General features: G+C 55.7%; 49 protein-coding genes (1 of these 49 running past the window's edge). 19 read left to right on the top strand and 30 right to left on the bottom strand.

All coding sequences use genetic code 11. From position 1 onward, the window contains the following. Nucleotides 1–170, bottom strand: partial view of an ArsA family ATPase gene (locus RBR60_RS03815; protein ID WP_320354550.1) — the 5' end (the start) only. The gene continues 991 nt to the left of window position 1, outside the view; only the first 170 of its 1,161 coding nucleotides appear in the window; its start codon is at nt 168–170; its stop codon lies off the left edge, out of view. Nucleotides 171–419: 249 nt separating this feature from the next. Between RBR60_RS03815 and RBR60_RS03810 the strand changes: the two genes are divergently transcribed. After that, nucleotides 420–1,928 carry an HD domain-containing phosphohydrolase gene (locus RBR60_RS03810; protein WP_320354549.1) on the top strand — a complete coding sequence of 503 codons (1,509 nt, stop codon included), beginning with the start codon at nt 420–422 and terminating at the stop codon, nt 1,926–1,928. Here the strand turns inward: RBR60_RS03810 and RBR60_RS03805 are convergent. Beyond that, the gene (locus RBR60_RS03805; protein ID WP_320354548.1) at nt 1,925–3,058 is read right to left on the bottom strand and encodes a ribonuclease D; all 1,134 of its coding nucleotides are present in this window, start codon (nt 3,056–3,058) and stop codon (nt 1,925–1,927) included. The genes RBR60_RS03810 and RBR60_RS03805 overlap by 4 nt on opposite strands. A gap of 250 nt (nt 3,059–3,308) precedes the next feature. Between RBR60_RS03805 and thrS the strand changes: the two genes are divergently transcribed. From thrS to RBR60_RS03775, 6 genes are all read left to right on the top strand, one after another. Then, nucleotides 3,309–5,222, top strand: a complete 1,914-nt coding sequence (thrS, locus tag RBR60_RS03800; RefSeq protein WP_320354547.1) for a threonine--tRNA ligase — start codon at nt 3,309–3,311, stop codon at nt 5,220–5,222. A 63-nt stretch (nt 5,223–5,285) separates the two neighbouring features. Next, nucleotides 5,286–5,702, top strand: coding sequence for a VanZ family protein (locus tag RBR60_RS03795; RefSeq protein ID WP_320354546.1), 417 nt, complete (start codon nt 5,286–5,288; stop codon nt 5,700–5,702). Nucleotides 5,703–5,819: 117 nt separating this feature from the next. After that, nucleotides 5,820–8,066, top strand: a complete 2,247-nt coding sequence (locus RBR60_RS03790; RefSeq protein WP_320354545.1) for an ATP-binding protein — start codon at nt 5,820–5,822, stop codon at nt 8,064–8,066. Nucleotides 8,067–8,214: 148 nt separating this feature from the next. Then, nucleotides 8,215–9,120, top strand: a complete 906-nt coding sequence (locus tag RBR60_RS03785) for a universal stress protein (RefSeq protein ID WP_320354544.1) — start codon at nt 8,215–8,217, stop codon at nt 9,118–9,120. A gap of 157 nt (nt 9,121–9,277) precedes the next feature. Continuing rightward, nucleotides 9,278–10,051 (top strand): NYN domain-containing protein, encoded by a 774-nt coding sequence (locus RBR60_RS03780; RefSeq protein WP_320354543.1) that lies wholly within the window; start codon nt 9,278–9,280, stop codon nt 10,049–10,051. 89 nt (nt 10,052–10,140) lie between these two features. Continuing rightward, a complete protein-coding gene (locus RBR60_RS03775) occupies nt 10,141–12,336 on the top strand; it encodes a LemA family protein (RefSeq protein WP_320354542.1) in 2,196 nt (731 codons plus the stop codon). A gap of 42 nt (nt 12,337–12,378) precedes the next feature. Here the strand turns inward: RBR60_RS03775 and RBR60_RS03770 are convergent, their stop codons facing one another. From RBR60_RS03770 to coaE, 18 genes are all read right to left on the bottom strand, one after another. Beyond that, complete coding sequence (locus tag RBR60_RS03770) at nt 12,379–13,401, bottom strand: M48 family metallopeptidase (protein WP_320354594.1); 1,023 nt, start codon at nt 13,399–13,401, stop codon at nt 12,379–12,381. Next, nucleotides 13,401–14,693 carry a YjgN family protein gene (locus tag RBR60_RS03765; RefSeq protein ID WP_320354541.1) on the bottom strand — a complete coding sequence of 431 codons (1,293 nt, stop codon included), beginning with the start codon at nt 14,691–14,693 and terminating at the stop codon, nt 13,401–13,403. Before RBR60_RS03765 ends, RBR60_RS03770 begins: the two co-directional genes overlap by 1 nt. Nucleotides 14,694–14,827: 134 nt before the next feature. Then, nucleotides 14,828–15,025 (bottom strand): hypothetical protein, encoded by a 198-nt coding sequence (locus RBR60_RS03760; protein ID WP_320354540.1) that lies wholly within the window; start codon nt 15,023–15,025, stop codon nt 14,828–14,830. A gap of 100 nt (nt 15,026–15,125) precedes the next feature. Continuing rightward, nucleotides 15,126–15,932: a phosphoribosylformylglycinamidine synthase I gene (gene purQ / locus RBR60_RS03755; RefSeq protein ID WP_320354539.1), complete on the bottom strand. Its 807-nt coding sequence runs from the start codon at nt 15,930–15,932 to the stop codon at nt 15,126–15,128. Next, nucleotides 15,929–18,934, bottom strand: coding sequence for an AIR synthase-related protein (locus RBR60_RS03750; RefSeq protein ID WP_320354538.1), 3,006 nt, complete (start codon nt 18,932–18,934; stop codon nt 15,929–15,931). The genes purQ and RBR60_RS03750 overlap by 4 nt, the downstream gene beginning before the upstream one ends. A gap of 33 nt (nt 18,935–18,967) precedes the next feature. After that, the gene (gene rseP, locus RBR60_RS03745; RefSeq protein WP_320354537.1) at nt 18,968–20,308 is read right to left on the bottom strand and encodes an RIP metalloprotease RseP; all 1,341 of its coding nucleotides are present in this window, start codon (nt 20,306–20,308) and stop codon (nt 18,968–18,970) included. A 63-nt stretch (nt 20,309–20,371) separates the two neighbouring features. Continuing rightward, the gene (locus tag RBR60_RS03740) at nt 20,372–21,517 is read right to left on the bottom strand and encodes a 1-deoxy-D-xylulose-5-phosphate reductoisomerase (RefSeq protein ID WP_320354536.1); all 1,146 of its coding nucleotides are present in this window, start codon (nt 21,515–21,517) and stop codon (nt 20,372–20,374) included. Between the two features lie 2 nt (nt 21,518–21,519). Continuing rightward, nucleotides 21,520–22,329 (bottom strand): phosphatidate cytidylyltransferase, encoded by an 810-nt coding sequence (locus RBR60_RS03735; protein WP_320354535.1) that lies wholly within the window; start codon nt 22,327–22,329, stop codon nt 21,520–21,522. 103 nt (nt 22,330–22,432) lie between these two features. Then, a complete protein-coding gene (locus RBR60_RS03730) occupies nt 22,433–23,173 on the bottom strand; it encodes an isoprenyl transferase (protein WP_320354534.1) in 741 nt (246 codons plus the stop codon). After that, the gene (gene frr / locus RBR60_RS03725) at nt 23,163–23,720 is read right to left on the bottom strand and encodes a ribosome recycling factor (RefSeq protein ID WP_320354533.1); all 558 of its coding nucleotides are present in this window, start codon (nt 23,718–23,720) and stop codon (nt 23,163–23,165) included. The genes RBR60_RS03730 and frr overlap by 11 nt, the downstream gene beginning before the upstream one ends. A gap of 50 nt (nt 23,721–23,770) precedes the next feature. After that, nucleotides 23,771–24,484, bottom strand: a complete 714-nt coding sequence (gene pyrH / locus RBR60_RS03720; protein WP_320354532.1) for a UMP kinase — start codon at nt 24,482–24,484, stop codon at nt 23,771–23,773. Between the two features lie 4 nt (nt 24,485–24,488). Continuing rightward, nucleotides 24,489–25,085 carry a translation elongation factor Ts gene (tsf, locus tag RBR60_RS03715; protein WP_320354531.1) on the bottom strand — a complete coding sequence of 199 codons (597 nt, stop codon included), beginning with the start codon at nt 25,083–25,085 and terminating at the stop codon, nt 24,489–24,491. A gap of 261 nt (nt 25,086–25,346) precedes the next feature. Next, nucleotides 25,347–26,192, bottom strand: coding sequence for a 30S ribosomal protein S2 (gene rpsB, locus RBR60_RS03710; protein ID WP_320354530.1), 846 nt, complete (start codon nt 26,190–26,192; stop codon nt 25,347–25,349). A 252-nt stretch (nt 26,193–26,444) separates the two neighbouring features. Next, on the bottom strand, nt 26,445–27,329 hold the full coding sequence (prmC, locus tag RBR60_RS03705; protein WP_320354529.1) for a peptide chain release factor N(5)-glutamine methyltransferase: 885 nt from the start codon (nt 27,327–27,329) through the stop codon (nt 26,445–26,447). Further along, the gene (gene prfA / locus RBR60_RS03700) at nt 27,316–28,383 is read right to left on the bottom strand and encodes a peptide chain release factor 1 (protein WP_320354528.1); all 1,068 of its coding nucleotides are present in this window, start codon (nt 28,381–28,383) and stop codon (nt 27,316–27,318) included. Before prfA ends, prmC begins: the two co-directional genes overlap by 14 nt. Before the next feature lie 123 nt (nt 28,384–28,506). Beyond that, nucleotides 28,507–28,725, bottom strand: coding sequence for a 50S ribosomal protein L31 (gene rpmE / locus RBR60_RS03695; protein WP_320354527.1), 219 nt, complete (start codon nt 28,723–28,725; stop codon nt 28,507–28,509). A 31-nt stretch (nt 28,726–28,756) separates the two neighbouring features. Continuing rightward, nucleotides 28,757–30,004 (bottom strand): transcription termination factor Rho, encoded by a 1,248-nt coding sequence (gene rho / locus RBR60_RS03690; protein ID WP_320354526.1) that lies wholly within the window; start codon nt 30,002–30,004, stop codon nt 28,757–28,759. 323 nt (nt 30,005–30,327) lie between these two features. Next, a complete protein-coding gene (gene coaE / locus RBR60_RS03685; RefSeq protein ID WP_320354525.1) occupies nt 30,328–31,035 on the bottom strand; it encodes a dephospho-CoA kinase in 708 nt (235 codons plus the stop codon). Between the two features lie 250 nt (nt 31,036–31,285). On the opposite strand from coaE, the gene RBR60_RS03680 reads away from it, so the two are divergent. The 6 genes from RBR60_RS03680 to ahbD all read left to right on the top strand — a co-directional run bounded on the left by RBR60_RS03680 (nt 31,286) and on the right by ahbD (nt 37,505). Then, a complete protein-coding gene (locus RBR60_RS03680; RefSeq protein WP_320354524.1) occupies nt 31,286–31,957 on the top strand; it encodes an adenylate kinase in 672 nt (223 codons plus the stop codon). A 267-nt stretch (nt 31,958–32,224) separates the two neighbouring features. Continuing rightward, the gene (rpsU, locus tag RBR60_RS03675; RefSeq protein WP_320354523.1) at nt 32,225–32,428 is read left to right on the top strand and encodes a 30S ribosomal protein S21; all 204 of its coding nucleotides are present in this window, start codon (nt 32,225–32,227) and stop codon (nt 32,426–32,428) included. A gap of 262 nt (nt 32,429–32,690) precedes the next feature. Beyond that, nucleotides 32,691–33,956 carry a folylpolyglutamate synthase/dihydrofolate synthase family protein gene (locus RBR60_RS03670; protein WP_320354522.1) on the top strand — a complete coding sequence of 422 codons (1,266 nt, stop codon included), beginning with the start codon at nt 32,691–32,693 and terminating at the stop codon, nt 33,954–33,956. Nucleotides 33,957–34,121: 165 nt separating this feature from the next. Further along, nucleotides 34,122–35,309: a 12,18-didecarboxysiroheme deacetylase gene (gene ahbC, locus RBR60_RS03665; RefSeq protein ID WP_320354521.1), complete on the top strand. Its 1,188-nt coding sequence runs from the start codon at nt 34,122–34,124 to the stop codon at nt 35,307–35,309. A 108-nt stretch (nt 35,310–35,417) separates the two neighbouring features. Further along, entirely contained in the window at nt 35,418–36,392 is a 975-nt protein-coding gene (gene hemB, locus RBR60_RS03660) for a porphobilinogen synthase (protein ID WP_320354520.1), read from the top strand. 18 nt (nt 36,393–36,410) lie between these two features. Further along, nucleotides 36,411–37,505, top strand: coding sequence for a heme b synthase (gene ahbD / locus RBR60_RS03655; protein WP_320354519.1), 1,095 nt, complete (start codon nt 36,411–36,413; stop codon nt 37,503–37,505). Nucleotides 37,506–37,589: 84 nt separating this feature from the next. On the opposite strand, the gene RBR60_RS03650 is transcribed toward ahbD, so the two are convergent. From RBR60_RS03650 to RBR60_RS03640, 3 genes are read right to left on the bottom strand one after another with little or no spacing between them, the layout of a single operon-like run. Beyond that, nucleotides 37,590–38,036: a universal stress protein gene (locus RBR60_RS03650; protein WP_320354518.1), complete on the bottom strand. Its 447-nt coding sequence runs from the start codon at nt 38,034–38,036 to the stop codon at nt 37,590–37,592. Nucleotides 38,037–38,046: 10 nt separating this feature from the next. Next, a complete protein-coding gene (locus RBR60_RS03645; protein ID WP_320354517.1) occupies nt 38,047–38,955 on the bottom strand; it encodes a protein kinase in 909 nt (302 codons plus the stop codon). Then, a complete protein-coding gene (locus RBR60_RS03640; protein WP_320354516.1) occupies nt 38,952–39,527 on the bottom strand; it encodes a GAF domain-containing protein in 576 nt (191 codons plus the stop codon). The genes RBR60_RS03645 and RBR60_RS03640 overlap by 4 nt, the downstream gene beginning before the upstream one ends. Before the next feature lie 301 nt (nt 39,528–39,828). Here RBR60_RS03640 and RBR60_RS03635 point away from each other — a divergent pair, with 301 nt between their 5' ends. Continuing rightward, entirely contained in the window at nt 39,829–40,356 is a 528-nt protein-coding gene (locus RBR60_RS03635; RefSeq protein ID WP_320354515.1) for a gamma carbonic anhydrase family protein, read from the top strand. Between the two features lie 201 nt (nt 40,357–40,557). Here RBR60_RS03635 and acnB read toward each other — a convergent pair whose 3' ends face one another. Further along, a complete protein-coding gene (gene acnB, locus RBR60_RS03630) occupies nt 40,558–43,071 on the bottom strand; it encodes a bifunctional aconitate hydratase 2/2-methylisocitrate dehydratase (RefSeq protein WP_320354514.1) in 2,514 nt (837 codons plus the stop codon). Nucleotides 43,072–43,638: 567 nt separating this feature from the next. Between acnB and sat the strand changes: the two genes are divergently transcribed. Further along, the gene (gene sat / locus RBR60_RS03625) at nt 43,639–44,916 is read left to right on the top strand and encodes a sulfate adenylyltransferase (RefSeq protein WP_320354513.1); all 1,278 of its coding nucleotides are present in this window, start codon (nt 43,639–43,641) and stop codon (nt 44,914–44,916) included. Between the two features lie 106 nt (nt 44,917–45,022). Here sat and RBR60_RS03620 read toward each other — a convergent pair whose 3' ends face one another. The 6 genes from RBR60_RS03620 to RBR60_RS03595 all read right to left on the bottom strand — a co-directional run bounded on the left by RBR60_RS03620 (nt 45,023) and on the right by RBR60_RS03595 (nt 52,885). After that, a complete protein-coding gene (locus tag RBR60_RS03620) occupies nt 45,023–46,615 on the bottom strand; it encodes a class I adenylate-forming enzyme family protein (protein WP_320354512.1) in 1,593 nt (530 codons plus the stop codon). 262 nt (nt 46,616–46,877) lie between these two features. Next, nucleotides 46,878–48,788, bottom strand: coding sequence for a molecular chaperone DnaK (dnaK, locus tag RBR60_RS03615; RefSeq protein ID WP_320354511.1), 1,911 nt, complete (start codon nt 48,786–48,788; stop codon nt 46,878–46,880). Nucleotides 48,789–48,839: 51 nt separating this feature from the next. Then, on the bottom strand, nt 48,840–49,559 hold the full coding sequence (gene grpE / locus RBR60_RS03610; RefSeq protein WP_320354510.1) for a nucleotide exchange factor GrpE: 720 nt from the start codon (nt 49,557–49,559) through the stop codon (nt 48,840–48,842). Beyond that, a complete protein-coding gene (locus tag RBR60_RS03605; protein ID WP_320354509.1) occupies nt 49,556–49,681 on the bottom strand; it encodes a hypothetical protein in 126 nt (41 codons plus the stop codon). Before RBR60_RS03605 ends, grpE begins: the two co-directional genes overlap by 4 nt. 184 nt (nt 49,682–49,865) lie before the next feature. Further along, entirely contained in the window at nt 49,866–52,715 is a 2,850-nt protein-coding gene (locus RBR60_RS03600) for a DEAD/DEAH box helicase (RefSeq protein WP_320354508.1), read from the bottom strand. Continuing rightward, nucleotides 52,712–52,885, bottom strand: a complete 174-nt coding sequence (locus RBR60_RS03595) for a hypothetical protein (protein ID WP_320354507.1) — start codon at nt 52,883–52,885, stop codon at nt 52,712–52,714. The genes RBR60_RS03600 and RBR60_RS03595 overlap by 4 nt, the downstream gene beginning before the upstream one ends. Before the next feature lie 131 nt (nt 52,886–53,016). Here RBR60_RS03595 and RBR60_RS03590 point away from each other — a divergent pair, with 131 nt between their 5' ends. From RBR60_RS03590 to RBR60_RS03575, 4 genes are all read left to right on the top strand, one after another. Continuing rightward, on the top strand, nt 53,017–54,303 hold the full coding sequence (locus RBR60_RS03590) for a hypothetical protein (RefSeq protein ID WP_320354506.1): 1,287 nt from the start codon (nt 53,017–53,019) through the stop codon (nt 54,301–54,303). After that, nucleotides 54,300–55,418 (top strand): histidinol-phosphate transaminase, encoded by a 1,119-nt coding sequence (gene hisC / locus RBR60_RS03585; RefSeq protein WP_320354505.1) that lies wholly within the window; start codon nt 54,300–54,302, stop codon nt 55,416–55,418. The genes RBR60_RS03590 and hisC overlap by 4 nt, the downstream gene beginning before the upstream one ends. Nucleotides 55,419–55,492: 74 nt before the next feature. Continuing rightward, on the top strand, nt 55,493–55,975 hold the full coding sequence (locus RBR60_RS03580; RefSeq protein WP_320354504.1) for a GNAT family N-acetyltransferase: 483 nt from the start codon (nt 55,493–55,495) through the stop codon (nt 55,973–55,975). Between the two features lie 191 nt (nt 55,976–56,166). Continuing rightward, nucleotides 56,167–57,671 (top strand): xanthine dehydrogenase family protein (locus RBR60_RS03575; RefSeq protein WP_320354503.1); only part of this gene is annotated, 1,505 nt, incomplete at its 3' end.

The raw sequence follows: 57,671 nt of genomic DNA, 5'->3' as shown, positions 1-57,671 counted from the left end.
TCCACCGGCTCCGGCCCCAGGGTCAGACCCAATACATCGCCCAGGGAATGGGCCGGATCCGTAGACATCACAAGGGTTTTTTTCCCGGTCCGCGCTGCTTTCAGGGCTGTCGCCGCAGCGGTGGTTGTTTTGCCCGCCCCTCCCTTACCTGTGAACAGAAGAATCCGCATTCCCCCTCCTTCGCTCTTGTGGTACCCGAAAGTGTATTCCAGACGCAGCGTATGCAGCGCCGCAACCCGCCCCTGACCTTTTTTCAGTTTGACAATTTCCCTCAAAAAAACTAGCTTGGTATCCTCATGAATGAATGCAAATTCTTTTTTTGCCCATGTCATCAGATCTCTTTTCAGGTTTTCAGGCCAAAAAGCCATCCGCATCGCTATCCACTGTAGCGTACTTTTAAAAAAGACACACGAGGCAAGATGCGTCAAGACTTTCCAGACGATCCTGTGAACATGCCTTTATCCTTTGCCCCCGAAGCCCCCTCCCAAACCGCTGACAGCGGTTCCTGGAATTCCCTGCCCTGGGAAATCCTCGTGGCTGACGACGATGCAGAGGTACACCGGACCACGCGCATGGTCCTGGCCGGACTCACCTTTGAAGACCGGCCCATTCGCATCCACAGCGTTTACTCAGGCCATGAAGCTTCTGAATTTCTTAAGAGAAATCCGCAAACCGCTGTTCTGATCCTCGATGTTGTCATGGAAAGCGATATCGCAGGACTTATCGCTGCGAACTGCATCCGGGAAGAGCTGGGAAACAAGAACACGCGCATCATTCTGCGAACCGGCCAGCCGGGAAAGGCCCCGGAAAGTCATGTGATCAGCCACTATGCCATCAATGATTACAAGGAAAAATCCGATCTCACTTCCCAGAAACTCCGCAGCGCCCTCATCACGGCCTTAAGAAACTTCCGGGAACTTGTCTCCGTACAAAAGGAAAGGGATGACCTCCGTCACCTGCTCAGGGCCACCTCGCCCCTGACGAACCTTTCCGCGCCCCCCGCCTTTGCCTCTGCGGTGGTCAGCCAGGTCGTCCACCTTTTCACGCCAGGCAGGCCCGGCAGAAACCTTAAAATCCGTTTCACGGCAACGGACTGCCAAGACAATCCCTTATGCGCCTGTTTTCAGGAAATTCTTGCTTTTCCGGAATGGCAGGAAGCCCTTCCTTTTTCATCCTTTTCCACCCGGTCGGCGGGGGGCAGGGGCATGGAAATCCAGATTGTGGCCCAGCCGCCCCTCAGCCCGGATGAAAGGGACAGATTGACCATCTTCATGGGGCATATCGCCGATGTGCTGGATCGGCTCTTTGACCATCAGCCGGATATTCACAGGGAAACCGATTTTCCCCGGCTGCTGGAACACGCCCTGATCCGAAGCCGCAAACGGGAAAGCGCAGGGCATCTCCACAGGGTGGGGGCCTTTTCCCATCATCTCGCCCTCAAGGCAGGCCTGGGTGAGGCCATGGCCGAAGAACTCCGCCGGGTATCTCCTCTGCACGACATCGGCAAACTGGCCATTCCCCAGGACATTCTGGACAAAAAGACGCCTCTGAGCCCGGAGGAAAGGGCTGTGATCCGCACCCACCCCGACATCGGGTATGAACTGCTGCACGCAGAAAACAGACCGGACCTCCACAGCGCAGCCATTGTGGCACGGGAACACCATGAGCGATGGGATGGCAAGGGTTATCCCTTAGGCATTGCCGGCGAGAATATCCATATCTTTGGCCGCATCACCGCCATTGCCGATGTCTTTGACGCCCTTATCCATGATCGCTGCTACAAAAAAGCCTGGAGCCTTCCCCAGGCCGCCGCCTTTCTCACCAAAATGGCAGGCGCGTCCTTTGATCCCCGGTTGGTTCCCTGTTTCATTGACGATCTGGACGCGCTGGCGCGCATCCAGGCTCGCTGGCCGGAATCCGGCTCCTAAAGCCCACTGAGGACCCCCACAATGCCCTCACCCAGAACTTCCTTTTGCCACCTGCGCATTTCCGGGATACTCCACACCCGGTCCAGGGTTTTGGGGTTAAGCTGGGCAAGCTGGGTCAGAAGGGCTTTGTTGCACAAAAGGGCGGGATCCAGATCCAGCTCTTCCGCCAGGCTGTCCCGCCAGGTTTTCAGGGCTTTGATCCGCAAGGAAACCAAGGGTTTCACCCGCATAGCCCGGGTCTTGGGATAAAGGGGCAGATCCCCTTCGGAGAGGGATAAGGCTCCATGAATGGCGGCTAAAAGCCCATGCCCATACATGGAAAGCTGACGCGGACTTAACACCTTCAGGTTCCGGATATCCTCAAGGGTCCTTGGTTTCACCTGGGCCAGACGCAGGAGCGCTTCTCCCCCCAGCACCTTGAAAAGGGGTTTGTCCTTTTTCTCCGCCATCTCCAGACGGAATTCCAGCAGGGCTTCCAGCACCGCAAGGCTCCTGCGATCCAGACGTCCCGCCCCCTTGAATCTCAGAAAAAGGGGCCTTTCCTCCACCTCCGGAGCCCGTACCTGTTGCAGAAGAGCGCACTCCTCCTCCACCCATGCAAGCCGCCCCAAAGCCGCAAGCTCGGCCTCCAGGGCCTGGGAAAGGGGCAGAAGGTAACGGGTGTCCCCTGCGGCATAGGCAATCATTTCCTTGCTGAGAGGTCTCTGGGACCAATCCTTTTTCTGATATTTCTTGTCCAGGGAGACACCGAAGCGGGCCTGAAGAACGGCATCCAGGCCTGAGCTGCGATGTCCGAGAAAGCGCGTGGCCAGTTCCGTGTCCCAGAGATTTTCAAGTACAAAACCAAAATCACGAAACAAGGAGCGCACATCATAGTCCGCACCATGAAAAACTTTCCGAACCGCCGGGTCAGCAAAAACCGGTCCCAGGGGCGAAAGGTCCGGAATGGACACGGGGTCCAGTACAAAATTCCGGTTTTCAATCCCAAGCTGGATCAGACAGACCTTTTCCCGAAAATGGAACATGGAGTCGGCCTCAAGGTCCACTCCCACGCGATCTGCCGACCAGAGCAAGGGAAGTATGGCCTCCAGGTCTTTTTGGGTTTCAATGAGCGTATACGTAGAATCCATCCTTCGTCCATATGGTCATCCTAAAAAATCAGAATATCCCGGCGCAATACCAAGCCTATTCCCCCACTTTTGCAGCCTGCCATGGTTCCACAATTTTCCTTGACCCGCAAGACCATTTCCCTTAGGTACTGCAATTGCATTCGTATCCGCCGTCCTGCAAGGCCCAAAGCGCGGAGACAACACGCTTTTTTCCCTTATAAAATTCATCAAACGGCGGAACCCATACCAACCCCAGCCAGGAATGGTTCCCATGATACGTATCACCCTGCCCGATCAAAGCATCCGGGAATTTGAAAACCCTCCCTCCGGCATGGATGTGGCCCTTTCCATTTCCGAAGGTTTTGCCCGTAACTGCATTGCCGTGGAAGTAGACGGCGCCCTGAAGGATCTGGATACCCCCATAAACAAAGACGCCAGGGTACGCCTTCTCACCCCCAAGGATCCCGAAGCCCTCGAAATTCTCCGCCACTCCTCAGCCCATGTCATGGCCGAAGCCGTGATGCACCTCTATCCTGAGGCAAGGCTCACCATCGGCCCTGTGGTGGAAAACGGTTTTTATTATGATATTGATATGCAAAGCATTTCCGAAGAGGACTTTCCGAAGATTGAGGCGGAAATCGAGGCCATCATCAAGGCCAAAAAACCCTTTGTCCGCAAGGAGATGAGCCGGGAAGAAGCCAGGGAGCGCTTCAGAAACGAGCCCTACAAACTTGAAATCATCGACTCCCTGGAAGGGGATGTCTTCAGCCTCTATGAGCAGGGGGATTTCATTGACCTCTGCCGGGGGCCCCACCTTCCCCACACAGGCCACATCAAAGCCATCAAGCTCATGCGGGTTTCCGGAGCCTACTGGCGGGCGGATCAGAGTCGCCAGCAGCTTCAGCGCATTTACGGTACGGCCTTTTTCGATAAAAAAGACCTGAAAGCCTACCTCACCCTGCTGGAAGAAGCCAGAAAACGGGATCACAGAAAACTCGGCGTACAGCTCGATCTCTTCAGTTTCCACGATGAGGCACCGGGCATGCCCTTTTTCCACGCAAAAGGCATGGCCATCTGGAATGCCCTCCTCGACTACTGGCGGGAAGCCCACAGGGATGCGGGCTATGTGGAAACCAAAACCCCCATCATGCTCAACCGCATGCTCTGGGAAAAAAGCGGGCACTGGGAAAACTACCGGGAAAACATGTACACCTCCCGGGTGGATGAAATGGATTACGCCATCAAACCCATGAACTGCCCCGGCGGCATGCTGCTTTTCGGTATGAAACCCCATTCCTATAAAGATCTGCCCCACAGAGCCGGGGAAATCGGCCTTGTACACCGTCATGAGATGTCCGGAGCCCTTTCCGGCCTTTTCCGCGTCCGGGCCTTCCATCAGGACGATGCCCACATTTTCATGACCCCGGATCAGATCCAGCAGGAAATCTTAGGCGTTCTTCATCTTGTGGACCGCATCTACGCCACCTTTGGCCTTGATTTTCACTTAGAGCTTTCCACACGTCCTGAAAAATCCATCGGCACCGATGCCCAGTGGGAACAGGCCACCGAAGGACTTCGGGCCGCCCTCGAAGCCTACGGTAAAGGCTATCAGGTCAACGAAGGGGACGGCGCTTTCTACGGTCCCAAGATCGACATCCATATCCGGGACGCCATCGGCCGTACCTGGCAATGCGGCACCATTCAGCTGGACATGGCCCTGCCTGAGCGTTTCGACTTAAACTATGTGGGACCGGACAATGAAAAACACCGCCCCATCATGATCCATCGGGTGATCTACGGCTCCATCGAACGTTTCTTCGGCATTCTCACCGAACATTTTGCCGGAAAATTTCCCCTGTGGCTCGCTCCTGTACAGGTCATGCTGCTGCCCATGAACGATGAGCTCATCCCCGCCACCGAAGCCCTGCAAAAAGAACTTTCCGCCGAGGGCCTGCGCGTGGAAGTGGATACCCGTTCCGAAAGCCTCAAAAAGAAGGTACGGGACGCCCAGCTCCTTCAGATTCCCCTCATGCTCACCGTAGGGGCCAAGGAAATTGAAACAAAAACCTTTGCTGTCCGTACCCTGGACGGGAAGGTGCTCATGGGCATGGAACGCAGCCTTTTCCTGGATACGGTCAAAGGCCATATCCGAAAACGCGCCTTAAGTCTTGAAATCTTTGCCTGAAAAGACCTGGGGGGCGCTCTCTGCCCCCCTTTTAAACTTCTACCCGAAACAAAAAGAACATATATGCCCCATCCAGAAAACCCAGCTCCCACACCCCTTGCCCGTTTTACCGCCCTTTTTCTTCCCCTCCTCCTTTACTGCGCTCTGATTTTCTGGCTTTCTTCAGCCCCACGCCATGTTCCTGGCCCTTCGTTTGCTTTCAAGGATAAAATTCTTCATTTCATGGCCTTTGGCATGGTGGGCATCCTGGCATTCCGGGCCACCCGTCTGCTTCCCATTGCATCCCGGACAAAACGCTGCGCCCTGGCCGTTTTCTATGCCACCTGCCTTGGCATTGCCGATGAGGTCCACCAGTTTTTTGTGCCAGGCCGTCATGCCGATCCCATGGATATCCTCGCTGACGCCCTGGGTGCCCTTTTCTGGACCGTTCTCTACATACAGATCCGTAAACATCCGTCTTTCCGCCATCCCCTTTTATAAATTGCGGCAGTGCACCTTACAATTTGCCATATGAGCTCTGAAATGGTATCTTTTTTTAATCCCGCACACTGCGCCTGAAGGCCTCCGGTTCACTTCACACACGAAAGCCAGGTTTCCATGCCGTCTGTCCCCAAACGCAGCATTTCAAGGGATCTTTCCATCAGCATCTTTCTTCTCGTAGTCCTGCTCCAGACACCTCTGGTTTTTTATTATTTCAAACGGGAAGCAGGCCAGATTTCCACGGCATTCCGGACCCAGAGCGAGGAGAACGCCCAGCGCCTCACCCAGATCCTTGCCACCCCCCTCTGGCAGATGGACAGTCAGCAGATTGAGCGTATCGCTCTGGCTTTCACCCACAATGAACCCACCTCTGGCATATGCATACGGGATTTGAATGACCACATTTTTTTCAACTCCATTCCCGTGGATCCTCTGACCGAAAAACGAAATATCCGCACCATGGAAATCGGAGTCCAGGGAAATCCCATCGGCTATATGGATCTTTATCTTTCCCCTGAACCCTACAAACAGGATCTGGCACGTCTGCGGAATCAGACCCTCTACATCCTCAGCATCTCCTTTCTCGGCATTTACCTGGGCGTGGGGCTCCTTTCCCGCCTTTTCATGCGGCCTTTGCTCCGATCCTTAGCCGATGGACTGGAAAACATGGCTGGCGGTCGCTACGATCACGCCTTCAAACGGGTCCGTCACCAGGAGATGGAAGCCCTGGCCCACACCTTCCGCAACATGGCTGAACGCATCAAGGCCCGGGAAAATGTCTTACAGATGATGAACAAGGAGTTGCAAGATGAGGTCCGGGAACGCAAAAAGGCCGAAGAGGAGGCCCGGCAGAGCGAGGCCCGGCGCAAAGCCCTCCTTGACGCCATTCCGGACATGATCTTCCAGTTCAGTGAAGATGGCGTTTTTCTCGACTTCCAGGGCGCCAAAACGCACCTTTACCTGCAGCCGGAAAAATTTCTCCGCCAAAGGGCCCATGACGTGCTCCCGGAAGGTATCGCAAGTCTCATCGTAAAGCACATCGCCTCTGCCCTGGAAACCCACAAACCCCAGATTTTTGAATACAAACTCTGCCTGGACCAGGGTCGCACCGAATATTTTGAAACCCGCATGGTGGCCGCCACCCACCACACGGTCCTGGCCATTGTCAGAAATATTTCCGCAAGAATCCGGGCCGAAGAAGAAAAAAACAAACTCGAATCCCAGCTTGCAAGGGCTCAGAAAATGGAAGCCGTGGGCATGCTGGCCGGCGGTGTGGCCCATGACCTCAACAACGTGCTTTCCGGCCTTGTCAGCTATCCGGAGCTTCTTCTTCAGGATCTGCCGGAAAACAGTCCCATGCACCGCAGAATCCGCATTATTCAGAAATCCGGCCAGAAGGCCGCCCAGATTGTCCAGGATCTGCTTACCCTCGCCCGAAGAGGTGTCGCAACGGCGGATGTGGTGCAACTGAACACCATCATTGAAGACTATCTGATGAGTCCGGAATATGAGAAGCTCGCCTCCTTCCATCCCCTGGTGGTGGTGGAAAAACAGCTGGCCCCGGATCTCCCCCTGCTCAAGGGCTCAGGCCTTCATCTTGGAAAAATGGTGATGAACCTCGTTTCCAATGCGGCGGAAGCCATGCCCGACGGCGGCCAACTCACCCTTGAAACCACCTTCCTTCCCCAACCCCAACCCGAATTTCCGGAAGGCGCTGTCTGTCTCCGGGTCCGGGACACAGGCATGGGAATCCAGCCCGAAGACAGGGAAAAAATCTTTGAGCCCTTTTACACCAAAAAGGTCATGGGCCGTTCAGGAACCGGCCTCGGTATGGCTGTGGTATGGAGTACGGTCCAGGACCACAGGGGCCGCATCGAAGTGGACAGCGAACCGAACAAAGGCTGCCTCATTTCCGTGTACCTGCCTGTCATGTCAGGCCTCTGCCTTCTCGAACCGGAAAAGGAATCCATTCCCATGGGTCAGGGCCAGCACATTCTTGTGGTCGACGACCTGCCTGAGCAAAGGGAAATCGCAGGCCTGGTGCTCGAAAGGCTGGGATACAGGGTCAGCACAGCGGCCAGTGGAGAAGAAGCCCTGCAGCGACTTTTCCTGCTTGCGCCGGATCTCGTCCTCCTCGACATGATCATGGGATCCGGTCACCTGGATGGCCTCGACTGCTTCCAGCGCATGCGCACTCTTATGCCCGAACTCAAGGTTCTCCTGGTCACAGGTTTTTCTGAGGGCGAACGCATCCAGGAAGCCATGGCCCTGGGTGCGCTGGGCCATATCAAAAAACCCTATACCCTGGATCTGCTGTCCAGATCCGTGCACTACGCCCTGCGCCATTCCGAAGACAAGGAATAAAGCACAGGCAGCATCCGTGAAAAAAGCCTGCTCTCTTTTCTTGTATTCCGACCCGCATCCCTTTAAAATGTTCCCATGCATTTTACCCGCCGGATCAGGTTCGCCAAGGATCCCCCATTCCTTTTCCCCCAACGCAAGGAGGCAGACCATGCGCATCCAGTTCAACCGCATCCTCTGCACCACAGATCTCTCAGACTATGCGAATCAGGGCATCCGTTATGGCATCGCCCTGGCCCACACCCTGAACGCAGAAATTCACGTCTGCTCGGTCATTGATCCCATTCCCCTGGTCTATGCCGAAGGATTTCGGGATCCCCAGGGCTATGAAAAGAAAATGGAAACCCGAGCCCAGGAAAAAATGAGCGCCATCATGGCGGACGCAAAGGTTCCCTGGAAAAGCTTCGTCCGTACGGGGCATCCCCCCACCCGCATCACCGAACTCGCCGAAGAGCTGGACACGGATCTGGTCATTGTGACCACCCGACCCGGTTCAGGGTTAAAGAAGTTTTTCATGGGCTCCACCTCCGAAGAACTCATCCGTACCCTCAAAGTTCCCCTTCTGATCCTTCGGGATGTGGAACCCGAAGCCCTGCAGGATTCCACCCATGGCCCTTCCCTGCACCTGAAACGCATCCTGGTGGGCTACGATTTCTCCTACCACGCCACCATGGCCCTGCGTTACGGATTGAGCCTTTCCCAGGAGTTTGAGGCCGAGTTGCATATTGTGCATGTGGTTTCTGAAAATCAGTTCAAGGCCTTTATGGCCGAAGGCCCTGCCGGAGATCGTGTCCGTCACCAGAAGGCGGAGATGCAAAAACTTAAAGAAAAACTTGAAGGCCTGGTACCCAAGGATGCCTCAGCCTGGTGTCGTCATGAAACCCACGTGCTTCTGGGAGACGCCCACACCGAACTGCGCAAATACGCCATGACCCGCGCCATGGACATCACCCTCATCGGATCCAGGGGCATTTCCCTCGCCGAATCCATGCTCATGGGATCCGTGACAGACCGCCTGATACGGGAAAACCCCTGCCCGGTGATGTCCGTTCACTGATCTTTTGCAAGACTTTTTTGAGAAACCCGGCCCTTGCTGGCGCCGGGTTTCTTTTTTTCCGGATTTCCTCATCGCCAAAAAAAGGATATGAAGCAGCAGGACTTTTCCCCAGGCCTGACTTACCCTGGACTGGATGTTATGAGAAAAAGGAGAAAAAATGCTCAAGGCCGGTATTTTTCTGGACATGGAAAACCTAAGCCGTAATGGCGGCTGGGGCATCCGCTATGAAGTCATCAAGGAAATGGTGGAAGCCCAAGGCACCATCGTACTGCGCGCCAACGCGTATCTTGCCGTGGATGTGGAACGGGAGCGCCAGGATACGGGCTACCGCATCCGCAACGAAAATTACAGGGCCGCCATCCGCAGAAACGGTTTTCACCTGATCCGGAAAGAGGTTCGCCGTTACTTCGATTCCGAAGGTGAACTGGTGGTCAAGGCCAATGCGGATCTCGACCTTGCCGTGGATGCCATCCTGCAATCGGAAAATCTTGACTATATTCTTGTGGGTTCCGGAGACGGCGATTTTCTCCGTCTCGTCCGCGCCCTCCAGAACCGGGGAAAACGGGTGGATCTGCTTTCCTTTGCCAACACCAGCGGCGATCTGATCCGTGAGGTGGACAATCATTTTTCCGGTTTTCTCATCCCCGGCATTCTGGGCAGTGAGACGGGGCAGACCCGAAAAAAAGGAATTCTCCATGCTTACAATGAAGACCGGGGCTTTGGGTTCATCACCATGCGCACAGGCTTAGGCGCCATGGACATGCGCCATGACATTTTCTGCCACATCAATGACGTGAGCGCGGACGGGGAGCCCGTGGATTCCCGCTATGTGGCTGAGCTGAAACATCGTCAGATCATTCTGGAATTTGATCTCATCCAGACCCCGGAGGGACCCAAGGCCGTGGACGTTTCTGAATTTCAATGGCGCTAGCCCAGAAATCCAGAGCCAAGGCTCTTCTGGAATCTGAAACCCTGCTCCAGAAAACCGCCCATTGAGGCCTCCATTTTCCGGGAAAACCCATGCGCCTTGTCAGACGATGCTTCGCAGCCCTTCTTGCATGCCTTTCAGGTCTCGCCTGTTTTTTTGCGGCCACGGCCTTTTTTGACTGGGGTTTTGAATCCATGCGCGAAGCCCGGCAACTGGACCGGCTTCCTCCCACCCCTGTGGCCGCCCTGGCCCACGGGCCTTATGCCCTTCAGGGAAAAGCCATCACCGCAAAAACGCCATTCACAGCCCCTTACTCCGGCGAGAGTGCCATCTACCTGCGTTACAGGCTCGAACAGGAATACCGGGATTCGGACGACCGTATCCAGCTCCGAACTCTGGATCAGGGCGAAAGGAAAAGCCCCTTTATCCTGGCCGACGCCACAGGGGCGGTCTGGGTGGACCCCAGGTACGAATCCCATCTGGAGATTGCCGTTTCCCGCACCTACAGGGAAAAACGGGGAGACCGCATCTACAGTGAATGGGTGATCACACAAGGCCAATCGATCCGCCTGCTGGGAGCCTATTCCCGTGAACATCAGGTGCTTCACTTCGATACCCGGCCCTGGAATCTTCCCGCCCTCATGACAGACAGCTCCCTGCAGGCAAAAGGAGGGGAAAGCCTTTTCACCGCAGGCATACTCATCTCCATCGCCTCAGGCCTCGTTGCCCTGGCCATGGCCTTCCTGCTCATCGCCCTTCAGGTGCATCGCTTCTGGGTTTATGTGTTTTTCATGACCTGTGGCGGCGTGGGGTTTCTCTGGTACACGGGGCTTTTACACCTGCAAAGGGACTGGGAAGAAGCCGCCATGCTTTACAAAACCCGGCAGGAGGCCATCTTGCCCACGCCCAGCCCAGCCCAACGCATGGATCTTTACGCCATGCGCCTTCTCATTGAAAAACCCGCCCGCAACTGGCCTGACCGCCCCCTCTTTCACCATGTGGCCGCCCATCGGTTTCCCCTGCCCCAGGGTCTCAGCGATGTCGAAAAAGAAGCCGCCGCCCTTGAAATCGCCCGCATCCCCTCCAGCCGCTATGAAAACCTTTTCCTTGTCAGCCTGCTCTCCGGAGCCGGTTGTCTTCTGGGTATGCTCACCTTTTTCCTCGGTATCCGCCTCATCAAACGAAAACGGCTCATGGAGCACATTCCCACGGCAAAAAGCCAAGGCCTCAGCTATGGCATGGCAGAACTCAAAGGCCGCATCTTCACGGACCAGTCCCTGCCCTGCATCCAGAGCAAACTCAACGCTAAAGATTGCGTGGCCTGCCACTACAAAATCCAGGAAGAAAAAAAATCAGGGGATAAAACCAAGTGGGTCACCATTGAGGAGGCCGTCCGCGCCACCCCCTTCTGGTTACAAGACGATGAAGGCAGGGTGAAAGTCCATCCAAAGGACGCAGAAATCGAGTTTTCACACACCCATACGGAATACCGGGGCAAATACTGCTACACGGAATCCTGGCTGGTTCCGGATGCAAAAATTTACTGCATCGGATTTGCGGGGCTGGACCCAGACTCCAGCCAGAACCTCAGTCTCCAGAAGGGAAAAACCCCTCATACCTTCTTTTTCATCAGCCATCGCAAAGAAGAAGAGATTCTGCGCAGCAAAGGGGCCAGGGGATTTTTATCCACATCCATCAGTCTCGCGGCCTTTCTTTTTGCCGCCAGCGTACTCTGGGCCGGGATGGGATGGCTCACACCCGCCACCCTTTTCCAAACCGCCCTGCTTGTTCCCCTTCTCCTCATGGCCTACACCCTCATCCTGCACTACAATGACATGGTTTTTCTCAAAAACCGATGCCTGAAGGCCGCAAGCGACATGGATACCATCCTCCAGAAACGGGCGGATCTCTGGCCCCAGCTTGAACGCATCGTCCAGGCCTATCTCAGCCATGAAAAAACCCTGCTTTCCGCCATTGCCTCCCTGCGCAGGCCTTCTTCCCCGCCCGAAGGCGATGTGGACGCCGCAGACCGGATCATCCAGAACGAACAGCAGGTTTCCCGGCACTTCATGGCCCGCCTGGAAAATTATCCCGAACTCAAGGGCCAGGCCCTGGTGCAGAATCTTGCCGATGAAATGCGGAAAACGGAAAACTACCTTGCCCTGCTCCGCCAGGGTTACTCGGACAGTGTGGAAATCTACAACACCCGTATCCAGTCTTTCCCTGACTTCATCCTGGCTTTAATTTTCCGTTTCAAAAAGAAAAAACCCTTTACCTCCCAGACCTGAACCTGGGCTTGAAGCCAAAGGCAGATCAGAACTGTGAAAGACTCAGTCCCTGAAAGGCGCCAGCCGTTCTTCCAGAAGGGGGTGAGTGGAAAGATACCCCCGCCAAGCCCCCCTTTTCTCCCGGCCTCCGGAATCTTCGTGCAGGCGCACAAGGAGCCTTGCAAACCCCTCACTCCCTTTGCCCTGGGAAGCCAGCCAGGCCAGGGCATAGGCATCCGCTTCCTTCTCAAAGCTTCTGGAATAGGCCATTTCCGTCATCAGAACCGGAAGCCCCATGAAAAGCTCCGCAACCCCGCTCCCATCCCCGGTAAGTCCCAGAAAGAGGAAACTGAAAAAAGCGTCCTGCACCACCCGTCTGGCTGCATGGCGATGCACGAGATGACCGATCTCATGGGCCAGCACCCCCTCAAGTCCTTCGGGATTGTCCTCACAAAGGGCCACAAGCTCATCGGTAAGCAAAATGATGCTGCCGGGAAGGGCCAGGGCATTGGCGCCCAGGCGGCCACCTTTACGAAAATACAAACGCACCCCGGGATGGGCCTGCCAGAGCGCCTGAAATTCCCCCTTAAGCCTTTCCTGGGTATCCATCGCAAGGCCTGTGGGTGACAGCAGGGTCTGATCCAGTGCTTTCAGGGTATTTTCTCCCGCCTGCTCCAGCATCCCAGCCGGAAGGCGGAAGGCGATCTCCCGGGCCACTGCCGGAACCCCATACCGAAAGGCAAGGATCAGGGTCACAAGGACAAAAGCCAGGGCCGCCAGCACAAGGGGCCAGCGGGATTCCAGGGCATGGACAAAACGCCCGAAGCCCCCTCTTCCCAGGGCTTTTTGCAAAGAAAGCAACCCTGCGCCATCTTCGGTTTCAAAGACACCGCCACAGGGAAAGGTCACCGTCAGCGCCGCATCCCCTAAAGGCGCAGAAAAGCGCACCGTCTCAGCCAGAGCTGCGGCCAGTTCATCCCCCCCTTGGCCCTCAACCCTGAAACGCCCCGTTTCCGGAAGAAAAACAAGAACCGCCTTCCTTGCACAAGAGGATCGGCCATCGTAGAAAAAACCCGATCGTATCATCACAGACCAAAATCAAAATCCAGAAAATCCGCAGCCTCTTCACCCAGAGAGGCCACCTTTTTTTCTTCCGCAGCAAGGAAATCATCCAGGCTTCCAGAAGCCAGAAAGGCCATTTTTTCCGCCCGGTAACGGGCAATGCGTACCTTGGCCCAGGGGTGAAAGAGCCCCAGGGTCAGAACCGTTAAAAGGGTATTCACAACAAGAATTTTAAGGTATTCCAGCACTTTCAGCTGGGCTTCAAAGGCATGGGAAGACAGACGGGCCGCATTGTAGGAAATGTTGGTAGTACTCACCGCATACCAGGCCATCACAAAAAGATAAAGGCCCGCCAGGGGGACAAAAAGCAAAAGAGGCATGAGAAAAGCCGCCCCTGCAAGGGCGGCGATGGCCACCAGAAGGGGAGGAAGCAGCCCCATGAACATGCGATAATAGGCCCTCGGCTCCACATCAAAGGTAAAGGACGTGCTTCCGTAGGCACTGCCCGTAATCACATATCGGTGCTGCTGGTAAAGGGCGTAAGGCCCCAGAAGACCCAGGGTCAGCACTGCGGCCGCAGGCCAGAGGATATAGGCCTTGACAGCTCCCCAGACCCTGCCGTGAAAAACAAAGCGGATATTGCGGTAACTGGAGTTTCTGGCGTTAAACGCCAGGGAGCGCACGATTATCCAGGGGAAGAAAAACAAGAAGGCTATGGAAAAACCCAAGGAAAGGAAGGGGTGAATCTGGCTTGCCAGGGAAGAAAGACCAAAGACCCCCACCACCACAATGCGGCCCACAAGAATCTTCACAGGATCTGCCAGATAGGCAAAACCCGTTCCCGCCAGCTGGGTGTGAAGATAAAAATACCGTTTACGCCTTACCTTGGCCCAGGCCGAATAAATTCCCAGGGTCACGATGGAGAGCATGAGATTCACAATCCAGATGCGAAAATAGGCGGATCCCGTTCCATGGAAGGAAAAGGGCAGGCGTTCCGGCCCCCTTCCCGGATGTCCGGCTCCTTCCCCCTCTCCGGCGTCCGAACCACCGCCCCCCGTGCCTCCGCCACAGCCCTCCCTTTCCACCCTGGCTTCCAACGTAACCTCAAGACCCGCCTGACGCAAAGCCGCTGCATAGGTTTCCGCCGTTTCCGCCGTAAGATGCTGTTTCAGCACCGTGCGGGAAGCGGATAAAATGCCCATGGCCGCAGCTCTGTCCAAGCCAAACATGCGACAAAGCCGATCTGTCACCTCTTCTGTTCCGAAACCCGGAAGCAGCCTGCCGTGAAACACCACATCAAAACGCACCTGGGACATGGGATTTTCCCTTTCTGATTACCGGGCCTTCCCAACAGCAGAAGACACCATCGTCCGCCTGGGCAGACGAAAAAGGCCCTTCCGAAAAAACGGAAAGGCCCTGATTGGATCCATAAAAAGGATTTCCGGAAGAATCAGTGCTTGCCCCGGGCAAAACCTTCAATCCAGAGAATGTTGGCAAAATACGCGGGGAAACCCAGCAGTACGCCACCGATAAAGTAACGCGCACCTTCAGCCGTGGCGATTCCTGCATTGCCGCCCATGATGATGAGAACCAGGGCAATCCATACAAGGGCGTTGAGAACACTGGGTTTGATGGGAAGAAACTCCATGGTCTTTCTCCTTTTTTTCTGATGGGGTTAGGGTCTTTATTGCGTCTTTCTTGAACCAATTTTCGGACGTTTTGTCAATGGGCATAAGGAAAAAACTCCCTTATCCTTCAAAATGACGCACCGCATTTCTGAAAATGCGAAGACCCGGCGTCTCCCCGTCCAGGCGGTTTTTTCCCGCAGCTTTCATCCGCGTCCAGTCCGGATGATGGGTCAGATGGGTGAAGGCCTCGGGATGGGGCATGAGGCCGAAAACCCGGCCAGTGGGATCACAGATGCCCGCAATATCCCTGACCGAACCATTGGGATTCAGGGGAAAAACACCCTCTGCGCCTCTGCCGTCCTCATGGACGTAGCGCAGCACCACCTGACCTGAGGCTTCAAGCCGGTCGAGGGTTGCGTCCGCTGCGTAGAATTTTCCCTCCCCATGACGCACAGGCAGGGAAAAGGCCTCCATTCCTTTGGTGAACACGCAGGGGCTTTTCTCATTCACGGAAAGCTGCACCCACTGATCCCGGAAATTGCCGCAATCATTATGCAGAAGGGCCACCTCCCTGCGGGTGTAGTCCCCGTCAAAACCCGGCAGAAGCCCCGTGTTCACGAGGGTCTGGAAACCATTACAGATTCCCATGACCAGACGTCCCTCTGCAATGAACTTACGGATGCGATCCCCAAGGAAGGTCATGATCTTCACGGCCTGCACCACGCCCGCGCCATGATCATCCCCCCAGCTGAAACCGCCTCCGAACACGAGAATCTGGTAATCCTCCAGCCGCACACCGCCGCGGATCAGGGTATTGATGTGCACCCTTTCGGCTGAAGCTCCCGCCATTTCAAAGGCATGGGCGGTCTCCATATCACAGTTGAGGCCATAGCCCGTCAGAACCAGGGCCTTTACTTGCCTTGTCATATCCGATCTCCGAAAGGCTGTTTGAAACTCTGTTGAAGGTCCAAAAGCAAGACCGAGAGCAGGGGATTCCCCCCCCGTCCCGTGATGCGCAGCTGAGTATCTTCACGGACAAGCCCCAGGAAGGAAAGGGGCAGGCCTTCAAAAAGCGCCACAAAGGCGGCTTCCTTTTCCGGCGGAACACTCACCAGCATACGACCGCAGGATTCGGAAAAAAGCAGAATATCATCCCGGCCTTCGGGAATCTGGCCTTGGGTTTTCACCCTGGAAAGGTCCACATCCAGACCCAGCCCACCCGCCATGGAGATGAGGGCCAGATGCACCCCGAGACCGCCTCGTCCCACGGCATGGGCGCTGGCAAGGAGTTCTTCTTCCATGGCCTTTTCAAAGGCACGGTACAGAGCCAGAAACGCCTCCGGCCTCACCTCGGGCACATGCAGCCCCACGTATCCCAGAAGGTCATAATATTCCGAAGCACCCAGCTCGTTTCGGGTTTCCCCCAGAAGGTAGACCCGGTCTCCCGGCTTTTTCACATCCAGGGTCTGGCACCGGTTCACATTTTCCACCATGGCTGTGGCGGAAAACTGCAGAGTCTCCAGACCGGATACCTTGCGGGTTTCTCCGAAGGGTCCTGCCAGGTGCCCGTCCACATACATGGAGTCCTTTCCGGAAAGAAGGGGGATCTGGTAGGCCTCGCACATGGCTTTCAGCGCCTTGCAGGAGCGCACCAGCTGGGCGGCCTTGAAGCGGCCGTCCGGATTTTTTTCCGGGTGATACTGGATATCCGGCCAGCAGAAGTTATCCACCCCGCCGATCTCGGAAAGCCCGCCCCCCACGGCAAGAAGCCTTCGCACCGCCTCGTCCATCACCGCAGAAGTCATGGCTCCGGCGTCAATCCGGGAGTAAAAGGGCAAAAGGGTCTGGGTGAAGGCAATGCCCCGCTCAGAACTGAGCACGGGTCGGATCACCGCCGCGTCCGAAGGAATATCCCGCCCTTTCCCCACAAGGGGCTTGATCACGGAACCAGCCTGCACCTCGTGGTCATACTGACGGACAATCCATTCCTTGGAGGCGATATTGGGTCTCGCCAGCAGGGTTTTCAGCAAAGTCGCATAATCTCTGGGCGCGCCGATGACCGGCTCATGGAGCCCCCTGAGTTTCGGGGGAATCCACTCACAGTCGAACTCCCACTGGGGAAATCCTTCTTCGAGAAGATCCATGTGCACCCAGGCCACGGTACGGCCTTTCCAGGTGATCTCAAGGTAACCCGTATCCGTGTACGTGCCGATGACCGTACTCTCCACGGCATGCTTGTCCGAAAGGGCCATGAAGGCATCAAGGTGTTCGGGTTTGACGGAAACAGTCATGCGCTCCTGGGATTCGGAAACCCAGATTTCCCACTGATCCAGGCCCTCATACTTCAGGGGCACCTGATCCAGGGCCACGGTGCAGCCTCCGGCAAAACGGGCCGACTCTCCGATGGAAGAGGAAAGACCGCCGCCGCCATTGTCCGTGATAAAGGCGATGAGTCCCGCATCCCGGGCTTCCAGAAGAAAGTCGTGCATTTTTTTCTGGGTGTAGGGATCGCCAATCTGCACATGACCTGCGGGCGTATGGGCGCTGAAGGTCTCTGAAGAAGCCGTCACCCCGTGGATGCCATCCTTGCCCACCCGGCCTCCACACATGACAATGCGTTCTCCGGGACGGGTGGTTTTCTCATGCCCCGGCGCACCGGCAACGGTCTTTGGCATGATGCCGAGGGCGGTCACAAAGACAAGGCATTTTCCCATGTATCCGGCATCAAAGGTCACCTGGCCAAAGGGGGTCGGAACACCGGATTTATTGCCTCCGTCCCGCACTCCTTCCACCACCCCGTCCAGAATACGCCTGGGATGCAGCCGGGGTTTCAGGGGGCCTGCGTAGTCAAGATCCCCCACGCAGAACCCATAGCTGCCCATGATGAGCCGCGCACCTCGGCCCGTTCCCAGAGGGTCCCGGTACACGCCCACAATTCCTGTGATAGCGCCCCCATAGGCTTCCATGTTGGAAGGCGAATTGTGGGTTTCTCCGGTGATCACATAATTCCAGTTTTCATCAAAACGGGCGGCACCGGCATTGTCCCAGAGGACGGAAACGACCCAGTCCTTTTCCTCCTGCATGGCAAGGGTGGGTTTCTGGATGCAGGTTTTAAAGAGGTTGTCGATGACCTCCGTTTCTCCGGTTTCAAGATCCCTGTATCGGAAAAGCCCGCGGAAGGTATTGTGGTTACAGTGGTCGCTGCGGCCCTGGGCGATGTATTCAATCTCAATATCCGTGGGCGACTCCAGCCCCTTCTGTCTCCGGGAAGCCCGCACTTCGGGCCTGAGGAAATATTCCCGGATCACAGGAATATCCTTGAGGTTCAGGGCAAGATTGCGGGCCTGGCTCACGGCCTTCAGGGTATCGTCGCTGTCAATGGGAATGAGGGTCACTTCCGGCTCATGGTTCAGCATCACCCGGGGAATGATCAGTCCCGAACCCTGGACAGCATCCCAGGTTTCGGGCGTAAAAACCTGCCACTGCTGGATGATGTCATTGGCCAGAAGCTCTCCTGCAATGCGATCCATGAGGTCCGGCGTCAGCCCGCTGCCTCTGAGACAATACCGCTTGGAGGTGTATACCATATCGTCAGGGCCCAACACCCTGCCCAGAACATCGGAAAGGGCTTCCATGGCCGTAGCTCCGGCATTGTCCCGCACACCGGGCCTGAATCCCACCCAGATGCAGCCGTCAAAGGGCAGATCCAGAGGAGAAAAGGAAGCCATCTGGGTCACGGGATTGCAGAAAATCCTCTCCTTGGCCAAGAGACATTCCGCTTCCGTCAAATCCGCGTCAAAGGTGAGAATCCGGATGCAACGTACGGAATCCAGCCGGATTCCGAAAACATCGGCCACCTTCTTTTCCAGAGCCCGGCCTTCGGCATCGACCAGTTCCGGTTTCAGGGTGATTTCAAGTTTTGCCTGCATGCTATTTTCCCATGCTCCCTTTGAAAAGGTTCCTTATCCGCGTAAAAGACGGATGATGTCATTATAAAAGGCAAAGACCATGAGACTGAGAAGAAGAAAAATCCCCACCTGCTGGGCCATCTCCCTGCCCCGGGTTCCCACGGGTTTTCCCCGCACCAGCTCAATGGTGTAAAACAGAAGATGTCCCCCGTCCAGAACGGGAATGGGCAAAAGGTTCAAAAGTGCCAGATTGACGCTGATCACCGCGATAAAAGCCAGGAGATTGGCCACCCCCTTGCGGGCCTCACTGCCTGCCATCTGGGCGATCATGATGGGCCCTCCCAGGTTATCTTTGGACAAGCTGCCCTTCACCATGCGCGCCAGGGCAAGGCCTGTCACCCGGACAATTTCACCGGTCTGACGCCCTCCCTCCACCATGGACCCGAAAAATCCCGGATGCACGGCCCTCGCATAGGGTTCCGGAGAAATGCCCACCACATGGCGGGTGACCCGGCCGCCCATGCCATCGTCAAAATGCTCTTCCCGGGCCTCAAGATGCAAGCGCAGAACCTCGCCCCGTCTTTCCACATCCAGAAGAAGGGGTTCCCCTCCCGAAGCCTGAATGCGGGCTGCCATACCAGACCAGGTCGGGGTAGGCTCCCCATTGATCCGCAGGATACGATCTCCGGGCTGAAGGCCCGCCGCATCCGCAGGAAAACCTTCTTTCACAAAACCAATGATGGCCGGGATAAAAGGCCTGGCTCCGATGCCCATGCGCATTTCCATGCCTCCCAAAGGATCGGGAAAGGGCATGGGTCTTGCCAGGACTGCCACCTGTCTGCGGTCTCCGCCCCGCTCAATTTCAAAGACAAGGGGAGTATCCGCTGAAGCTTTGCCCACCCTTTTTACAACGTCCTCCCAGCTATCCACGGCTTTTCCATCCACGCCAAGCACCCGGTCGCCGGTGCGCAGACCGGCCGAAGCCGCAGGGGAATCTCTTTCCACTTCCCCCACAATCGGGTCCATGGCGGGCAATCCATACCAGAAAATCAGGCCCCAGAGCAGAACCACCGCCAGGAGAAGATTGAAAAAAGGACCCGCCGCCACAATGAGCATGCGTTTCCATACAGGTTTGTGGGTAAAGGAAAGGGGAATGTCCTCTTCCGGCAGTTCGCCATCGGGTTCATCCCCCACCATTTTCACATAACCGCCCAGGGGAATGGCGGATATGCGAAAATCCGTACGGCCCGAGGTCCACCCGGCAAGGCGTGGGCCGAAACCAATGGAAAAGCGCTCCACCCCCACCCCCATCATCCGGGCGAGAAGATAATGCCCCAGCTCATGGATAAAAATCAGAATACTGAGTACCACAAGAAAGGAAAAAAGACTGGTCATATCACCTCCGGATACGCGCTAATGGAATGCGGGAAAAAAGGGAGAGCGAACGCCCCGGATCCTTCAGGCCACAAGACTTTCCGCCAGACTCCGGGCCCGGGCATCAGCCCCGAGGATACAATCCAGATCCTCTGCGCCATGGTTTTCCGTACGCATCAGGGTCTCGGAAATCAGGGCCGCGATGCGGGAAAAGGAAATCCTTCCCTGTAAAAAGGCTTCCACAGCCACTTCATTGGCCGCATTCAGGGCCGTCGGAAAAATGCCCCCTTCCCTGGCAGCCTCAAAGGCAAGGCCCAGGCAGGGAAAACGCTCCAGATCCGGTGCTTCCATACGCAGATTGAGGTTTGAAAAATCCGGCAGATCCATTTTTAAAGGCAGTCGCTCCGGCCAGGAAAGGGCAAGGGCAATGGCGCCTTTCATGTCCGGAATGCCCATCTGGGCCATCACCGCCCCATCACAGAAAGCCACCATGGAATGCACCACGCTCTGGGGATGAACCACCACAGAGATCTTTTCCACGGGCATGGCAAAAAGATGCATGGCCTCGATCACTTCCAGCCCCTTATTCATCAGGGTGGCGGAATCAATGGAGATCTTCCTGCCCATGCTCCAGGTGGGATGGGCCAGGGCATCCTCGGGCCGGATGCGGGCAAAGGCCGCCTTATCGAGATTCCGGAAGGGACCTCCCGAAGCCGTCAGCAAGAGGCTTGACACATCCCTCTTCCTCTGCCCGGCCAGGCATTGGAAAATGGCCGAGTGCTCACTGTCCACAGGCAGGATATCCACCCCCTTCTCCTTAGCCAGAGACATGAGAAGATCTCCTGCCATCACAAGGGACTCCTTGTTGGCAAGAGCCAGGGTTTTTCCCGCACGCACCGCAGCCACCGTGGGTAAAAGCCCTGCGGCCCCCACAATGGCCGAAACCACGGTATCCACCTCAGGATGGGTGGCTGCAGCCGCATAGCCTTCATCGCCCCAGAGAATCTCACAGCCTCCGGCGGGGACAAGCTTTTGAAGCTCCCGGACATGGGCCTCGGTGCGCACCACCACCACTTCCGGATGCAAGAAAGCCATCTGCCTTGCAAGAAGATCCACGTTTCCGCCTGCGGCCAGGGCAAAAGCCCGGTAGCGATCCGGAAAAGCCTTAAGGATCTCCACCACATTCCGGCCGATGGAACCCGTTGATCCCAGAACAGCTATCTTTTTCATCATCATCCAAAAAACAGGGTTTTCAGCAAAAAGACCGCAGGAGCTGCAAAAAGAAGGGCGTCAATGCGATCCAGCATGCCACCATGACCGGGCAGGAGCCGACCGGAATCCTTCACCCCGGCCACCCTTTTCTGCATGGATTCAAAAAGATCTCCCAAAGGGGCCACCACAGCTGTAATCAGAGCAAGGATCAGCATGGGCAAAAGACCATAGGCGGAAAGAAAAAAGAGCTGGAATATCAGCGCCACAATCAGGGTCAGGACTATACCGCCCGCAAAACCCTCCAGGGTTTTGGCAGGACTGATGGCAGGCGCGAGTTTGTGCTTTCCAAAAAAACGCCCTGCGTAGTAAGCGCCCGTATCCCCGGAGCCCACAAGGAACAAGGTGAAAAAAATCCAGGCAATGCCATGGTCTCCCATGCGCAAAGCGCCCAGGCAGCCCAGGGGCAGGCCCACCCACAAAAGCCCCTGCACCTCAAAGGGGATCCGCGCAAGCAGCTCCGGAGATTTTCCAAAACGCAGCATGCACCAGGCAATCAAAGTGAGCAGGCCCACAAAGAGCCCCGTCATGAGCCCTGCCATACCCCAGAAGCCCGAAAGCACCACAAAGGCCAGGGCCATACGGGCGATCCAGCGCAACTCCCCATCCGCAACAGAGGGAAGTCTCGTGTCCACAATGCGGTGATATTCCGTATGTGCAATCCCCGCCACCCCCAGGATCAGGAAAAAAAAGAAAAAAGGCCCCCCTGCGGCAATGAGTGTAAAGAGAACGGGAAGGGCAAAAATGGCAGTAAGCCAGCGGGTTCCGTGCATGTGCGGTCTCCGTTTCAACCGGAAGCACCGGTTTTATGAAAAAAAAGGATCTCCCCTTTGTGGAAGATCCTGGAGATTGCCATGGGCAGCCCGGCCCATGCAATCAGATATCCTTTACCTGGCCAAAGCGACGATCCCTTTCCTGAAAATTTTTCAGGATTTCAAGGTATTCTTCCCTGGAAAAATCCGGCCACAGCGTAGGCGTGAAAACAAACTCCGTATAGGCAAGCTGCCAGAGCAGAAAATTAGAAAGTCGCATTTCACCGCTGGTGCGGATCAGCAGATCGGGATCCGGCAGATCCGCCGTATACAGGTGCCGGGCCACGATATCATCGGAAAGGGTTTCAGGATCCAGCAGTCCCTGGGCCACCTTGATGGCCACCGTCCGCATGGCGGAAACAATCTCAGCCCTGGAGCCGTAACTGAGGCAAAGGGTCAGCACCATGCCCCGGTTATCCGATGTTTCCGCCATCAGAGCTTCCAGGTCGAGACGAACCCCATCAGGAAGGCTATCCAACTCACCAATGGCATTCAGCCGGATATCGTTTTCCAGCATTTCCTTCCGTTCGGATGCCAGAAAGCGCTGCAAAAGCCGCATCAGAGCGCCCACCTCGGCCTTGGGGCGTTCCCAGTTTTCCGTGGAAAAGGCGTACAGGGTCAGGTAAGAAATTCCCAGTTCCCGGCTCGTCCGGACCACGGTCCGCACCGTCTCCGATCCCTTTTCATGGCCCAGGACGCGATTCAGCAGACGCTTTTTGGCCCAGCGACCATTGCCGTCCATAATAATGGCCACATGGGCGGGCATGCGGTCCGCCAGAAGTCCGGAAGGCAGATCAGAACTCAAGGATTTCCTTCTCCTTTGCCTTCTGCAGATCCTCTGTGGTTCGGATATGTTCATCCGTCATTTTCTGAATCTGATCCTGGCCCTTGAACATTTCATCTTCGGAAATGTCCCCGTCCTTTTTCAAGGATTTCAGCATCTCGTTGGCGTCCCGCCGCAGGTTACGGATACCGACCTTGTACTCTTCACAGGTTTTTCCCACCTGCTTGACAATGTCCTTACGCCGCTCCTCCGTAAGGGGGGGGATGGAAATCCGGATCACCTTACCATCATTGGAAGGGGTCAGCCCCAGGTTGGCCCGGAGAATACCCTTTTCAATCTCCTTGAGTGCCGTGGCGTCCCAGGGCTGCACCACAAGGAGCCGACTTTCCGGCGTGGAGATGGACGCCATCTGGTGCAGAGGCGTCAGGGTGCCGTAGTAATCCACCCGGACGGGATCCAACATAGTGGCCGAAGCCCGTCCCGTACGCACCTTCTGCAGTTCAGCCTTGAGGGCTTCAACAGCCTTGCCCATTTTTTCCTGAGTGTCCTGAAAAACGGTATTCAGCATGTTCCTACCTCGCGCTTTAACCTGACGGTTTTTAAATAAGGTCCGGAAAATTAACGGATCAGGGTGCCAACCCCTTCATCACCGCACACCACACGGGCAGCATTGCCCTTGCCCAAAAGATCAAAGACACTCAAGGGCAGCCCATTGTCCATGGCAAGGGAAATGGCCGTCATGTCCATGACCTGGAGCTGACGCTCCAGAACTTCCATGTAGGAGAGGTTCCGAATGAAACGGGCCTCCGGATTTTTCACAGGATCCGAATCATAGACTCCGTTGACCTTGGTGGCTTTGAGCAGAATTTCCGCATGGATTTCCTGAGCCCGCAGTACGGCCGCCGTGTCCGTTGTGAAATAAGGGCTTCCCGTGCCTGCGGCAAAAATGACAATGCGCTTTTTTTCCAGATGCCGCACTGCCCGCCTCAGGATAAAGGGCTCACAGACCTCGTGCATGGAAATGGCAGACTGCACACGGGTCTGCAGCCCCTTGCCCTCCAGGGTTCCCTGCAGGGCAAGGGAGTTGATCACCGTTGCCAGCATGCCCATATGATCTGCGGAAGCGCGGTCCATACCATAGGAGCTGGCGGCAATGCCACGGAAAATATTGCCTCCGCCCACCACAACCGCCACCTGCACCCCAAGATCATGCACCGACCGGATTTCCTCAGCCACATATTGCAGAATATCCGGTCGGATGCCAAAGCCCTGGTCTCCCATGAGGGCTTCACCGCTCAACTTCAACAATATCCGCTTATATCTGGGCTCCAAGGTATCAGGCTCCAATCTGGAAGCGGCTGAACCGCTTGATCACAATGTTTTCTCCGATTTTGCTCACGGTATCGTTCAGAACTTCCTGCACCGTCAGCTTGGGTTCCTTGATGTAAGGCTGGGACAGAAGGCAGACATCTTTATAAAACTTACTGATCTTTCCTTCAACAATCTTCTCCACCATATTGGCGGGTTTGCCTTCTTCCATCAGCTGGCCCCGGTACACGTCCTTTTCCCGTTCGATCACCTCTGCGGGAATTTCTTCTGCGGCAAGACCCATGGGGGAAGCGGCGGCAATGTGCATGGCGATGTTGCGGCAGAACTCAATGAAATCCTCATTCTTGGCCACAAAATCCGTTTCACAGCCCACCTCCACAAGAACGCCGATCTTTCCGCCCATATGAATATAGGCTTCCACACGACCTTCGGAAGCTTCCCGACCGGCCTTTTTCTTGGCCGTAGCCAGGCCTTTTTTCCTCAGGAAATCAATGGCTTTTTCAACATCACCATCATTTTCCTTCAACGCAGCCTTGCAATCCATAATACCGGCGCCGGTCTTGGCCCGGAGATCCTTTACCATTTCCGCACTGATTTCAGCCATGGAGCAACTCTACCTTTCGATGTCTGGGGTGTCCACAAAAATCCTGGACAGTGGGATCTCCACCATCCAGGATTTCTGCGCCACACCCGAATTTTCAGGAGTTTGAATCCGAATATTCCAAATCCGGGAAACCTTACCGGACCTTTTCTTTATCCCGTTCACCGCCGAAAGATCCCTTTTACCCTGCGCCCGTACCGTAAATCTTCTTTCCTTAAAGGACTTACCAGGGAGAAGGTCCCTTTAAAACTGAAAGATGGCCCCTTATTCAGCGGCTTCCATCCCTTCAGACATGCTGCTTTTTTTGATCACTTCCACCACAGGTCCATCGCTGCCGTCTGCAATCACCTTGCGCTCACCGGGCTTCATCCCCACAGAAACCGGAGCATCGCCTTCCTTGTCCGTTGCAGCATGCATTTTTTCTTCGTAACGGCCACGACCTTCAATGTAGGCATCCGCAATGCGGGAAGTAATGAGGCGGATGGACCGGATGGCGTCATCATTGCCAGGAATGGGATAATCAATGTCATCGGGATCGCAGTTGGTATCCACCACAGCAACGGTGGGAATACCCAGGCGCTTGGCTTCCTTGATGGCAATGGCCTCATTCTTGGGGTCAATGATGAACATGCAGCCGGGAAGCCGGGGCATGTCCTGGATGCCGCCCAGAGTGGCTTCCAGCTTCTGCTGATCCTTCACCATGGAAAGCCTTTCCTTTTTGGGGAAAAGCTCAATGGAACCATCATTCTGAATATTTTTCAGATATTTAAGCCGCTCGATGCTCTGCTTGACCGTCTGAAAGTTGGTCAGCATCCCACCCAGCCAGCGGTTCTGGACATAGTAAGCTTCCGCACGGTTGGCTTCTTCATAAATGGTTTCCCGCGCCTGCTTTTTCGTACCCACAAACAAAACCGATTCTCCGGAAGCGCCGATGTCTGCAACAAAATCATAGGCTCTGCGGAACATTTTCACGGTCTTCTGCAGATCCAGGATGTAAATTCCGTTTCTTGCGCCAAAAATATAGGGCTTCATTTTGGGATTCCAGCGCTTGGTCTGATGACCGAAATGAACACCCGCTTCCAGCAATTCCTTCATTGTAACGTAGGCCATGCCTTGTTTCTCCTGTGGGGATTTTCCCCATTTTGTGTGGTTCATCCACCGTTCCCTTCACTTCCGGACCCAACCGCATGCGGCACCAGGATCCGGATCCAGAAACGTGTAAAAATAGCCTCAGGCCTTCCCCATGGAAAACCTTTTTATAAACCTGATATCCATATCAGATACCATCCTGTGTGGGCAAGGACTTCGATCAAATGCCTCTCTTTTTTTAAGTTCCCACCCTGAAAATACGCCCCCGCCGCCTCACATACGACGCGCCACCAGCACCCGATCCTGGCCACCCAGATCCTTTATGCAAAAAAGGACCTCATAAAACCCCGTCTCCCTGAGAAGATCCGACACCGCCCGGCACTGGTCATATCCGATCTCAAGAACCAGATCTCCACCCGGCCGCAGCACATGCCTGACTTCCAGCGCCAGGGCCCGGTAAGCCGCAAGTCCGTCCGGACCGCCGTCCAGAGCCAAAGGCGGTTCATGATCCCGGACCTCCGGAGCCAGGGCTCCGATATGGGCCGTTGGAATATAGGGAGGATTGGATACCACAAGGTCAAAGAAGGCCGCAGGCCCCAGAGCCGCACACCAGCTCCCCGTCACCACAAAAACCCGGTCCGAAAGACCGGCATTCCGGACATTCTTTAAAGCCAGGCGACAGGCCGCAAAGGAAAGATCCACGGCAAAAACCCTGGACAGGGGCCGCTCCGCAGCCAGGGCCAGGGCAATGCAGCCCGTTCCCGTTCCAAGGTCCAGAATACGGCAGGCCCTGTCCCTGGGCAGACATTTCAGAGCTTCTTCAACCAGGGTTTCCGTATCCGGCCTCGGGATAAGAGCCTCAGGCCCCGTCTCCAGATCCAGAGTCCAGAAACTGCGCTCTCCTGTGATATAGGCCACAGGCTCCCGTTGAATCCGTCGACGAATGGCCTTGCGGTACACGTCCCGCTCCTCGGAATTTAAGGGCTGATCCAGACGCAGGTAAAGATCCAGGCGGGAAATTCCCAGCCCGTGGGCCAGGAGAATCTCTGCGGTCAGCCGGGGACTGTCAATGCCGTGGGTGGCAAAATATTCCGTTGTCCAGCGCAGTACCTTTCCCACATTCCACAGTTCAGCCTTTGGGGCTTCATCTGCGACCATGCTGCAGGGCCTCCGCCTGGTAATGGGTTCTCAGAGCGTCCACCAGGGGCTGGATATCCCCTGCCAGAATAGCATCCAGACGGTAAAGGGTTAAGCCGATGCGGTGATCCGTTACCCGGCCCTGGGGAAAATTGTAGGTCCGGATGCGGCCGGAGCGATCCCCTGTTCCCACCTGCTCCTTGCGTTCAGCAGAACGTTTGGCCGTCTGCTCCTGCTCCATGGCATCATAGATCTTTGCCCGAAGCACCTGCATGGCCTTGGCCTTGTTCTTGTGCTGGGATTTTTCATCCTGGCACTGCACCACAATGCCTGTGGGAAGGTGGGTGATACGCACCGCAGAATCCGTGGTATTGACATGCTGCCCACCCGCCCCCTGGGAACGGTAGGTATCCACGCGCAGATCTTTTTCATCCACATGGACATCCACTTCTTCGGCTTCCGGCAGAACCGCCACGGTCACCGCCGAGGTGTGAATGCGCCCTTGGGCTTCGGTGGTCGGCACGCGCTGCACCCGATGGGTTCCGGATTCATATTTCATGATGGAATACACCCCCCGGCCCTGAATCATGGCCACGACCTCCTTGAAGCCCCCCACGTCCGGCTCGTTGGCGTCCAGAATCTCCACCTTCCATCCGGCATTTTCCGCAAAACGCACATACATCCGGAAAAGATCACCCGCAAAAAGAGCGGCCTCATCTCCGCCGGTTCCGGCGCGGATTTCAAGGATGACATTTTTCCCATCATTGGGATCTTTGGGAATCAGAAGCAGGTTCAGTTCCGTCTCCAGCTCCAGCACCAAGGTTTCCAGGCGCTGGGCCTCCTCCTCTGCCATCTCCCGGATTTCCGGATCCGGATCCCGCAGAAGGGCTTCATTTTCCCTTTTTTCCTGGACCGCCTCCCGGTAGCGGCGGAACACCGTTACAAGATCAGATATTTCCGCATGTTCTCTCAGGTATTTCTGATAGGCATCCCGATTCCCCAGCACCACGGGGTCGCTCATCAGACGCTCCAGCTCCACAAAACGATCTTCTACTCCCGCAAGCTTTTCAAACATCCCCGTATCCTCAGCGTCCTGCTGGTTTTTTCCAAAAAGAAAACCGGCAAACGCCGGTCCTGTCTCTCCGCAAGACAAAAAAGCCCCGCAAAAGCCTGCGGGGCCAAAGATCCATTAAAAAAACTATTTGCCCATCTGCTGCTGGTAATTGCCATATTTCTTGCGGAAGCGATCGATACGACCTTCGGTGTCCACCAGTTTCTGTTTACCCGTAAAAAAGGGATGACAGGCAGAGCAGATTTCCACACGGATCTCTTTTTTGGTGGAGCCGGTTTCAATTACATTCCCGCAGGCGCAGGTAATGGTGGTTTGTGCATACGCGGGGTGAATGCCTTCTTTCATCGTCAACTCCTGATGATCCCAAGGGATAGGGTTATGCGTTCATGGAATCCAGAAAATCCTGGTTGTTCTTTGTACCGGTCATCTTATCGAGCAAAAATTCCATGCTGTCAATGGAATTCAGGGAACTTAAAAGCTTACGCAGAATCCAGACCCGATTGAGCACCTCCTGGGAAAGCAGAAGATCTTCCTTACGCGTACCGGATTTTTTGATGTCAATGGCGGGAAAGGTTCTGCGGTCCGCCAGCTTGCGGTCCAGCACCAGTTCCATATTGCCTGTACCCTTGAACTCCTCGAAAATCACCTCATCCATGCGGCTGCCCGTTTCCACAAGGGCCGTAGCGATGATGGTGAGGCTGCCCCCCTCTTCCACATTCCGAGCGGCGCCAAAGAACCGCTTGGGCCGGTGCAGGGCATTGGAATCCACACCACCGGAAAGGATCTTGCCCGAAGGCGGCATGACCGAGTTATAGGCTCTGGCCAGACGGGTGATGGAATCCAGGAGAATGACCACGTTTTTCTTGTGCTCCACAAGACGCTTGGCCTTTTCAATCACCATCTCAGCCACTTGCACATGGCGCTCCGCAGGCTCATCAAAGGTGGAGCTGATCACCTCGGCGTTCACGTTTCTCGCCATGTCCGTCACTTCTTCGGGCCGTTCATCAATGAGAAGAACAATGGGCACCACATCATCATGACTGGCAATGATGGAGTTGGCAATGTTCTGCATGAGAACGGTCTTGCCCGCCCTGGGGGGAGAGACGATCAGGCCGCGCTGGCCGAAACCGATGGGGGTGAGAAGATCCATGATCCGCATGGAATAGTTATCCCGCGCACCTTCCAGCTGGATTTTGGCATCCGGATAGAGGGGGGTGAGGTTATCAAAAAGGATTTTTTCCCGGGCCACCTCCGGATCCTCATAGTTGATGGCCTCTACCTTGAGCAGGGCAAAGTAGCGTTCCGACTCCTTGGGCTGACGAATCTGGCCGGATACCGTATCCCCTGTTCTCAGGTTGAAGCGGCGGATCTGGGAAGGGGAAACATAGATGTCATCAGGACCGGGCAGATAATTGCAGTCCGTGGATCGGAGAAATCCGAAACCATCGGGCAGAATTTCCAGCGTGCCTTCCCCGTAGATCAGACCATTTTTTTCGATCTGAGCCTGCAGCAGAGCAAAAATCAGCTCCTGCTTGCGCAAGCCCGCAGCGCCATCAATATTAAATTTTTTGGCAAGGCGGGTCAGATCCTTGATCTTCATTTCCTTCAGCTCGGTGATGTTCATGAACCTTTACACCTTAAAATAAATGTATGGATGTTCCCTTCCGGATGACATGCCCAGTCTGACATAGGGGAATTCAGGGGCGCAGGCGCAGACAAAAAACACCTGCCCGGCAGGAGGATACCCGAATTTCTGTTCTGAGGAAAAACGTGTCGAAAATCGATTCAGTTTGTTCCGAAAAGAGTCAGGGAGCGAAGCGATGATCCGTGGGCAAATAAAGACAAGGTAGGAAATGCATTGAAAATGTCATATTCCCTCATTGTTTCCCATCTGGAAACAATAATTTATATTGAATATCCCATTGATTTTTCCCGGTCAAGGAAATTTCATCCTTCCGCCGCAAGTTCTCCTTTTTCCATCCAGCCCAGTATGCAGGCTTTCATGTGTTCCAGCGACCCCGAATTGTCAAACACGAGGTCCGCCTTTCTCGCCTTTTCTCCAAGGGGCATCTGAATCCGGATCAGGCGTTCCGCAGAAGCCCGGTCCACCCCATCCCTTGCCATGAGCCTCGCCATCTGGACTTCCGGCGGAACAAACACCACAATGACCCGATCAAAAAAGGACTCACGCTTTGTTTCAAAAAGCAGGGGGAATTCCACCACCACAACACCTGCGCCCATTTCTTCCTGTCGGGCAATCTCTGCTTCCATCAGCCGGTAAACCACAGGGTGAATGGCCGCCTCCAGCCGCGTCCGGGCCTCGGGTTCCCGGATCATGCGATCCCGCAGCCAGGCCCGGTCCAGATTTCCATCCTTGCCCACGGACGCAGGCCCAAAGGCCGCAACAATGGCATGGTAGGCGGGCATTCCCGGGCGCACAGCTTCACGGGCCAGTACGTCCAGATCAATGACACAGAACCCCTGCTCCGCCAGAAAACGACAAAAGGAGGATTTCCCTGAACCCGCCCCACCCGTTACCGCAATCCGCATCATTTTTTTGTTGTCCGCAGGGACTTTTTTCATCAGGAAACCATCCACAAGGCCTGTATGCTTCCATACCCGGATCCCATCGGCCCTTCCCGGAAGCCGCAGCATTTTTAACAGATTCCATCCCCATAGCCGGTTCTCCGGGTATCATGCAAGCATTTTTTTTTAAGCGTCCTTCCCCCCATTGCAATAAGACACGCCTGATACCTTGACAATCTTCCTGGCTTCTAATAGGTAAGGTCCGGTTTTCCATCCCATGTAAGGACAAGGCCACCTTCGGGTGCCGCCTTTCTGAAAGGCACGACTTATCCCCGTATCATCCATGTTTTTTATTTATTTCATGAAAGGAGCTTTTCCCATGAACATTCTTTTCTTCGGACCCAATGGCAGCGGCAAGGGAACCCAGGGTGCTATCCTGAAAGAAAAATACAAGGTTCCCCACATTGAATCCGGCGCCATTTTCCGGGAAAACATCAAAGGCGGCACCGAGCTTGGCAAAAAAGCCAAAAGCTTCATTGATGCTGGTGATCTGGTTCCCGATGACATCACCATCCCCATGATTCTCGATCGTCTGCAGCAGGCAGATTGTAAAAGCGGATGGCTTCTGGACGGTTTCCCCAGAACCCCCGTACAGTCCCAGAAACTGGATGAATCCCTTAAAGCCGCAGGCATCCAACTCAACTACGTGGTGGAGCTTGAACTGGCCCGTGACATTGCCAAAGGCCGCCTGACTGGCCGTCGTCTCTGCGAAAACGATCCCAACCACCCCAACAACGTGAACATCCCCGCCATTGCCCCCAAAGATGGAAAATGCCGGGTATGCGGCGGTGCCCTTTCCACCCGCACCGATGACATTGATGAATCCGCCATCGACAAGCGTCACGACATCTACTACGACGGCAAGGAAGGCACCCTCGCTTCCGCCTACTACTTCCGTGACCGTGCTGCCAAGGACGGCTACAAATACATCGTTCTTGACGGCTCCAAGAGTGTTCCTGAAGTAACCGAAGCCCTGGTTGCCCAGCTCTGATCCCTTGCCATTGGGGGTTCTTCACAGCCCCCAATGGCATATGGAAACAGAAATCAACTTCTTTTGTACCTTGAAGGATCAAAATAGTATTTGCCTTATGCTCCAAAACCGGATATAAAAATCCGGTTTTGGATGTTTTTCGAATAAAAAAACGGTGCCTCCAGGTATTCGTTTTTATTTTTTTACTCTTTAGCCAAGGTTTTCAATACCCGGATTCCGAGGTTTGTTTCCTTATTCGGAATAGCGGAAAGAAAGGGGCGATGTACTGTGAAGGAAATCGAAGTTCGTGTGATCGATAACGACCTCGAAAAGGCCATGCGGATCCTGAAGAAAAAAATTCAGAACGACGGACTTTTCAAAAGGCTGAAGCTCAAAAAAAGTTTTGAGAAGCCCAGCGAATACAAACGCCGCAAACAGCGGGAAGCACAACGCCGTCAGCGCATTGCTGCATCACGCAAATACAAGAAATAAAGCATTGCCCTGATTCATCAAGCCCATGAAATTTCGGCCCGGACAACTTTTTCTTCCAAAAAAGGCTGTCCGGGCTTTTCTTTTATTCCGTCCCCCTGGGGTGGATTCCAGGGATAAGCGCATCCTGCCCTGGAGCCAGATTACCGCACCTACGGTATGCGCCAAGCCTCCCCCGGGCCAGAAATCCCAAAGGATTTTCCCCATCCTTTTTCATGAACCACTTGCACAAACACCCCTGTCTTTGCCCGAAAGCATTGATCCCATGCATACAGATTTTTCAAAACTTTACAACCGCCACCGTTTAGGTATCCGCCCTGGCCTGCAAGGCATTACCCATCTGCTTGAAAGGCTTGGCAATCCCCAAAACCACTTTCCCGCCATCCATGTGGCAGGTACCAACGGGAAAGGTTCTGTGGCCTCCCTCATAACGGCCATTCTGGAAGCCTCAGGAATGCGGGCAGGGCTCTACACCTCTCCCCACCTTGTGCATTTCCGGGAACGCTTCCGCCTTGACGGCCAGAATCCCGATGATACCCTGCTTGCCGGGCTGGCTGCTGCCGTGGAGGCCTTTGATGATCCCGGACAGCCCACCACCTTTTTTGAATTTACCACCGCCATGGCTTTTCTGCTCTTTGCCCGCCGGGGCCTTGACATGGCTGTCATGGAAACGGGCATGGGCGGACGCTGGGATGCCACCACAGCCTGCCATCCTGCGGTTTGTGTCATCACCACCATTGCCATGGATCACAGGGAATTTCTGGGAAACAGTCCTGAAGCCATTGCAGGAGAAAAGGCTGGCATCATCAAGCCCGGTATTCCTGTGGTAACCGGTGTCCGCCAGCCCGAAGCCCTGGAAGTGATCCGAAAACAGGCAGACCTTCTCAAGGCTCCCCTCAGGGTGCTGGGGGAAGATTTCCATATCCGTGATGAAGGTGAGGGCCTTTATACCTATGAAGGAAAAAACCGCATCTCCCATCTCCGGCCCGCCCTTGCGGGAAAACACCAGGCCCAGAACCTGGCCCTCGCCCTGGCCACCCTGGAAAGCCTGGAAGAGCAGCGCCCAGGCTTCCGGCTTTCGGAAAAAGCCATCCGCCAAGGCCTTGAGCACCACACCTGGCCCGCCCGCATCCAGAAACTTCTCAAAAACCCCCTGGTGCTTCTCGATGGTGCCCACAACCCGGAAGCCGCCGCTGTGCTGGCGGAGTATCTGGAGCATCACACCCCTTCGCCAAGAACCCTCCTCTTTGGCGTACTGGAGGATAAGGATGCCCCTGCCATGCTGGAACATCTTCTCCCCCTTTTTTCCCGTGTTGTCCTCACCCGGCCGGACACTCCGAGGAGCCGGAATCCCGAAACCCTCATTCCCCTTCTGCCGGAAAATCTTCCCCTGACCGTGGAGCCGGATGTGAAAAAAGCCTTAAGCCTCGCCCTTTCCCGGACTCCGGAGTCGGGTTGCCTGTGCATTGCAGGCTCCCTCTACCTTGCAGGGGAGATTCTCGCCATCCCGGACTTGCCTCAAAAAGTCTGAAGCGGTATAGGAAGCATGGACGTTTCTTGTAAGAAAGAAAGGCCCTGGGAATGGAACCCGATACGGAGACGGGTTTCTCTCAAGGATTTTTCCCAAGGTCTTTCCTTAGAAAGAAAATAAAAAGGGGATCTCCCCTATCCCGCCCTATTCTCCGACAGGTGAACCATGATCGGAATCTCCAAACTCTACTGCGGTACCGTCGAACCTTCGGATGCCCTGCGCTACGGACGCCACTCCGGAAGCCTTCCCTCCCATCTTCTGCAGTTTTCCGAAGACAAAAAACCCGTCGTGGTCTGGAACATGACCCGGCGATGCAACCTCAAATGCGTACACTGCTACGCCCACGCCAAGGATGAGGCCTTTGCCAACGAGCTTTCCACGGAAGAAGGCAAGGCGCTGATCCGGGATCTTGCGGCCTTCGGCTCTCCGGTGATGCTCTTTTCCGGCGGTGAGCCCCTCATGAGAAAAGACCTGCCCGAACTGGCGGATTACGCGGTCTCCCAGGGCATGCGGGCTGTCATCTCCACCAACGGCACCCTCATCACCCAGGAAAAGGCAAAGCGCCTCAAGGAAGTGGGCCTTTCCTATGTGGGTATCAGCCTCGACGGCATGGAAACCGTGAACGATCACTTCCGGGGTGTGAAAGGGGCTTTTCAGGCGGCTCTGGACGGCATCCGAAACTGTCAGGAAGCGGGCATCAAGGTAGGCTTACGCTTTACCATGAACAAGCAGAATGTTTCCGAAATTCCGGGCATCTTTGATCTCCTGGAAGAAAGGAACATTCCCAGGGTCTGCTTCTATCATCTGGTGTACGCAGGCCGGGGCTCCAAACTGGTGGAAGACGATCTTTCCCATGAGGAAACCCGCAAAGCCCTGGATCTCATTCTGGAACGCACAAGGGATCTCCATGAGCGTGGGAAACCCAAGGAAGTGCTCACCGTGGACAACCATGCGGACGGCCCCTACATCTACCTGCGTCTTCTGAAGGAAGATCCCAAAAGGGCGGCGGAGGTGATGGAGCTTCTCAAGATGAATGAGGGCAACTCTTCGGGCCGGGGCATTGGCTGCGTTTCCTGGGATGGGGAGGTTCATGCCGACCAGTTCTGGCGGCACAGAAGCTTCGGCAATATCCGGAAGCGCCCCTTTTCCCAGATCTGGTCCGACCCGGACGATCCCCTCCTGGCCCAGCTGAAAATCAAAAAGGACTTCATCACAGGCCGCTGCGCCTCCTGCCGCTGGCTGGACATCTGCGCTGGCAACTTCCGGGTGCGGGCCGAAGCCCTCACAGGCGATGTCTGGGCTCCGGATCCGGCCTGTTACCTCAGTGATGCGGAAATCAGCGAGAGCCTCTGAATTTCCGGCCTGTCCTGATCCCAAAGCCCCAAGTAGCGGCCGCACTTCCTTGATGTTTCAGTGAAGGCGGCCGTTTTCTTCCCCCATGTTTTTCCAAGGAGACCTGCCATGCTTTTTCCCGATTCCCGTCCCAGACGCCTGCGCCAGAGTGAGATTCTCCGCAGTATGGTGCGTGAGACAAGGCTTCATGTGGATAACCTCGTTCTGCCCCTTTTTGCCGTACCCGGCAAAGGAGTGGAAAATCCCATCCAATCCCTTCCCGGTCACGCTCAGCTTTCCTGCGACAACATCCGCAAAAAAGCAAAGGAAGCAAGGGATCTTGGCATTCCTGCGGTGATTCTCTTCGGCGTTCCCGACAAAAAAGACCCCCTGGGAACGGAAGCCTACAAAAAGGACGGCATCGTGCAGCAGGCGGTGAAGGCCGTGCGGGATGCCGTGCCGGACATGATGGTCATCACCGATGTCTGTCTCTGCCAGTTCACCGACCACGGTCACTGCGGCATTGTGGAAAAGGGCCGGGTTGACAACGATGCCACCCTGGATCTCCTTGCCCGCATCGCCGTCAGCCATGCCAAGGCCGGAGCCCACATGGTAGCCCCCTCGGACATGATGGACGGCCGGGTGGCGGAAATCCGCGACGGTCTCGATCAGGAAGGCTACACGGACGTACCCATCATGAGCTATGCCGTGAAATACGCCTCCGCCTACTACGGCCCTTTCCGGGAAGCGGCCAACAACAAACCCGGTTTCGGCGACCGCAGAACCTATCAGATGGATCCGGCCAACAGTCGGGAAGCCATGCGGGAAGCCACCATGGATGTGGAGGAAGGGGCGGACATTCTCATGGTGAAACCCGCCCTCGCCTATCTCGATGTCATCACCCGCCTGAAGGATGAGATGGATCTGCCCATCGCCGCCTACAGTGTTTCCGGAGAATACGCCATGATCCGGGCTGCGGCGGAAAGGGGATGGATTGACGGGGATGCCGTGATGATGGAAACCCTCACCGCCATCCGCAGGGCCGGAGCGGACATCATCCTCACCTATTTTGCCATGGACGCGGCCCGCAGACTCAGGGGCTGAAAAAAAAGGAAAAAGGACATGCATCCCACAAAGATGCCCCACGGGACCGGAGCCGGAAGGCGGGATACCCTGCGCCTTGTGGCCTGGGAAACCACCCGCACCTGCAACTTAAACTGCATTCACTGCCGGGCTGCGGCCCGCAACGTACCCTATCCCGGAGAGCTCAATACGGAAGAAGCCTTCCGCCTCCTGCGGGAAATCCGGGAACTCGGTGAGGTGATTGTGATTCTGACGGGGGGAGAACCCCTGATGCGAAAGGATATTTTCGAGGTGGCCCAGTATGGCACAAACCTTGGCCTTCGCATGACCATGGCACCCAACGGAACCCTCGTGACCCCGGAAACGGCAAAGCGCATGGCCGAAGTGGGCATCCGCCGCATCTCCATCAGCTTAGACGGGGCCACACCTGCGGTTCATGATGCCTTCCGCGCCATGCCCGGCGCCTTTGAGGGCTCCATGCAGGGCATCCGCAACGCCCAGGCTGCGGGTATTGAATTTCAGATCAACACCACCATCACGAAAAAAAATATCGAAGAAATCCCCAAAATTCTTGATCTGGCCGTTTCCCTGGGCGCTGCGGCCCACCATATCTTCCTCTTGGTACCCATGGGCCGGGGAAAGGAAATTGAAGAGGCCGCCATTGACGCGGCCCAGTATGAAGAAACCCTCAACTGGTTTTACGATCAGCGGGACAAAGTGCCCTTGCAGCTGAAAGCCACCTGCGCCCCCCATTACTACCGGATTCTCAGGCAACGGGCCAAAGCGGAAGGAAAAACCATTTCCCCTGCCACCCATGGGCTGGATGCCATGACCCGTGGCTGCCTTGGGGGCATTGGTTTCTGTTTTGTCTCCCATGTGGGAGAGGTGCAGCCCTGCGGCTTTCTCGAAACCCTCTGCGGCAACGTAAAGGAACAGTCTTTTACGGAAATCTGGAAAAATTCCAAAACCTTCCTGAAGCTTCGGGATTATGACCAGCTTTCCGGAAAATGCGGGCCCTGCGAGTACAAAACCGTCTGCGGCGGATGCCGGGCCAGGGCCTATGAAGCCACGGGTGATTTCATGACCGAAGAACCCTTATGCCTTTACCAGCCAAGCAAGGGAAAAAAGCAATAACTTGTGGATCCAGCCTCAAAGAAGCCTTTCCTCTCCCCTGTGCTGGGAGGGGTGAGGAAAGGTCTCCCTTTCCAGTCGTGGATCTTATAAGGTCTTCACCACCATCACAGCGGTATTCTCCAGAGCCCTCACCAGCTTCACGCTCACATCCCCCAGAACAAACTCTTCGGCTTTACTCATTTTTTTACGTCCGATTACCACCAGGGTATGGGGATTCTTATTAAAATACTCAATAATGCCATCTCCCACCGTGGCAAAGGACCCGCTTACGATTTCCGTATGGATGCGCTCGGGTTTCAGCCCGCTGCTCACCAGAATATTTCTTGCACGCTGCATGGCATGGTTGCCCCTCTCCGGCAAGGCTGCGATATATCGGTATCCCATCAGCTCCTCGCCTCCGGAAGGCCTCCGGTTCACATGAAGCAGGGTGATCCGCACATTGTCCGGAGAAAGGAACAGCCCTGCAACGTAATCCACCGCAGCCCGGGCACTGGGCGAATCCGCCACCGGAATCAGAATGGAGTTGGTCACATCTCACCTCCTAAAGGGAACGAAGAAAGCCTTCAAGGTCTTCCAGGATTTCATCAATGAATTCATAATAAACGGCAGCACCCCGCGAAAAATGCAGCAGGATATCGTTCAGCATACGCGGCAGGTAAGGATACAGTTTACGCAGATTCACAAATCGGCTGGCATCCAGCAAGGAAAGATCTTCTTCCACGATCTTGCCATAAAAATCGCCGTAAATATCCGTTTCATGGCGGATCATGTACAATTCATGGAAGCCCTTGCCCACGGCATACAGAAGGAGGTTGCCCAGGCCAAAAAGATCCAGACTGAAGGGGTTTTCCGGTGCATCGTATTCATAGTCAAAATCGATCCACACATAGTTCCCCGTCCGGTTTTCGATCATGAGATGGTCATTGCGGATGTCCCCATGGCGAAAACCATGAAGATGGAGAAAGCGGATGGAACGGAAGGCCTGCAAAAGCTTGGCGAGAATACCGGGCAGCACCTTTTCGTAGTAAAGCCTGTGGGGCATCCGCACGTAATCCCCCATGGCCAGATAAAAATTGGTACCGCGAACAACGTCCAGCACACGGATGTTGTTATGCACCGTATCCCGGAAGACCTCACCCTGCATAAAGTCCGGGCGACCCCGGACCAGATCCAGAATATGACCTTCTTTGTCCGGATCCCGGTAGCAGCGGATGGGGACGCCTGCAATGGTGGTCATGAAGGTCTCAAGGAAAGAAAGTTTAACAATTTTCCGCGCCCCCGTGGCATCCTCCACCACCCTCTTGACCCAGTATTTGGGGTCCTCCACACCAAAGCGACGCTCCATCTCATTGCCCGTCACCCGGAACCTGCGACCCCCGATCTCAATGATATCTCCCGAAGTAATCTCAAAAATGGCGGTGGTATCTCTTACAATACGCCCGTCATTCATATGCCCAGCCCCTGCATCATACGCAAGGGCAGACTTGCTGCGGCGGCCTTCACCATCTCAAAGAAATTCCTGAGTCCTGTGTGTTCGATGCGCAGTCCCAGATGGGCGGCCAGCACACAGAAGGCATCCAGATCGTCCTCATGGAGAATCCAGGGGTCGCTGTGGTACATTTTGATCAGTCCCAAAACATGCTCATGGTATTTGATGGGAACGGAAAGCATGGAAAGAATCCCCTCGGCCAAAGCCGCTTCCGGGAAAAGGACACGGTTGTCCGTCTTCAGGTCCTGATAAAAAACCACCTCTCCGGAAAGGGTTTCGGGATTTTTGTTATGGTCCACGATGATGGGGCCTTTGCGGATATAGTCGTCACTCAGACCATAGCTCGTCACACGGAAAAGCTGTCTTTCCCGATCATCGTAAAGAAAAATACTGCAGGCCTTGATGCGAAAAGATCGACAGATCCCCTCCACCATATGCTGGTTCAGCACCGTCAGATCCTCATAGGTGGAAATGGCGTGGCTGATGGCCTTGAACTCCCGGAGATTAATCCGGGGTGCGGGTTTCTGCTCCATGGAATTTCCTCGCTTTGCTGAGGTTACAAAAAAGACAAATGATGTGGGAACGCCAGGGAATAAAGGGGATAAACCGTGAACAGGAGGAAGATTGACTGTGCCGGATTATAAACCCGGATTCGTTTTTTCGTCAAACTTAAATTCGCTGGCCAGCCACCTCCTGGGGCCGGAAAATGCTGAACAGTGTTTTTCATTTGTCAGGACTATGGTAAACCATAACCTCCTGCTCGCCGATTTTCGGGCCTCCCCGGAAAAACGCCTTCCCAGGAGCCACACACAACTTCTTTTAAGGAGGGTTATCATGACCATCTCGCGTTTCCAGCAGCACAGCCCCCACATTGCGGACACGGCTTTTGTCGCCCCCAACGCCACCCTCATCGGCGATGTCCACATGGCCGATCACGCCTCCCTCTGGTTCTCCGCCGTCATTCGGGGAGATACGGCTCCCATTCGCATTGGAGAGGGCAGCAATATCCAGGATCTCTGTGTTCTTCATGCAGATCCCGGCTTTCCCCTCACCATGGGGCGCAACATCACAGTGGGGCACAGGGCCATTCTGCATGGCTGCACCCTGGAAGATGATTGTCTCATCGGCATGGGCGCCATTGTCATGAATGGCGCAAAAATCGGCAGGGGCAGCATCGTGGCCGCAGGGGCCGTTGTGCTGGAAAATGCCCTGATCCCTCCCTTCAGTCTTGTGGCGGGCATGCCCGCAAAACCCGTAAAAACCTTTGGAGAAGAAATCATTGTCAAAATCCGGGAATCTGCGGAACACTACCGTGAAAAAGCCACCCTTTACCGCACCGGAGATTTTCAGCCACTGGCCTGATCGCTTGAAAAAATCAGACTCCACAGCCCCCCTTTTTCAGATCTCTGCTTTGCACTTTCTTTTAAAAAAAAGAGTCCGCCTTTCCCTTAAAGAAAGGAGGACTCTTTTTGATTCTTACCCATATCCTTGATCTGGCTTTGTATCCTGCAAAAATCCAAAGCCCGCCTCAACAACGCTCAAAATACCAAAAAAGTGCAGATCTCAATCTTCAAACCGCAGGCAACGGTAAAGTTTTTCTTCCCTGCCCATGACCCGCTCTTCCATCACCTTGAAGTACAGCGCCGGATCCGGAAGCTCGCCAAGAACCGCTGTGATGGCGGCCAGCTCCGCAGATCCGAGGAAAACCCGGGTTTTGTCTCCCATACGGTCCGGAAAGTTCCGCGTGGAGGTAGAAAGCGCCGTGGTTCCTGCGGCTATGCGGGCCTGGTTCCCCATGCACAGGGAACAACCGGGAATTTCCATGCGCGCGCCTGACCTTCCCAGAACATTGTAAAGTCCCTCTTTGTGCAGCTGATCCGCGTCCAGGCGCGTGGGCGGGCAGATCCAGAGCCTTGCGGGCAGATGGGCCTTGCCATCCAGAAGGGCGGCCGCAGCCCGGAAATGTCCGATATGGGTCATGCAGGAGCCGATAAAGACCTCCTGAATGGCTTCTCCCGCCACTTCGGAAAGAAGACGCACATCGTCGGGATCATTGGGGCAGGCCAGAATGGGCTCGGTAATGGCATCCATATCAATCTCAAGAACCGCCGCATATTCGGCATCCGCATCCGCCTCCAGCAGCACGGGCCTTTCACACCACGCCTCCATGGCCGCAGCCCTGCGCTCCAGGGTCTGGGCATCGCCATAGCCTTCGCGGGCAAGGTTGCGAAGCAAAACGGCGGAAGAGCGCATATAAGCTGCAACCTTGTCCGGGTTGAGACGAATACAGCTCGCCGCAGCGGAACGCTCAGCGGATGCATCCGTCAGCTCAAAGGCTTCTTCCACTTCCAGATCTTCAAGCCCCTCTATTTCAAGGATCCTGCCAGAAAAGACATTCTTCTTTCCCGCTTTTTCCACCGTCAGAAGGCCTTCCCGGATGGCAACAAGGGGAATGGCATTCACCAGATCCCGCAGGGTAATGCCAGGCTTTCGCGTTCCCCTGAAACGCACCAGTACGGATTCGGGCACATCGAGAGGCATGGTTCCCATGGCTGCGGCAAAGGCCACAAGGCCTGAACCTGCGGGAAAGCTCAGCCCAACGGGAAAACGGGTATGGGAATCTCCGCCCGTTCCCAGGGTATCGGGCAGGAGCATGCGATTCAGCCAGGAGTGAATCACCCCGTCTCCGGGCTTCAGCGCCACCCCGCCCCGTGCGGTCATGAAGCCCGGAAGGGTCTCATGCATTTTAATGTCCACACTTCTCGGGTAGGCCGCCGTGTGGCAGAAACTCTGCATCACAAGATCCGCACCAAAACGCAGGCAGGCAAGCTCTGTCAATTCATCCCGGGTCATGGGTCCCGTGGTATCCTGAGAGCCCACGGTATGCATCACAGGCTCGCAGTACATTCCCGGCCGCACACCCGCAAGGCCCGAGGCCTTTCCGATGATCTTCTGGGCCTGGGTGTAGCCCTTGCCCGTGTCTTCGGGCTGAAGCCCCTGCTGGAAGATCCCTTTTGTCTCCGGCAGGCCCAGGGCTCTGGCCGCTTTGGTCGTCAGGGTGCGCCCCACAATCAGGGGAATGCGGCCCCCAGCCCTCATCCCATCCAGAAGCACCGGCGTTTTCAGGGAAAAGCGGCTGAGAACCCTGCCTCCTTCATCCTCAATGCGTCCCGCATGGGGATAAATACGGATCTTCTGGCCCATGAAAAGACCCGTGACATCGCATTCAATGGGAAGGGCGCCGGAATCCTCCAGGGTATTGAAAAAGATGGGGGCAATCTTGCCACCCAAAACCACCCCGCCCTGGCGCTTGTTGGGCACAAAGGGAATGTCTTCACCAATGTGCCAGAGCAGGGAATTGGTGGCGGATTTCCGGGAAGAGCCCGTACCCACCACGTCGCCCACAAAAACCAGGGGCAGCCCCTTGGTCTTCAACGCCGCCATCTGATCCAGGGGTTTTTCCATACGGGAACGCAGCATGGAAAGGGCATGGAGGGGAATGTCCGGCCGACTCCAGGCTTCCCCGGCCGGAGAAAAATCATCCGTATTGATCTCTCCGTCCACCTTAAACACCGTGCAGTCCACAAATTCCGGTACAACCGTCCGACCCATAAACCAGTCCGCCGCGGCCCAGGATTCCAGCACCCTGCGCGCTGGATCCAGGGTTCTTGCCATACGGGCGATGTCCTCAAAAACATCCAGCACCAGAAGGGTTCCGGCCAGGGCCTCGGCCGCAGCATCTCCGTATTTTTCATGGGAAAGAAGTGCCATCAGATGCCGCACATTGTACCCGCCCCGCATGGTCCCCAAAAGCCGCACGGCTTCCATGGGAGACAAAAGGGGGGATCGCTTTCTCTCGAAGGCGAGATCCGCAAGAAAATCCGCTTTCACCTGCGCCGCCGGATCCACCCCCGGAGAAATCCGATCCTGCAGCAGGGAAAGTAAAAAGGCTTCCTCTCCCGGAGGAGGAGAAATCAAAAGGGCGCAAAGGGCCCCGGCCTGGGCCGCGTCCAGAGGCAGAGGGGGAATCCCTTCCTCTGCTCTCTTGGCCACATGACTCCGGTATGCTTCCAGCATGGGTATCCTTTCCTAGACCCGGCGGCATCTGCATGCGCCGGAACACAACCGTAGTGAAAAATTCCGGCCCAGACAGACGCCATGGACCCGGAAACCAGATTCTTAATTTTATCAGGGGCAAAGAAAGCCACCATCCCCTGCCGGGCAAGGAAAGAGGCCTCTCCCACGCCCCCTTCCCCCTTTTATTTTTTTCCTTACCGCAACCATATCGGCTGTTATGTACTGGATACCTGCGGCCGTTTCAATCCCTTTCTCCGCGCCATGACAAGGATAAAAATAAAAAACCATCGGTTCATTCCCAATCCCCCAGCATCCTGCTTCCGATCCGCAGATGTTCGGAGCCAAATCAGAATTTTCAGGAATCAATCAGCCCTTCCCGCCATGACAAAACGACAAAAAAAGCCCGTAAAACCAAGATTAAGCGCTTCATCCAGGATTTCTGACCTTGACAAAAGTCCGCTTTCTTATTAAGCAGGCAAGCTTAGAAGAAATGAATGGTTGCCCAATGGGGCAACTTCGGATCGCACCATATATACCCCTAATACCCCAGAAAAAGGAGTGGAACGCATGTCTAAACTTGTAGCCCCCCATGGTGGAAAAGGTCTTACCTGCTGCCTGCTGGAAGGCGCAGCCAAGGAAGCCGAACTGGCAAAAGCTGCTGGCCTGAAAAAAGTCACCATCACCCCCCGTGAAGAAGGTGACCTCATCATGATGGGTATCGGTGGTTTCTCCCCCCTTACCGGCTTCATGACCGAAGCAGACTGGAAAGGCGTTTGCGAAAACTTCCTTATGGCCGACGGCACCTTCTGGCCCATCCCCGTAACCCTCTCCGCTGACAAGGCTGATGCCCAAGCCATCAAAGACGGCGAAGAAATTGCCCTGGTTACCGCTGCTGGCGAAATCATGGCCACCATGAAGGTCACCGAAAAATTCGAAATGACCGAAGCCAAGAAGCGCTGGGAATGTGAAAAAGTATTCATGGGCGAAGGCACCAAGACCGCCGAAGAATTCTGGAAGATCGCCGAAGAAGATCACCCCGGTGTTCAGATGGTAATGGGTCAGAAAGACTTCAACCTGGCCGGCCCCGTGAAAGTACTCTCCGAAGGCATCTATCCTGAGCGTTACAAAGGTGTATACCTTTCCCCCGCCCAGGCCCGCGCCATCTTTGAAGAACGCGGCTGGAGCGATGTTGCTGCCCTTCAGCTCCGCAACCCCATGCACCGTTCCCACGAATACCTTGCAAAAATCGCTGTGGAAGTCTGCGACGGCGTGTTCATCCACTCCCTCGTTGGTAACCTGAAGCCCGGCGACATTCCCGCCCGCGTTCGCGTAAGATGCATTGACACCCTGGTGGACAAGTACTTTGTAAAAGAAAACGTACTTCAGGGCGGTTATCCCCTGGATATGCGCTATGCCGGTCCCCGCGAAGGTCTGCTCCATGCCACCTTCCGTCAGAACTACGGCGTATCCCGCATGATCATTGGCCGTGACCACGCTGGTGTAGGCGACTTCTACGGCATGTTCGAAGCCCAGACCATCTTCGACAAGATCCCCTACCCCACCGAAGACGGCAAAGCCCTTAAGTGCATGCCTCTCAAAATCGACTGGACCTTCTACTGCCTCAAGTGCGACGGTATGGCCTCTCTGCGTACCTGCCCCCACGGCAAGGAAGACCGCGTTATCCTTTCCGGCACCATGCTGCGTAAAGGCCTTTCCGAAGGTGCTCCCATTGCCGATCACTTCGGCCGTGACGAAGTTCTCGACATCCTGCGCGAATACTATGCAGGCCTGACCGAGAAAGTCGCCATCAAGACCCACGCCGCTGCCACGGGCGCTGGTCAATAAAAAAAAGCATCCCCGCTTTTTCTCTTTTTAAGCGGGGATGTTCTCACAGAGACTCAGAAAAGGATATGGAACCTGTTTCCATATCCTTTTTTCGTTTCAGGGTTTTTCAGTCCCGTCGGAAGCTTGAATAAATCCCTGCATACCTTTTCCGAAGCAGGGGTTTTTCAATTTTGCCTGTGGGATTTCTCGGCACTTCTCCAAAATGCACAATTCTGGGCCTGCGGTACCGGGGCATGCCGAGGCAGTAAGATCGCACCTCTTCCTCGCCCATCTCCATACCAGGCTTTACCTGAATCACCGCGGTCACCAGCTCCCCCAGACGCTCATCCGGTGTTCCGATAATGGCCACATCCTGAATCTTTTCATGGCGGATCAGATAGTTTTCCACCTCCACGGGGTAGACATTCTCGCCCCCCGTAATGACAAGATCCTTCTTGCGATCCAGAAGCCAGTAAAAACCATCTTTGTCCTGACGGGCGATATCTCCTGTGCAGAGCCAACCGTTTTTGATGCTTTTGCCCGTTTCCTTGGGATTTCTGTAATATTCCCGCATCATGCCTCCTCCACGGACCAGAAGCTCACCCGGTTCTCCAAAGGGCACATCCTCCATTTTGCGGTCCACAATCCGGCACTCCCATCCCCAACCCGGAATGCCGATGGCTCCCACCTTATGGATATTCTCCATTCCCAGATGCACACATCCGGGACCTGTGGCTTCTGTGAGCCCATAGTTGGTATCATAGGCGTGATGGGGAAAAATCCTGCGCCAACGCTGCACCAGGCTGGGCGGGACCGGCTGAGCACCGATGTGCATGAGCCGCCAGCGGGAAAGATCGTAGTCCTCAAGCTTCAGCTCACCGGACTCAATGGCATGGAGGATGTCATGGGCCCAGGGCACGAGAAGCCAGACAATGCTGGCCTTTTCCTCGCTCACCGCTTCCAGGATCCAGCGGGGTGATACCCCCTTCAGGAGTACGGAGGGGGCCGCCACCTTGAAAGAACCAAACCAGTGCATCTTGGCCCCTGTGTGGTATAGGGGGGGAATGCAAAGAAAAACATCTTCGGAAGTCTGCTGATGATGCCGATGCTCCACCTCGCAGGCAAAGGCGAGGTTACCGTGGGTGAGCAAAACGCCTTTGGGGTCTCCCGTGGTGCCAGATGTGAAATAGAGAGCCGCCTCATCATCGGGCTCCAGTGGCACGGGTCGCAACCGCCCCGCGGCTTCGCCATCGCCTTCGGCAAGCAGGGCCTGCATGGGCATGGCAAAACGGGGACGCATCTCTTCCGGTCCGGAAAAGACGTAAAGCTCCACCACCGTATCCAGCTCCGGTTTCACCGCCCGAATGCGATCCACAAACTCCGGCCCAAAAATCATGACCCTGGCCTCGGCCTGCAGGGTGCAGCGGAGAATCTTATCCGCCAGAAATCGGAAATTCAAAGGCACAGCCCAGGCACCGGAATCCAGAATACCAAAATAATAAGGAAGCCATTCCAGGCAGTTGGTCATGAGATGCACCACCTTTTCCCCTCTGGAATAGCCCCTCAGACGCAGGGCCCGGGAAAGGCGCAGGCTCTCTTTATAAAATTCAGCCCAGGTAAGATGCGTCCGTTTCCCAGTTTCAGGAATCCGCTCCACCAGGGCAAGGCCATCCGGAAAATTCCGGGCGTTTGCTGCGAGAATCTCCGTAATTAACTGCATGATCCGCTCTCTTTTCCTTCCTTGAATAACACGTTGCCCGTATCGGGTAATGGGGCACAATAATCTGCACACACCGTAAGATCAACCCTTTTACGCCCCGATGAAACCCTGCTCCCATCCCTTTCTCCGCCTGGCTTCATCTCAAAAACACCAATAAAAACATCCGCCCTCCCTGTTCAGGGAAAGCGGATGTTTTTTTAAGCATTTATCAGAAGACCAGAAAGACCCGGCCCCTTTGTCTCACATTTCTTCTCTCACAGACCTACTTCTTGTCCGTCTTAACTTCCTCAAAATCCGCATCCACCACATCATCATCCTGGGCAGGGGCAGGCTCTTCCGGGCCAGAATCCGCACCCGCCGCACCGGCCGCCTGCTGCTGATACATGGCTTCGGCCAGCTTGTGGGATGCCTGGGTCAGGGCCTCGGTCCTGGCCTTGATGTCTTCCGTATTCTCCCCTTCCATGGCTTTTTTGAGGTCCTCAATGGCGGAGCTGATACCGGCACGGGTTTCCGCATCCACCTTGTCGCCCATGTCCTTCAGGGATTTTTCGGTCTGGTAGATCATGCTGTCCGCCGTGTTTCTGGCTTCCACCAACTCCCTTCTCTTCTTGTCCTCATCGGAATGCATCTCCGCCTCTTTCACAAGGCGCTCAATGTCATCCTTGGAAAGACCGCTCGAAGAAGTGATCTTGATGGACTGCTCCTTGCCCGTTCCCAGATCCTTGGCAGACACATGGACAATGCCGTTGGCATCAATGTCAAATCCCACCTCGATCTGGGGAACGCCCCTGGGTGCCGGAGGAAGATCCCGCAGCTCAAAATTGCCGAGGGTCTTGTTGTCTCTGGCCATCTCCCGCTCCCCCTGAAGCACATGGATGGACACGGCAGGCTGGTTGTCCGCAGCCGTGGAAAAGACCTGGCTCTTCTTGGTGGGAATGGTGGTGTTGCGCTCAATGAGACGGGTCATGACCCCGCCCAGGGTCTCGATACCGAGGGAAAGGGGCGTTACGTCAAGAAGGAGCACATCCTTCACATCGCCCTGGAGCACACCCGCCTGAATGGCCGCACCAATGGCCACCACCTCATCGGGGTTCACGCCCTTGTGGGGCTCTTTCCCGAAGATTTTTTTCACCCGTTCCTGCACCGCAGGCATACGGGTCATGCCGCCCACCAGCACCACCTCATCAATTTTCGAAGCAGAAATACCCGCATCTTTCATGGCCTGAATGCAGGGGGCTTCCAGCTTATCAAGAAGATCCGCCACAAGGGACTCCAGCTTGGAACGGGAAAGCCGGATCTGAAGGTGCTTGGGTCCTGAGGCATCGGCTGTGATAAAGGGCAGGTTCACTTCCGTTTCCATGGAAGAGGACAGCTCGATCTTGGCCTTTTCCGCAGCTTCCTTAAGGCGCTGCAGAGCCATCTTGTCCTTTCTTAAATCAATGCCCTGCTCCTTGCGGAAGGTATCGGCCAGATGATCAATGATGCGGTTGTCAAAGTCTTCACCGCCCAGGTGGGTGTCGCCGTTGGTGGCCTTCACCTCAAAGACCCCGTCCCCGATCTCAAGGATGGAGACGTCAAAGGTACCCCCACCCAGGTCAAAAACCGCAATTTTTTCATCGGATTTCTTGTCAAGGCCATAGGCCAGGGAGGCGGCCGTGGGCTCGTTGATGATACGCTTTACATTAAGCCCTGCAATGGTGCCCGCATCTTTGGTGGCCTGACGCTGGCTGTCATCGAAATAGGCGGGAACGGTGATAACTGCGTCAGTTACCGGTTCTCCGAGGTAGTCTTCCGCCACTTTTTTGATATAGGCGAGGATATAGGAGGACACCTCCGCAGGGCTTACCTTCTTGTCCTGAAGTTTTACCCGTACATCCCCATTGTCCGCAGCTTCAATATGATAAGGCAGAACGGTTTTATCCTTCTGCACGGCAGCGGAAGTGAATTTACGACCAATGAGGCGTTTCACCCCAAAAATGGTGTTTTCCGGGTTGGTAATGGCCTGACGCTTGGCGGGCTGCCCCACAAGACGCTCACCGGAACCCGTTACAGCAACGATGGAAGGTGTGGTGCGGCCGCCTTCGGTGTTGGCGATGACCTTGGGTTCTCCGGCTTCCATGATGGCCACGCAAGAGTTGGTGGTTCCGAGATCAATACCAATAATCTTACCCATAATCTTTTCTCTCCTTATTTATACGAATCGGTTCCCACAGACTGAAACGCCTTATTCCGCTGCGCTGTTTCCGTCCTGTTCGGCGGGAACCGTTCTGGCCTTGGCCACTGAGACCATAGCCGGACGTATCAGTCTGTCGTGCATGATATAGCCCTTCTGAAATACGCGGATCACGGTATCCGGATCCGCTGCATCCGTTTCCTCATGGGCCACAGCCATGTGGTACACAGGATCAAAGGGTTTGCCTTCGGCTTCCACAGGTTTTACATGAAACTCCCCAAATACTTTCAGAATATCCGCAAGCGTCATCCGGAGACCTTCCAGGATGGCGGAAGCCCCCGCTGCCGGACTTCCTGCGGAATCCATGGCCCTTTCCATATTGTCCAGAGCGGGAAGCAGTTTCTGGACAAGGGCCGTGTTGGCGTATTTCCGAAACTCCTCGGTCTCCCGGGCCGTTCTCTTTTTAAAGTTGTCCAGCTCCGCCACAGTCCGCATGTAGCGGTCCGTTGCGGTCTTGAGGGCAACCTCGGTTTCCGCAAGCTTTGCTTCCATCGCCTGGATGGCATTCGGGCCCGGTTCTGACTCAGGCGCTTCCTTTGTCACGGCCTCGATCTCCTCTTCTTTCCGAAGAGCTGCACCCTCGCCCGCGGTCTCTGGGCCCAGAGTTTCAGAAACCCCGTCCGCTGCTGTACTGACGGGCGTTTCCCCTGTCACCGTACTTTCCTCCGTGGCATTCATTTCGGCCTTGTTTTCCATGATCTTTTCTCTCACTCGTTTCCTTTGAAGCGCACCCGTTTCAGAGCCAGGATTTTTTCCACGAAAAAGGGCATGGGAAGTATGGCCTGCATGCCCTTCATGAACGGCCAGCCCCGGAATTTTTCTTTAAAAGTCATTTGAATCTTGACTTTAAAATCAGAAGAACACCAGAGAGACCCTATATAAACCGTCTGAATCAAAAAGCTTTCTTATTCACTACCTTCTCTTTCATCAGGTCCCGATGAAGTTGGCAAGAAGATAAGGCCCAAAAAATTCTTGTCAAGAAAGGGAGAAAAGCAGATTTTACCGAAACCTTGCCCCTCAGGCGGAAAAATCCACAGGCAGCCGTACCCGGTGTCCGGCCTTGTTCCGGAACAAAAGATAGCCCTTTTCCAGACCATGTCGGTAAAGATCCCGTGTCAGCAGCACATCCTGACGGCAGTAGGCGATGATTTCCCGGATCTTTCCCTCCTTCCACCATTTCAGCGCCAGAAGACCATCGGCACTTTTTTCCGCACCCAAAGTCTCCTGGCCCAGATGGTTGAGGGAAAGACGATACCCCAGCCGGTCCTGAACCCGGACAAGAAGATCCAGGGTGGGAAGGGAGGCAAAATCAAAGGCGGTATAGCCCTTCAATACCCTGTAATCAAAACGGAGAATGTTGAAACCCACCACTAGGTCAGCCTGTTTCAGCAAAAAAACCAGCTCCTCCATGTCTTCGGCAAGAAAGGTGATGCAATCATCCAGAGCCGAATCATACACCACAACGCAGCTCACCTCCATGCGCTCTGCCTTCTGCCATCCGCCCACCTCTTCCGCAGATTTCCTGGTTTCAAGATCCAAAACCAGATACCGGCCCCCGAAGACAGCAGCGGGCTCCCGGAGTTCCGGAAGCTCAGGCAGGGGAGGCAGGGGGAAAACAGGGGGGGCAAGGAGGGCCTTCAGCAGAAAGCCTGCGGCATGCTTGTCTATGGGGCGGTTGCCGGAACCGCATTTGGGGGAATGCACACAGGCCGGGCACCCGCTTTCACAGGCGCAGCCCGTCACCAGATCCAGGGTGCGGGAAAGAAGCACTTCCGCCTTGAAAAAGGCCTCCCGGCAAAGACCAATTCCCCCAGCCACGCCATCATAGATGAACACGCAGCCCCGGCCCACCTGGGGATGGAAGGGCTGGGAGATCCCGCCCAGATCGTTTCTGTCGCACATGACCACAAGGGGCAGAATGCCGATGGCCGCATGTTCCAGGGCATGAATACCGCCCATGAAGTGCATCTCTCTCTCCACAAGCAGTTTCTCCACGGATTCGGGAATCTCAATCCAGATGCCCTCGGTTTCAAAGGACTGGGGCGGCAGATCCAGAGGCTCCACCCCGAGAAAACGCTGGCCCTTCACCAGCCTTTTTTCATATCCCGTCACCTGATCCGTTACCTCCAGACGGCAGAACCCCACCCGAGAGCCTCCCACCTGACGGGTTTCAAGGATCTCCAGAATCCGGGTTTCCTTGAAGGCCCGTGTGCGAGTGAAGTAGGGCACCCTTTCCCTGCGCACCACCACCTTTCCTTTGGTGAGATCCAGATCCTCCACAAGGTAATGCTGACCACCGTGGATATAAACCGCTCCGGGATGGGCCTCCCGCAGGGCGCGGTACACATCGGACTCGCCAATGATCCTCTCCCCTTCCATGATCACAAGGGGACTGCCCCCGCCCCGCAGATGCACCCCCCTGTGGGGATACTTCAAAGGAGACAAAAGCAGCGCCCCCTCAGCGCTTTCCAGCACATCGCCCTGTTTCAGGATGCGGGGCAGAAGGGGCCTCACCTCATCAAGAAAGGGATCCTCGCCATAAAGGGGCAGTTCCGCAGCGCTACAGGCCAGATGCCTGCCTGCGATCACGGGATTGAGCGGATGGATCACCGCCCTTTCCGGCGGCATGGCAAAAAACACATCGGGATGGCGCAGCATGAAGCGGTCCAGGGCATCCTCCCCGCCGATGAGCAGCACAGCGGCCTCCCGATCCCTGCGGCCCACCCGGCCCGCCCGCTGCCAGGTGGCCATGACCGTACCCGGATAGCCCACCAGAATGCAGAGATCCAGAGCGCCGATATCAATGCCCATCTCTAAGGCCGAGGTGGACACCACGGCCAGAAGCTCGCCAGAGCCCATCTTTTTTTCAATCTCCCGCCGGTCTTCGGGCAGAAAGCCCGCACGGTAAGCGGCAATCCTGCCCCTGAAGGTTCCGGAAAGCCCATTGGCCCAGAGGGCCACCAGCTCCGTCATCTTGCGGCTCTGGCAGTACACCAGGGTTCTGAATCCCCGGTGCAGGGCCGCATGGATGAGATCCAGCACCATGCGGCTTCCCGCATCCAGGCCATCGAGCAGGAGAAAATGCTTGTCCGGAGAAGCAGCCCCGGAGCCGGTCACACAGCAGACCGGCAGGCCCGTGAGTTTTGAGGCAAGCTCTTCGGGGGCCTCAATGGTGGCGGAACAGAAAATAAAGGTGGGGTTCGCCCCGTAATGGCGGCAGATACGGAGAAGCCTCCGGAAAACCCAGGCCATGTGGGAACCCATCACCCCCCTCAGGGTATGCACCTCATCCACCACAACGGTTTCAAGGCCTGCAAAGAATTCCGCCCATTTTTCATGGAAGGGCAGAAGGGCAAGGTGCAGCATTTCCGGATTGCTGATGAGAACGGCGGGGGGATGCCGACGGATTTTCGCCCTGTGGTGGGAAGAGGTGTCCCCGTCATACACGGCCACCTCCGGCGGATTGAGCATTCCCATGTGCATGACCATGGATTCCAGGGTTTCCTTCTGATCCTGGGCCAGGGCTTTCAGGGGAAAAAGATAGAGGGCTTTTGCCTTGGGATGGGCGAGAAAACGCTCCAGCACCGGAAGGGTATAGGTGAGGCTTTTGCCGCTGGCCGTGGGGGTGGCCACCACGGTGTGCTGTTTTTGCCGGATACGGGAAACAGCCTCGGCCTGATGGGTGTAAAGACCTGGAATTCCCATCCTTTCCAGCATCCGGGTCAGGGCTTCGGGAAGGGGCGGCTCCAGGGACGCAAAGGCGGCCTGCTGACCCGGCATTTTCCGGTGCGCCACCACGCGGTCTTTGATGGGATCATAGTTTTTCAGGGCCTCCAGATAGGCGGCGATGTCCTGGGCTCGGCTCACAGCTTGCCATCCTTTTTCAGCGGGCTTCCATTCCATGGGAAGGTCTGCCCTGAAACATCCGGCACCGATCCGGTGTCAGGCCTGCCATGGTAATGCAGGCGTCCATGGTAGGCAAGGTTCTTGAAAGCGCCTTCTTCAAGGCGGCTCCCCTTCTCACCTCCCATGGTCATGAAAGTCCCATTTTCAAAACCCGGACCCGCTGCCCAGGACTGGACTTGCCGTCTCAAAAAAACTATAGAAGGAAAGTCCGCCAGCCCCCTTCATCAATGCGCCCCATTTCCACCCATTTTTCAGGAATGCCATGAATCCCCACACGCCCTTTCACATTCAGGCCTCCACAGCCCTGCTGCCCGAAGTCATGGCCTTGATCCAAGCCCACTGCATGGACGAAGCCCTGCCCCCAGGAGCCGGTCACAAGATGCAGCTGGCTGCGGAAGAGGTGATGATTGCCCTGCCCCAAGGCACGGCCCTCTCCATACAGGTGCTAAACAAAGCAGATCGCATCACACTCGCCATCATCTGCCCGCCTTCGGTCATGGATCTTTCCGCCTTCAACCTCGCCTGGCGACCGGATCTGGAAAGGGATGCCGCAGGCCTGGGGCTGGCTCTGGCCAGCCGCTGGGTGGATGCCTTTTCCCTGGAAAGGGACGGAAGCGGTCGCCTGCATCTTCTCTTTTCCGTAGAAAAGATCTTTGACCAGCCCGTTCCCCTTGCTCCCCCCCTTAAGGCCCACCGCTTCTACCGCCTCATCCGTCCCACACCGGAAATCATGGCTGCCTGCGGACAGCGGCTTTTTCATCACATCAAAGGCATCAATCCTGATACAAAAGCTTTTCATCCGGCAAGGCTTGCCGCCCTTACGGAAAAGGGCCAGCTTTTCGGGGCTCTGGCGGAAACGGAATCCGGTGAGGTGGCAGGAGCCGCCTTCTGCATCCCCGAAGAAGGACGCCTCCTCCGGGGCTATGGCCCCTTTGTGTTCACGGATAAAGACAGACCCCGCATGGCTGAGGATCTGGCCTGCCACTGCCTGGAGCGGGTGGGACGCAAACCCTTTTCCGGTGTGCTGACACGGCTCTTTGATGAGGACTGCTTTCCCGAAAAATTTTACATTCCCGCAGGCGGTCATGCGCCATCCGGAACAAAGACGGCCTGGCATTTTCCCCTTTGCGATGATGCGGGCGGCCTTCTCCATTATACAGCCGACATCGCCGCCTTCATTGACACCGCCGTAACCCGGCAGGATCTTCCCAGAAAAAAAATCCTGATGGAAAACCCCCTTTGTGAAGCCAGAGGCCCCAGCGTTTTTTCAAGCTCCCTCAACAGAAAAGAAAAAAAATGCCGCATGCGCCTTCTCATGGCAGGAGAAGACATGGAAGCCAACCTTGAGGCCCACTTAAGCTGGCTCCGGGAAGAAGGGCTCTTTTTGTGTGACATGCATCTTGATCTTGCAAAAAGAGAAGAAGCCTCTCTCCTGCCCCTTCTCTCCAAAAAAGGCTTTTCTCCCACCCTGCTGCTTCCCGGAGGCGGCAGCCTTGGCGATCTGCTCATTCTCGAAGCCCGGATGGGGCAGGAAGGAGAAAGGGCATGAAAAAACATCCTTCCATGCTGGTGCCTGAATTCATACGGGAGATTGATCCCTATATCCCCTCCAGACCCGATTCCTATCTCATGGCGGCCTACGGTATTCCCGTTCTCCATCGCCTCAACAACAATGAAAACCCCTTCGGCCCGCCCCCTGCGGCCATGGAAACCATCAAGGCTCTCAATCCAAAGGACATGGCCATCTATCCCAGCGGCGATGCCTTTGACCTGCGCTGCCATATGGCCGAAAAACTGGGCATTTCCCCGGATCAGATCCTCTGCGGCAACGGGGCCAACGAGATCATTCAGTTTGTCATTTCCGCCTACTGCGAGGCAGGAGACAACATCATCACCGCAGACAAGACCTTTGCCGTGTATGAATGGGTGGCGGAATTTTCCGGTGTGGAAGCCAGGCTTACACCCATGAAGGATCACGGCTTTGACCCGGAAGCCCTGCTGGCCTTCATGGATGAGCGCACCAAGATTTTTTTCATCTGCAATCCCAACAACCCCACGGGCACCTTCTGGGACAAGGACACTTTACAGAAATTTCTGGCGGCGGTGGATGGCCGGGCCATGGTGGTGGTGGACGAGGCCTACTGCGAATTTGTGGACGATGAGAGCTTCCCGGATGCCCTCACCCTCCTTGATGAGCATCCGAATCTTCTCATCTTCCGAACCTTTTCCAAGATGTACGGCCTTGCCGGTCTGCGCATCGGATACCTCATGGGCCAGAAAGACCCGGTTTTTGACATCTGCCGCACCCGCATCGTGTATTCCATCAACAGTGCGGCCCAGAAAGCGGCCATGGCTGCCTTTGATGACCAGGAACACATCGCAAGAACAAGGCTTATGGTGAAAGAATCCAAAGACTGGCTGAAAACCCGACTGGAAGGGATGGGACTTGATGTCATTGCAGGAGAAGGCAACTACCTGATTGCGGGCCTGCCCTTCAACGATCAGCTGGCCTACCGCAAACTGATCCGGAAAGGCTACATGGTGCGCACCATGACAGGCTTCCGCTACCCCAACCACATCCGCGTCACCTTAAGGGAAAAACCCCTCATGGAAGGCTTTGCTGTGGCGCTGGAAGAGGTGCTGGAGGAAAGGGGCTGCCTTTAAAAAACCCCAGCTGAGTCGGGCCGTTCATGCCGCCTGAAAAAAATACCGCCCCCCATTTTCATGGAGAAAAAAACGTGCAGATCCGAGACATGACAAAAAAAGATTTTGAAACCTTCTGGCCCGTCTTCCAGAAAATTCTCAAGGATCAGGAAACCTACGCCCTGAACCCGGATATGGACATGGAAGAGGCCCATACCCTCTGGTGTACTCTTCCTCTGGCCAGCTATGTGGCCGTTGAAGGGGAAGAAATCCTTGGCACCTATTACCTCAAGCCCAACGCCGCAGGTCCCGGCGCCCATATCTGCAACTGCGGCTACATGGTGGCACCACGGGCAAGGGGAAAGGGCATTGCCAGAGCTCTCTGCCTCCACTCCCAGGAGATGGCCAGGGCAAAGGGGTTTCAGGGCATGCAGTTCAATGCGGTGGTTTCTTCCAACGACGTGGCCGTCAGACTGTGGCGGAAGCTCGGCTACAGCATCCTGGGAACGGTTCCCGGGGGTTATCTTCATCCTGTGCTGGGGTATGTGGATACCTACATCATGTTCCAGAAACTATAAAAAACGAAACCGGAACAGACCAAGGTCCTATTCCTCCGCAGCTTCCTGTAAAAACAGATAAAGGAATCTCAATGCGCTTTCCTGCACCATCGGCCAAAGCTCCTGGGATGCAATGAACATAGACTGACCCAAAAAGTGAAACAACCAGTATAATCACAGGAACAGTCAAACCCGAACCATACGGAGAAGTCATGCCCGCCAAAACTCTCCCCCCCTCCCGCTCCCCCATGGCCATCGGCCATCCCCTGCCCAGGGGCGATGCCAGAGCCAAGGCCTGCGGCAGAGAACCCTATGCGGCGGATCTTTTCCCAAAAAACCTGCTTCTGGCTCAGGCCTTACGCGCAGGCCTTCCCTGCGGACGGCTTCTGGAGCTGGAGCTGGAAAAAGCCCGACAGATTCCCGGTATCGTGGCCATTCTCACGGCCAAAGACGTGCCGGGCTCCAACCGTCAGGGCATCATCCATAAGGACATGCCCGTTCTTGTGGAAGATCGCATCCGCTACTGCGGAGATCCTGTAGCCCTCCTCATTGCGGAAAACAAAGAGGCCATCCGCAGTGCCATGGCATGTATCCGCATCCATGCCGAACCCTCTCCCGGTGTCTTTGATCTGGATGAGGCCATGGCGGAAAATGCCCCTTTAGTGCACGAAGATAAACCGGGCAATATGCTGGCAAAAGCCACCATTCAAAAAGGAAAGCCCGATTTTGATGCCTGCGCCGCCGTGGTGGAAGGCTGGTTTGAAACACCCGCGCAGGCCCATGGTTTTCTGGAAACGGAAGCCGGTACGGCCTGTCTGCTGGAAGACGGCACCCTCCGCATGGAGGTTTCCACCCAGTCGCCCTTCAGGGATCGTTTTGAAATCAGCCACGCCTTAGGGATTCCCTTCATGCAGGTGCATATCCATGCCCCCTCCTTAGGCGGAGGGTTTGGCGGAAAAGACGGGGCCACCGTGCAGTGTCTCTTGGGCCTTGCGGCCCTGCACTGCCCCGGCCGTTCCGTCAAAATGCACTGGGAAAGGGAGGAAAGCTTTGTGGCGGGCTACAAGCGCCATGCCTGCCGCATGCACTACCGTCTGGGAGCGCTGGCCGACGGCAGCCTGCACAGCCTCCATGCAAGGCTCTGGTATGACACCGGCGCCTACGCCCATCTGGGGCCGGAGGTCATGGAACTGGGCATGGAACACGCCGCAGGCCCCTACCGCATTCCCCACACCCTCACCGAAGGCTTCTGCGTCCATACCCATACGCCCACGGGGGGGGCCATGCGGGCCTTTGGGGTCTGTCAGGTAAGTTTTGCCTTTGAGTCCATGATGGACATGCTGGCGGAGAAACTGAAGCAGGATCCCCTGGAGCTGCGCCTCCGGAATGTCCTTCACCGGGGAGATACCAACGGCGCAGGCGTGCTGCTGGAATCCTCCACCAGCCTTGCCGCCTGCCTTGAAGGCATCCGGAACCATCCCCTCTGGCAGACCCGCGGACAATGGCAGAAAGAAGCCCCGCCCTTTTGCATCCGGGGAACCGGCCTTGCCGCCGTCTTCAATGCCGCAGGGTACGGAGGCGGGGTACGGGATGCGGCCATCGCCAAAATCGAGATGGACGTGAAAGGACACTTCATCGTCCACAACGCCGTAACGGACATGGGACAGGGCAACAGCAGTGCCTTTTTGCAGATTGCAGGCCACATTCTCCGCCAGAG

This window comes from Desulfobotulus sp. (assembly GCF_034006065.1).
Classification (GTDB): domain Bacteria; phylum Desulfobacterota; class Desulfobacteria; order Desulfobacterales; family ASO4-4; genus Desulfobotulus.
This window is presented reverse-complemented; position numbering and strand designations above follow the sequence as displayed.

Excerpts from the sequence above, each read along its gene's own strand:
- RBR60_RS03810 (WP_320354549.1), top strand. The coding sequence starts at position 420 with ATGCGTCAAGACTTTCCAGACGATCCTGTGAACATGCCTTTATCCTTT.
- RBR60_RS03805 (WP_320354548.1), bottom strand. The coding sequence starts at position 3,058 with ATGGATTCTACGTATACGCTCATTGAAACCCAAAAAGACCTGGAGGCC.
- thrS (WP_320354547.1), top strand. The coding sequence starts at position 3,309 with ATGATACGTATCACCCTGCCCGATCAAAGCATCCGGGAATTTGAAAAC.
- RBR60_RS03795 (WP_320354546.1), top strand. The coding sequence starts at position 5,286 with ATGCCCCATCCAGAAAACCCAGCTCCCACACCCCTTGCCCGTTTTACC.
- RBR60_RS03790 (WP_320354545.1), top strand. The coding sequence starts at position 5,820 with ATGCCGTCTGTCCCCAAACGCAGCATTTCAAGGGATCTTTCCATCAGC.
- RBR60_RS03785 (WP_320354544.1), top strand. The coding sequence starts at position 8,215 with ATGCGCATCCAGTTCAACCGCATCCTCTGCACCACAGATCTCTCAGAC.
- RBR60_RS03780 (WP_320354543.1), top strand. The coding sequence starts at position 9,278 with ATGCTCAAGGCCGGTATTTTTCTGGACATGGAAAACCTAAGCCGTAAT.
- RBR60_RS03775 (WP_320354542.1), top strand. The coding sequence starts at position 10,141 with ATGCGCCTTGTCAGACGATGCTTCGCAGCCCTTCTTGCATGCCTTTCA.
- RBR60_RS03770 (WP_320354594.1), bottom strand. The coding sequence starts at position 13,401 with ATGATACGATCGGGTTTTTTCTACGATGGCCGATCCTCTTGTGCAAGG.
- RBR60_RS03765 (WP_320354541.1), bottom strand. The coding sequence starts at position 14,693 with ATGTCCCAGGTGCGTTTTGATGTGGTGTTTCACGGCAGGCTGCTTCCG.
- RBR60_RS03760 (WP_320354540.1), bottom strand. The coding sequence starts at position 15,025 with ATGGAGTTTCTTCCCATCAAACCCAGTGTTCTCAACGCCCTTGTATGG.
- purQ (WP_320354539.1), bottom strand. The coding sequence starts at position 15,932 with ATGACAAGGCAAGTAAAGGCCCTGGTTCTGACGGGCTATGGCCTCAAC.
- RBR60_RS03750 (WP_320354538.1), bottom strand. The coding sequence starts at position 18,934 with ATGCAGGCAAAACTTGAAATCACCCTGAAACCGGAACTGGTCGATGCC.
- rseP (WP_320354537.1), bottom strand. The coding sequence starts at position 20,308 with ATGACCAGTCTTTTTTCCTTTCTTGTGGTACTCAGTATTCTGATTTTT.
- RBR60_RS03740 (WP_320354536.1), bottom strand. The coding sequence starts at position 21,517 with ATGAAAAAGATAGCTGTTCTGGGATCAACGGGTTCCATCGGCCGGAAT.
- RBR60_RS03735 (WP_320354535.1), bottom strand. The coding sequence starts at position 22,329 with ATGCACGGAACCCGCTGGCTTACTGCCATTTTTGCCCTTCCCGTTCTC.
- frr (WP_320354533.1), bottom strand. The coding sequence starts at position 23,720 with ATGCTGAATACCGTTTTTCAGGACACTCAGGAAAAAATGGGCAAGGCT.
- tsf (WP_320354531.1), bottom strand. The coding sequence starts at position 25,085 with ATGGCTGAAATCAGTGCGGAAATGGTAAAGGATCTCCGGGCCAAGACC.
- rpsB (WP_320354530.1), bottom strand. The coding sequence starts at position 26,192 with ATGGCCTACGTTACAATGAAGGAATTGCTGGAAGCGGGTGTTCATTTC.
- prmC (WP_320354529.1), bottom strand. The coding sequence starts at position 27,329 with ATGGTCGCAGATGAAGCCCCAAAGGCTGAACTGTGGAATGTGGGAAAG.
- prfA (WP_320354528.1), bottom strand. The coding sequence starts at position 28,383 with ATGTTTGAAAAGCTTGCGGGAGTAGAAGATCGTTTTGTGGAGCTGGAG.
- rpmE (WP_320354527.1), bottom strand. The coding sequence starts at position 28,725 with ATGAAAGAAGGCATTCACCCCGCGTATGCACAAACCACCATTACCTGC.
- rho (WP_320354526.1), bottom strand. The coding sequence starts at position 30,004 with ATGAACATCACCGAGCTGAAGGAAATGAAGATCAAGGATCTGACCCGC.
- coaE (WP_320354525.1), bottom strand. The coding sequence starts at position 31,035 with ATGCTGCGGCTTCCGGGAAGGGCCGATGGGATCCGGGTATGGAAGCAT.
- RBR60_RS03680 (WP_320354524.1), top strand. The coding sequence starts at position 31,286 with ATGAACATTCTTTTCTTCGGACCCAATGGCAGCGGCAAGGGAACCCAG.
- RBR60_RS03670 (WP_320354522.1), top strand. The coding sequence starts at position 32,691 with ATGCATACAGATTTTTCAAAACTTTACAACCGCCACCGTTTAGGTATC.
- ahbC (WP_320354521.1), top strand. The coding sequence starts at position 34,122 with ATGATCGGAATCTCCAAACTCTACTGCGGTACCGTCGAACCTTCGGAT.
- hemB (WP_320354520.1), top strand. The coding sequence starts at position 35,418 with ATGCTTTTTCCCGATTCCCGTCCCAGACGCCTGCGCCAGAGTGAGATT.
- ahbD (WP_320354519.1), top strand. The coding sequence starts at position 36,411 with ATGCATCCCACAAAGATGCCCCACGGGACCGGAGCCGGAAGGCGGGAT.
- RBR60_RS03645 (WP_320354517.1), bottom strand. The coding sequence starts at position 38,955 with ATGAATGACGGGCGTATTGTAAGAGATACCACCGCCATTTTTGAGATT.
- RBR60_RS03640 (WP_320354516.1), bottom strand. The coding sequence starts at position 39,527 with ATGGAGCAGAAACCCGCACCCCGGATTAATCTCCGGGAGTTCAAGGCC.
- RBR60_RS03635 (WP_320354515.1), top strand. The coding sequence starts at position 39,829 with ATGACCATCTCGCGTTTCCAGCAGCACAGCCCCCACATTGCGGACACG.
- acnB (WP_320354514.1), bottom strand. The coding sequence starts at position 43,071 with ATGCTGGAAGCATACCGGAGTCATGTGGCCAAGAGAGCAGAGGAAGGG.
- sat (WP_320354513.1), top strand. The coding sequence starts at position 43,639 with ATGTCTAAACTTGTAGCCCCCCATGGTGGAAAAGGTCTTACCTGCTGC.
- RBR60_RS03620 (WP_320354512.1), bottom strand. The coding sequence starts at position 46,615 with ATGCAGTTAATTACGGAGATTCTCGCAGCAAACGCCCGGAATTTTCCG.
- dnaK (WP_320354511.1), bottom strand. The coding sequence starts at position 48,788 with ATGGGTAAGATTATTGGTATTGATCTCGGAACCACCAACTCTTGCGTG.
- RBR60_RS03605 (WP_320354509.1), bottom strand. The coding sequence starts at position 49,681 with ATGACTTTTAAAGAAAAATTCCGGGGCTGGCCGTTCATGAAGGGCATG.
- RBR60_RS03595 (WP_320354507.1), bottom strand. The coding sequence starts at position 52,885 with ATGACCATGGGAGGTGAGAAGGGGAGCCGCCTTGAAGAAGGCGCTTTC.
- RBR60_RS03590 (WP_320354506.1), top strand. The coding sequence starts at position 53,017 with ATGAATCCCCACACGCCCTTTCACATTCAGGCCTCCACAGCCCTGCTG.
- hisC (WP_320354505.1), top strand. The coding sequence starts at position 54,300 with ATGAAAAAACATCCTTCCATGCTGGTGCCTGAATTCATACGGGAGATT.